The sequence below is a fragment of the Pseudomonas sp. SWRI18 genome, assembly GCF_014268345.1.
GTDB classification, from domain to species: Bacteria; Pseudomonadota; Gammaproteobacteria; order Pseudomonadales; family Pseudomonadaceae; genus Aquipseudomonas; species Aquipseudomonas cedrina.
In genome coordinates, this window is sequence record NZ_JACCQQ010000012.1 from 1 (window position 1) to 54,834 (window position 54,834).

At 59.1% G+C, this 54,834-nt stretch carries 55 protein-coding genes and 3 pseudogenes (1 of these 58 only partly in view); 32 read left to right on the plus strand and 26 right to left on the minus strand.

Annotated features, from left to right (window positions below; all coding sequences use genetic code 11):
• Positions 1–205 precede the first annotated feature (205 nt).
• Positions 206–1,117 (plus strand): SDR family oxidoreductase, encoded by a 912-nt coding sequence (locus H0Z09_RS14720; RefSeq protein WP_186691215.1) that lies wholly within the window; start codon positions 206–208, stop codon positions 1,115–1,117.
• 128 nt (positions 1,118–1,245) lie between these two features.
• On the opposite strand, the gene H0Z09_RS14725 is transcribed toward H0Z09_RS14720, so the two are convergent.
• Positions 1,246–1,521, minus strand: coding sequence for a hypothetical protein (locus H0Z09_RS14725; protein WP_186691216.1), 276 nt, complete (start codon positions 1,519–1,521; stop codon positions 1,246–1,248).
• A gap of 79 nt (positions 1,522–1,600) precedes the next feature.
• Here H0Z09_RS14725 and H0Z09_RS14730 point away from each other — a divergent pair, with 79 nt between their 5' ends.
• From H0Z09_RS14730 to H0Z09_RS14740, 3 genes are all read left to right on the plus strand, one after another.
• Positions 1,601–3,391: a DUF1302 domain-containing protein gene (locus tag H0Z09_RS14730; protein WP_186691217.1), complete on the plus strand. Its 1,791-nt coding sequence runs from the start codon at positions 1,601–1,603 to the stop codon at positions 3,389–3,391.
• Between the two features lie 26 nt (positions 3,392–3,417).
• Positions 3,418–4,776: a DUF1329 domain-containing protein gene (locus tag H0Z09_RS14735; protein WP_186691218.1), complete on the plus strand. Its 1,359-nt coding sequence runs from the start codon at positions 3,418–3,420 to the stop codon at positions 4,774–4,776.
• A gap of 328 nt (positions 4,777–5,104) precedes the next feature.
• Positions 5,105–7,606 carry a LuxR C-terminal-related transcriptional regulator gene (locus H0Z09_RS14740; protein WP_186691219.1) on the plus strand — a complete coding sequence of 834 codons (2,502 nt, stop codon included), beginning with the start codon at positions 5,105–5,107 and terminating at the stop codon, positions 7,604–7,606.
• Here H0Z09_RS14740 and H0Z09_RS14745 read toward each other — a convergent pair.
• Positions 7,603–8,478 (minus strand): AraC family transcriptional regulator, encoded by an 876-nt coding sequence (locus tag H0Z09_RS14745; protein WP_186691220.1) that lies wholly within the window; start codon positions 8,476–8,478, stop codon positions 7,603–7,605. The genes H0Z09_RS14740 and H0Z09_RS14745 overlap by 4 nt on opposite strands.
• A gap of 138 nt (positions 8,479–8,616) precedes the next feature.
• Between H0Z09_RS14745 and H0Z09_RS14750 the strand changes: the two genes are divergently transcribed.
• The gene (locus H0Z09_RS14750) at positions 8,617–9,519 is read left to right on the plus strand and encodes a DMT family transporter (RefSeq protein WP_186691221.1); all 903 of its coding nucleotides are present in this window, start codon (positions 8,617–8,619) and stop codon (positions 9,517–9,519) included.
• Positions 9,520–9,630: 111 nt separating this feature from the next.
• Here the strand turns inward: H0Z09_RS14750 and norR are convergent, their stop codons facing one another.
• Entirely contained in the window at positions 9,631–11,175 is a 1,545-nt protein-coding gene (norR, locus tag H0Z09_RS14755; protein WP_186691222.1) for a nitric oxide reductase transcriptional regulator NorR, read from the minus strand.
• 147 nt (positions 11,176–11,322) lie between these two features.
• Here norR and hmpA point away from each other — a divergent pair, with 147 nt between their 5' ends.
• Entirely contained in the window at positions 11,323–12,504 is a 1,182-nt protein-coding gene (gene hmpA / locus H0Z09_RS14760; RefSeq protein ID WP_186691223.1) for an NO-inducible flavohemoprotein, read from the plus strand.
• A 223-nt stretch (positions 12,505–12,727) separates the two neighbouring features.
• The gene (locus tag H0Z09_RS14765; protein WP_186691224.1) at positions 12,728–13,234 is read left to right on the plus strand and encodes a disulfide bond formation protein B; all 507 of its coding nucleotides are present in this window, start codon (positions 12,728–12,730) and stop codon (positions 13,232–13,234) included.
• A 475-nt stretch (positions 13,235–13,709) separates the two neighbouring features.
• On the opposite strand, the pseudogene H0Z09_RS27550 reads toward H0Z09_RS14765, so the two are convergent.
• Positions 13,710–14,001, minus strand: a pseudogene (locus tag H0Z09_RS27550) (hypothetical protein).
• Between the two features lie 27 nt (positions 14,002–14,028).
• Here H0Z09_RS27550 and cyoA point away from each other — a divergent pair.
• The 8 genes from cyoA (at position 14,029) to H0Z09_RS14805 (ending at position 20,844) form a co-directional block, all read left to right on the plus strand.
• Positions 14,029–14,970: a ubiquinol oxidase subunit II gene (gene cyoA, locus H0Z09_RS14770; RefSeq protein WP_057724001.1), complete on the plus strand. Its 942-nt coding sequence runs from the start codon at positions 14,029–14,031 to the stop codon at positions 14,968–14,970.
• A 3-nt stretch (positions 14,971–14,973) separates the two neighbouring features.
• Positions 14,974–16,992 (plus strand): cytochrome o ubiquinol oxidase subunit I, encoded by a 2,019-nt coding sequence (cyoB, locus tag H0Z09_RS14775; protein ID WP_076949923.1) that lies wholly within the window; start codon positions 14,974–14,976, stop codon positions 16,990–16,992.
• A gap of 3 nt (positions 16,993–16,995) precedes the next feature.
• Positions 16,996–17,622, plus strand: a complete 627-nt coding sequence (locus H0Z09_RS14780; protein ID WP_024077337.1) for a cytochrome o ubiquinol oxidase subunit III — start codon at positions 16,996–16,998, stop codon at positions 17,620–17,622.
• The gene (cyoD, locus tag H0Z09_RS14785) at positions 17,622–17,957 is read left to right on the plus strand and encodes a cytochrome o ubiquinol oxidase subunit IV (protein WP_003194051.1); all 336 of its coding nucleotides are present in this window, start codon (positions 17,622–17,624) and stop codon (positions 17,955–17,957) included. The genes H0Z09_RS14780 and cyoD overlap by 1 nt, the downstream gene beginning before the upstream one ends.
• Positions 17,958–17,968: 11 nt before the next feature.
• On the plus strand, positions 17,969–18,856 hold the full coding sequence (gene cyoE, locus H0Z09_RS14790; protein WP_076949921.1) for a heme o synthase: 888 nt from the start codon (positions 17,969–17,971) through the stop codon (positions 18,854–18,856).
• Between the two features lie 148 nt (positions 18,857–19,004).
• A complete protein-coding gene (locus H0Z09_RS14795; RefSeq protein ID WP_186691225.1) occupies positions 19,005–20,096 on the plus strand; it encodes a pyridoxal phosphate-dependent aminotransferase in 1,092 nt (363 codons plus the stop codon).
• A 92-nt stretch (positions 20,097–20,188) separates the two neighbouring features.
• Entirely contained in the window at positions 20,189–20,533 is a 345-nt protein-coding gene (locus tag H0Z09_RS14800) for a toxin (protein ID WP_186691226.1), read from the plus strand.
• Complete coding sequence (locus H0Z09_RS14805; protein WP_186691227.1) at positions 20,530–20,844, plus strand: helix-turn-helix domain-containing protein; 315 nt, start codon at positions 20,530–20,532, stop codon at positions 20,842–20,844. The genes H0Z09_RS14800 and H0Z09_RS14805 overlap by 4 nt, the downstream gene beginning before the upstream one ends.
• A 59-nt stretch (positions 20,845–20,903) precedes the next feature.
• Here H0Z09_RS14805 and H0Z09_RS14810 read toward each other — a convergent pair whose 3' ends face one another.
• Positions 20,904–21,611 carry a hypothetical protein gene (locus H0Z09_RS14810; RefSeq protein ID WP_186691228.1) on the minus strand — a complete coding sequence of 236 codons (708 nt, stop codon included), beginning with the start codon at positions 21,609–21,611 and terminating at the stop codon, positions 20,904–20,906.
• Between the two features lie 265 nt (positions 21,612–21,876).
• A complete protein-coding gene (locus H0Z09_RS14815) occupies positions 21,877–23,127 on the minus strand; it encodes an aspartate aminotransferase family protein (protein ID WP_186691229.1) in 1,251 nt (416 codons plus the stop codon).
• A gap of 222 nt (positions 23,128–23,349) precedes the next feature.
• Between H0Z09_RS14815 and H0Z09_RS14820 the strand changes: the two genes are divergently transcribed.
• A complete protein-coding gene (locus H0Z09_RS14820) occupies positions 23,350–24,378 on the plus strand; it encodes an amino acid ABC transporter substrate-binding protein (RefSeq protein ID WP_186691230.1) in 1,029 nt (342 codons plus the stop codon).
• Between the two features lie 12 nt (positions 24,379–24,390).
• Here the strand turns inward: H0Z09_RS14820 and H0Z09_RS14825 are convergent, their stop codons facing one another.
• From H0Z09_RS14825 to H0Z09_RS14845, 5 genes are all read right to left on the minus strand, one after another.
• On the minus strand, positions 24,391–25,404 hold the full coding sequence (locus tag H0Z09_RS14825; protein ID WP_186691231.1) for a diguanylate cyclase: 1,014 nt from the start codon (positions 25,402–25,404) through the stop codon (positions 24,391–24,393).
• Between the two features lie 180 nt (positions 25,405–25,584).
• Positions 25,585–25,893 carry an XRE family transcriptional regulator gene (locus tag H0Z09_RS14830; RefSeq protein ID WP_186691232.1) on the minus strand — a complete coding sequence of 103 codons (309 nt, stop codon included), beginning with the start codon at positions 25,891–25,893 and terminating at the stop codon, positions 25,585–25,587.
• 10 nt (positions 25,894–25,903) lie between these two features.
• Positions 25,904–26,245 carry a type II toxin-antitoxin system RelE/ParE family toxin gene (locus H0Z09_RS14835; RefSeq protein ID WP_186691233.1) on the minus strand — a complete coding sequence of 114 codons (342 nt, stop codon included), beginning with the start codon at positions 26,243–26,245 and terminating at the stop codon, positions 25,904–25,906.
• A 193-nt stretch (positions 26,246–26,438) separates the two neighbouring features.
• On the minus strand, positions 26,439–28,328 hold the full coding sequence (locus H0Z09_RS14840; RefSeq protein WP_186691234.1) for an alkaline phosphatase D family protein: 1,890 nt from the start codon (positions 28,326–28,328) through the stop codon (positions 26,439–26,441).
• Between the two features lie 440 nt (positions 28,329–28,768).
• On the minus strand, positions 28,769–29,557 hold the full coding sequence (locus H0Z09_RS14845) for a VacJ family lipoprotein (protein ID WP_186691235.1): 789 nt from the start codon (positions 29,555–29,557) through the stop codon (positions 28,769–28,771).
• Between the two features lie 164 nt (positions 29,558–29,721).
• Here H0Z09_RS14845 and H0Z09_RS14850 point away from each other — a divergent pair, with 164 nt between their 5' ends.
• Together H0Z09_RS14850 and H0Z09_RS14855 are read left to right on the plus strand one after the other, a co-directional pair.
• Positions 29,722–30,432: a response regulator gene (locus tag H0Z09_RS14850; protein WP_186691236.1), complete on the plus strand. Its 711-nt coding sequence runs from the start codon at positions 29,722–29,724 to the stop codon at positions 30,430–30,432.
• Positions 30,429–31,748, plus strand: coding sequence for an ATP-binding protein (locus tag H0Z09_RS14855; protein ID WP_186691237.1), 1,320 nt, complete (start codon positions 30,429–30,431; stop codon positions 31,746–31,748). Before H0Z09_RS14850 ends, H0Z09_RS14855 begins: the two co-directional genes overlap by 4 nt.
• 18 nt (positions 31,749–31,766) lie before the next feature.
• Here the strand turns inward: H0Z09_RS14855 and H0Z09_RS14860 are convergent, their stop codons facing one another.
• From H0Z09_RS14860 to H0Z09_RS14870, 3 genes are all read right to left on the minus strand, one after another.
• Entirely contained in the window at positions 31,767–34,010 is a 2,244-nt protein-coding gene (locus tag H0Z09_RS14860) for an ATP-binding protein (protein ID WP_186691238.1), read from the minus strand.
• Complete coding sequence (locus tag H0Z09_RS14865; protein WP_186691239.1) at positions 34,007–34,621, minus strand: biliverdin-producing heme oxygenase; 615 nt, start codon at positions 34,619–34,621, stop codon at positions 34,007–34,009. The genes H0Z09_RS14860 and H0Z09_RS14865 overlap by 4 nt, the downstream gene beginning before the upstream one ends.
• 186 nt (positions 34,622–34,807) lie before the next feature.
• Complete coding sequence (locus H0Z09_RS14870) at positions 34,808–35,188, minus strand: response regulator (protein ID WP_186691240.1); 381 nt, start codon at positions 35,186–35,188, stop codon at positions 34,808–34,810.
• A gap of 235 nt (positions 35,189–35,423) precedes the next feature.
• Here H0Z09_RS14870 and H0Z09_RS14875 point away from each other — a divergent pair, with 235 nt between their 5' ends.
• A complete protein-coding gene (locus H0Z09_RS14875) occupies positions 35,424–35,798 on the plus strand; it encodes a cytochrome c family protein (RefSeq protein ID WP_186691241.1) in 375 nt (124 codons plus the stop codon).
• 56 nt (positions 35,799–35,854) lie between these two features.
• Positions 35,855–36,418, plus strand: a complete 564-nt coding sequence (locus tag H0Z09_RS14880; protein WP_186691242.1) for a hypothetical protein — start codon at positions 35,855–35,857, stop codon at positions 36,416–36,418.
• 66 nt (positions 36,419–36,484) lie between these two features.
• Here H0Z09_RS14880 and H0Z09_RS14885 read toward each other — a convergent pair whose 3' ends face one another.
• The 3 genes from H0Z09_RS14885 to H0Z09_RS14895 form a co-directional block, all read right to left on the minus strand.
• Positions 36,485–36,772, minus strand: coding sequence for a colicin E3-like toxin immunity protein (locus H0Z09_RS14885; RefSeq protein ID WP_186691243.1), 288 nt, complete (start codon positions 36,770–36,772; stop codon positions 36,485–36,487).
• 104 nt (positions 36,773–36,876) lie between these two features.
• Entirely contained in the window at positions 36,877–37,134 is a 258-nt protein-coding gene (locus H0Z09_RS14890) for a colicin E3-like toxin immunity protein (protein ID WP_186691244.1), read from the minus strand.
• A gap of 7 nt (positions 37,135–37,141) precedes the next feature.
• Positions 37,142–38,296, minus strand: a complete 1,155-nt coding sequence (locus H0Z09_RS14895) for an S-type pyocin domain-containing protein (protein ID WP_186691245.1) — start codon at positions 38,294–38,296, stop codon at positions 37,142–37,144.
• A gap of 530 nt (positions 38,297–38,826) precedes the next feature.
• Between H0Z09_RS14895 and H0Z09_RS14900 the strand changes: the two genes are divergently transcribed.
• On the plus strand, positions 38,827–39,135 hold the full coding sequence (locus tag H0Z09_RS14900; protein ID WP_186691246.1) for a DUF3077 domain-containing protein: 309 nt from the start codon (positions 38,827–38,829) through the stop codon (positions 39,133–39,135).
• A gap of 135 nt (positions 39,136–39,270) precedes the next feature.
• On the opposite strand, the gene H0Z09_RS14905 is transcribed toward H0Z09_RS14900, so the two are convergent.
• The gene (locus tag H0Z09_RS14905; RefSeq protein ID WP_076949901.1) at positions 39,271–39,642 is read right to left on the minus strand and encodes a PH domain-containing protein; all 372 of its coding nucleotides are present in this window, start codon (positions 39,640–39,642) and stop codon (positions 39,271–39,273) included.
• A 157-nt stretch (positions 39,643–39,799) separates the two neighbouring features.
• Between H0Z09_RS14905 and H0Z09_RS14910 the strand changes: the two genes are divergently transcribed.
• Entirely contained in the window at positions 39,800–40,435 is a 636-nt protein-coding gene (locus H0Z09_RS14910; protein WP_186691247.1) for a LysE family translocator, read from the plus strand.
• A 7-nt stretch (positions 40,436–40,442) separates the two neighbouring features.
• Here the strand turns inward: H0Z09_RS14910 and H0Z09_RS14915 are convergent, their stop codons facing one another.
• Positions 40,443–40,772 carry a hypothetical protein gene (locus H0Z09_RS14915; RefSeq protein ID WP_076949899.1) on the minus strand — a complete coding sequence of 110 codons (330 nt, stop codon included), beginning with the start codon at positions 40,770–40,772 and terminating at the stop codon, positions 40,443–40,445.
• Between the two features lie 217 nt (positions 40,773–40,989).
• Between H0Z09_RS14915 and H0Z09_RS14920 the strand changes: the two genes are divergently transcribed.
• From H0Z09_RS14920 to H0Z09_RS14940, 5 genes and pseudogenes are all read left to right on the plus strand, one after another.
• A complete protein-coding gene (locus H0Z09_RS14920; protein ID WP_186691248.1) occupies positions 40,990–41,886 on the plus strand; it encodes a hypothetical protein in 897 nt (298 codons plus the stop codon).
• Between the two features lie 31 nt (positions 41,887–41,917).
• Entirely contained in the window at positions 41,918–42,202 is a 285-nt protein-coding gene (locus tag H0Z09_RS14925) for a hypothetical protein (protein ID WP_186691249.1), read from the plus strand.
• A gap of 85 nt (positions 42,203–42,287) precedes the next feature.
• Positions 42,288–42,479, plus strand: a pseudogene (locus H0Z09_RS14930) (SDR family oxidoreductase); the annotation flags it as partial.
• Positions 42,480–42,528: 49 nt separating this feature from the next.
• A complete protein-coding gene (locus H0Z09_RS14935; protein ID WP_186691250.1) occupies positions 42,529–42,981 on the plus strand; it encodes a hypothetical protein in 453 nt (150 codons plus the stop codon).
• A 129-nt stretch (positions 42,982–43,110) separates the two neighbouring features.
• Positions 43,111–44,325 (plus strand): aldose 1-epimerase family protein, encoded by a 1,215-nt coding sequence (locus H0Z09_RS14940; RefSeq protein ID WP_186691251.1) that lies wholly within the window; start codon positions 43,111–43,113, stop codon positions 44,323–44,325.
• Between the two features lie 9 nt (positions 44,326–44,334).
• Here the strand turns inward: H0Z09_RS14940 and H0Z09_RS27555 are convergent.
• Positions 44,335–44,454, minus strand: a pseudogene (locus H0Z09_RS27555) (hypothetical protein); the annotation flags it as partial.
• A gap of 176 nt (positions 44,455–44,630) precedes the next feature.
• Positions 44,631–44,804, minus strand: coding sequence for a hypothetical protein (locus tag H0Z09_RS14945; RefSeq protein WP_186691252.1), 174 nt, complete (start codon positions 44,802–44,804; stop codon positions 44,631–44,633).
• Between the two features lie 146 nt (positions 44,805–44,950).
• On the opposite strand from H0Z09_RS14945, the gene H0Z09_RS14950 reads away from it, so the two are divergent.
• The gene (locus H0Z09_RS14950) at positions 44,951–45,322 is read left to right on the plus strand and encodes a hypothetical protein (protein WP_238340250.1); all 372 of its coding nucleotides are present in this window, start codon (positions 44,951–44,953) and stop codon (positions 45,320–45,322) included.
• A gap of 153 nt (positions 45,323–45,475) precedes the next feature.
• Here H0Z09_RS14950 and H0Z09_RS14955 read toward each other — a convergent pair whose 3' ends face one another.
• Positions 45,476–45,844: a cupin domain-containing protein gene (locus tag H0Z09_RS14955; RefSeq protein ID WP_186691253.1), complete on the minus strand. Its 369-nt coding sequence runs from the start codon at positions 45,842–45,844 to the stop codon at positions 45,476–45,478.
• A gap of 220 nt (positions 45,845–46,064) precedes the next feature.
• On the opposite strand from H0Z09_RS14955, the gene H0Z09_RS14960 reads away from it, so the two are divergent.
• Positions 46,065–46,730: a hypothetical protein gene (locus H0Z09_RS14960; protein ID WP_186691254.1), complete on the plus strand. Its 666-nt coding sequence runs from the start codon at positions 46,065–46,067 to the stop codon at positions 46,728–46,730.
• Between the two features lie 14 nt (positions 46,731–46,744).
• Positions 46,745–47,431 carry a tetratricopeptide repeat protein gene (locus H0Z09_RS14965; RefSeq protein WP_186691255.1) on the plus strand — a complete coding sequence of 229 codons (687 nt, stop codon included), beginning with the start codon at positions 46,745–46,747 and terminating at the stop codon, positions 47,429–47,431.
• A gap of 70 nt (positions 47,432–47,501) precedes the next feature.
• Here the strand turns inward: H0Z09_RS14965 and H0Z09_RS14970 are convergent, their stop codons facing one another.
• Both H0Z09_RS14970 and H0Z09_RS14975 read right to left on the minus strand, forming a co-directional pair.
• On the minus strand, positions 47,502–47,834 hold the full coding sequence (locus tag H0Z09_RS14970) for a hypothetical protein (RefSeq protein WP_186691256.1): 333 nt from the start codon (positions 47,832–47,834) through the stop codon (positions 47,502–47,504).
• Positions 47,835–47,904: 70 nt separating this feature from the next.
• Positions 47,905–48,921, minus strand: coding sequence for a LysR substrate-binding domain-containing protein (locus tag H0Z09_RS14975; RefSeq protein ID WP_189672172.1), 1,017 nt, complete (start codon positions 48,919–48,921; stop codon positions 47,905–47,907).
• 102 nt (positions 48,922–49,023) lie between these two features.
• Here H0Z09_RS14975 and H0Z09_RS14980 point away from each other — a divergent pair, with 102 nt between their 5' ends.
• A complete protein-coding gene (locus H0Z09_RS14980) occupies positions 49,024–49,950 on the plus strand; it encodes a DMT family transporter (protein ID WP_189672181.1) in 927 nt (308 codons plus the stop codon).
• Entirely contained in the window at positions 49,947–50,750 is an 804-nt protein-coding gene (locus H0Z09_RS14985; protein WP_186691258.1) for an NAD(P)H-dependent oxidoreductase, read from the plus strand. Before H0Z09_RS14980 ends, H0Z09_RS14985 begins: the two co-directional genes overlap by 4 nt.
• 100 nt (positions 50,751–50,850) lie before the next feature.
• Here the strand turns inward: H0Z09_RS14985 and H0Z09_RS14990 are convergent, their stop codons facing one another.
• Positions 50,851–53,208, minus strand: a complete 2,358-nt coding sequence (locus tag H0Z09_RS14990; protein WP_186691259.1) for an FdhF/YdeP family oxidoreductase — start codon at positions 53,206–53,208, stop codon at positions 50,851–50,853.
• 455 nt (positions 53,209–53,663) lie between these two features.
• On the minus strand, positions 53,664–54,834 hold the 3' portion of the coding sequence (gene phnA / locus H0Z09_RS14995) for a phosphonoacetate hydrolase (protein ID WP_186691260.1). It continues 80 nt past the right edge of the window; the window shows 1,171 of its 1,251 coding nt (coding positions 81–1,251); the start codon falls outside the window, past its right edge; it ends in the stop codon at positions 53,664–53,666.

Here is a 54,834-nt window from a genome sequence, read left to right on the forward strand (position 1 = left end):
GTCGGCAGCTGTATCAACTGACAGACCGCATTCGCGAGCAAGCCCGCTCCCACAAAAACGTGTTCTACCGCTAGATCGTCGCCGGGCCATCGACAATCATCCCCCCTCCTTATCGCCCACCATTCAGCCTCAGCCGTTTCTATTGTGACCCGCGCCCCGGTGCCTGACACTCGACCCATTCCCATTGTCGCCATTGGAGTTCGGTATGAGTGAGTCAGTGCAGTTCCAGGATAAGGTCGTGATCGTCACCGGGGCCGGCGGCGGATTGGGCCGGGCCCATGCGCTGCTGTTCGCCAGGCACGGCGCCAAGGTACTGGTGAACGATCTGGGCGGCTCCACGCAGGGCGAAGGCGCCAGTGCCTCGGCCGCCGACCGGGTCGTGGCCGAAATTCGTGAAGCCGGCGGCATTGCCGAGGCCAACCATGACTCTGTCACCGACGGTGACAAGATCGTGCAGAACGCCCTCGACGCTTTCGGCCGTATCGATGTAGTGGTCAATAACGCCGGAATCCTGCGCGACAAGACCTTCCACAAAATGGACGACAGCGATTGGGACCTGGTTTACCGGGTGCATGTCGAAGGCGCCTACAAAGTCACCCGCGCCGCCTGGCCCCACCTGCGTGAGCAAGGCTACGGCCGGGTGATCTTTACCGCGTCCACCTCGGGCATCTACGGCAATTTCGGCCAGTCCAACTACGGCATGGCCAAGCTCGGCCTGTATGGGCTGACGCGCACCCTGGCGTTGGAAGGGCGCAAGAACAACATCCTGGTCAACGCGATTGCCCCTACCGGCGCGACGCGCATGACCGAAGGCCTGATCCCGCCGCAAGTGTTCGAGCGCCTCAAGCCGGAACTGGTCAGCCCGTTGGTGGTGTACCTGGGCAGCGAGGCGTGCCAGGAAACCTCAGGCCTGTTTGAAGTCGGCGGCGGCTGGATCGGCAAGACCCGCTGGGAGCGCAGCCTCGGCGTCGGCTTCGACCCGCAGGCCGGGTTCACTCCCGAGGATGTGGCGGCGCACTGGGAGCAGATCTGCGATTTCGAAGGGGCCGCCCATCCCAAGGACAACATCGAGGCCTTGAAGGAGATGATGGCCAATTTGCAGAAATACAGCCTGTGATCATTGCTTGAAAAAGCTTGAATCCTACGGGGCGCTGATGGCGCCCTGTTTTATTTTTGGCATAAAAAAGGCCGCTGCATAAGCAGCGGCCGAAGTAAGACGTTGGATCAAGGAGCGACAAATCAACGTCAGTGAACACCGGTAACGAATTGAAAAAAATCATCAATCCATTCAAGTCTGGCTTTTCTTCCAGCGGTGGAAGTGGGCCGTTGGCCCTGAAAGCCCACTAAGCATAGTGGCTTGTTACAAGATAAGTAATGCCGGTTCATGACAAGGACTGTTACGCAAACCGCAACAGTGACAGCGCGCGCCATCCATTCTCCTGATAACCCGTAATCCACGCGGCGCATGCCCGCGCCCAGACCCAGGCCAGAGCGCCCGGTAATCCTTTCGAGCGACAACACGAATCCCTCCTTGGTGCGCTTATCGCTCCTGCCGGGCGGCAGTAGGGTGAGGCCTTCTGTCACTCACCGGGGAAGACGCATGACAAAAACAACAATGCGCGCCATCTTCAAGCCACAGGCGCTGGCCGCTGCGGTTGCATTGGGTTGCTGTGCCCAGGCACAGGCTGTTTCATTCAACATTGGCGAGATCGAAGGGCAATTCGACTCCTCGCTGTCGGTAGGCTCGAGCTGGGGCATGCGCGATGCCGACAAAAAACTGGTGGGTACCGTCAATGGCGGTACCGGCCAAGCGTCCACCGGTGATGACGGGCGCTTGAATTTCAAGAAGGGCGAGACCTTCTCCAAGATCTTCAAGGGCCTGCACGACCTTGAACTGAAATACGGCGACACCGGCGTGTTTGTGCGCGGCAAGTACTGGTACGACTTCGAGCTCAAGGATGAAGTCCGCGAGTTCAAGCCAATCAGCGACCACAACCGCAAGGAAGGCGCCAAATCCAGCGGAGCGCAGATCCTCGACGCCTTCGTCTATCACAACTACTCGCTGGGCGACCTGCCGGGCACCGTGCGTGCGGGCAAGCAGGTGGTGAGCTGGGGCGAAAGTACCTTCATCGGCAACTCCATCAACAGCATCAACCCCGTCGACGTCTCGGCGTTTCGCCGCCCGGGTGCCGAAATCAAGGAAGGCCTGATCCCGGTGAACATGCTGTTCGCCTCCCAAGGCCTGACCAACCAACTGACCGTCGAAGGGTTCTACCAGTTGGAGTGGGACCAGACGGTGCTGGATAACTGCGGCACTTACTTTGGCGGCGATGTGGCAGCGGATGGCTGCACCAATAACTACACCGTCGGGAACCCGGCGATCAGGCCATTGCAACCTGTGGCGGCGGCGTTCGGCCAAGGATTTGGCGCGACCAGTGAAGGCGTGATTGTACGTCGCGCCGGCGACCGTGATGCCCGCGATTCAGGCCAGTTCGGCACCGCCTTGCGCTGGCTGGGGGATGACACCGAGTACGGCCTGTACTTCATGAACTACCACAGCCGTACACCCATCGTGGGCACCATCACCAACACGACCAGCCTGGCTACACTCGGCGCGATCTCCGGCACCGCCAACGCCATCGCGCCAGGCTCCGGTGCCGGCCTGGTCCAGAGCCTGATGCTTGGGCGTGGCCAGTACTACCTCGACTATCCGGAAGACATCCGCCTGTTCGGCGCCAGTTTCTCCACAACCTTGCCCACCGGCACGGCGTGGAGCGGGGAAATCAGCTATCGGCCCAATGCTCCGGTGCAACTCAATTCCACCGACCTGACCCTGGCCCTGATCAATCCCGTAGCCGGCCAGTTGGCCTCACCCATCCGCAGCAACTTCGGTTCCGACAATAAGGGCTACCGCCGCAAGGAAATCACCCAGATCCAAAGCAGCATGACCCAGTTCTTCGACCAGGTCCTGGGCGCCGAGCGCCTGACCCTGGTGGGCGAAGCGGCGATCGTGCACGTCGGCGGCCTGGAGGATAAATCCAAGCTGCGCTACGGCCGCGACTCGGTGTACGGCGCCTATGGTTTCCAGGGCGACACCGACGGTTTCGTGACGTCCACCTCCTGGGGCTACCGTGCGCGGGCGATCCTGGACTACAACAACGTGATCGCCGGAATCAACCTCAAGCCCAACCTGTCCTGGTCCCACGACGTCGCCGGCTACGGCCCCAACGGCCTGTTCAACAAAGGCGCCAAGGCCATCAGCGCAGGTGTCGACGCGGACTACCGCAACACCTACACCGCCAGCCTCAGCTACACCGACTTTTTCGGCGGTGACTACAACACCCTGACCGACCGTGACTTCCTCGCCCTCAGCTTTGGCGTGAACTTCTGATCTGGCTTAAAGAAGGACAAGACTCTATGCGTAAGATATTTGCGGTAATGGCCCTCAGCCTGTTGGCAGCCAACGTAATGGCTGCAGTGTCGCCGGACGAGGCGGCCAAGCTGGGCACCACCTTGACCCCGGTGGGCGCCGAAAAAGCCGGCAACGCCGATGGCTCGATCCCGGCCTGGAACGGCGGCATCCCGAAAAATGCCGGCGCGGTGGACAGCAAAGGCTTCCTCGCCGACCCGTTCGCCAGTGAAAAACCGCTGTTCGTGATCACCGCGGCCACGGTCGACAAGTACAAGGACAAACTCTCCGACGGCCAGGTCGCGATGTTCAAGCGCTACCCCGAGACCTACAAGATCCCGGTCTACCCGACCCACCGCACGGTCAACCTGCCGCCCGACATCTATGAGTCGATCAAGCGCAGCGCGCTGAACGTCAAGGCGATCAACGACGGCAACGGCCTGGAAAACTTCACCGGCAACCGCTACTACGCTTTCCCGATTCCGAAGAATGGCGTGGAGGTGCTGTGGAACCACATCACCCGCTACCACGGTGGCAACCTGCGCCGCATCATCACCCAGGCCACCCCGCAGACCAACGGCAGCTACACGCCGATCCGTTTCGAGGAAGAAGTGGCGGTGCCGCAACTGATCCCCGACATGGACCCGGCCAAGGGCGCCAATGTGCTGACCTTCTTCAAGCAGTCCGTGACCGCGCCGGCGCGCCTGGCGGGTAACGTGCTGCTGGTGCATGAAACCCTCGACCAGGTGAAGGAGCCGCGCCTGGCGTGGATCTACAATGCCGGCCAGCGTCGTGTACGTCGTGCACCGCAAGTGGCCTATGACGGGCCGGGCACCGCGTCCGATGGTCTGCGCACTTCCGACAACTTCGACATGTTCTCCGGCGCCCCGGACCGCTACGACTGGAAGCTGGTGGGCAAGAAGGAGATGTACATCCCCTACAACAGCTACAAGCTCGACCAGCCGACGCTCAAGTACGACGACATCATCAAGGCCGGCCACATCAACCAGGACCTGACCCGCTATGAGCTGCACCGCGTGTGGGAAGTGGTGGGCACGGTCAAGCCGAGCGAGCGGCACATCTACGCCAAGCGCCACATGTACATCGACGAAGACAGCTGGCAGGTGGCACTGGTGGATCACTACGATGGCCGTGGCCAATTGTGGCGGGTTGCCGAAGGCCATGCGCAGTTCTACTACAACCACCAGACCCCGGCCTACACCGTGGAAACCCTGTACGACATCATCGCCGGGCGCTACCTCGCGTTGGGCATGAAGAACGAAGAGAAGAGCAGCTTTGTGTTCGGCTTCGATGCCAGGGCGGCGGACTACACCCCGGCGGCACTGAGGGCTGAAGGCGTGCGTTGATATACGCTCCAACTGTGTGGCGTGCCTGGGTAGCCACAGGTATCTACACATCTTTGTAGTGAGCGGGCTTGTCCCGCGCTGGGCTGCGAAGCGGCCCCAAACCAGGCCGCCGGGTTCCAGCTCAAGCTCGGCGATGCCTTTATTGGGGCGGCTTCGCCACCCGGCGCGGGACAAGCCCGCTCACTACAACATCGCAGGCAAGCCAGCTCCCACAGTGGGTTTTGTGCATGTCTTTCAATCATTGTGCTGAATCTTTCTTCAACAAACGCCAACCACAGGACTAGGGTAGCGGTCAGGTTGCATAACAATAAGAACGCAGGATGCAGCAATGACCGCCATGACACGCTGCCTGGACCGTCCTGGATTCATGCCTCGGCTGTCCGCCCACCATCTGCTGCGCCCGCGCTTGGCCGAGCCGTTGCTGGCGGCGCCGGTGCGGGTCAAGTTGCTGTGCGCACCTGGCGGCAGCGGCAAGAGTGCGTTGCTGGCCGAGTGCGCATTGCAGGCGCCGGCGGGCTGCCAAGTCTTCTGGCTGCCGCTCAATGGCGTGGCCCTCGGCCCAAGCGACTTTTGCCGGCGCCTGGCGCAGAACCTCGGTCTGCCGTTCACCGATGAAGCGACGCTGCTGCTGGACCTGGCTCGCTGGCAGGCCCCGGCATGGTTGTTCATCGATGACTTCTGCCGTTTACCCACCCCCGAAACCGATGCATTGCTCGATCGTTTGCTGACCGCCGGCAGTCCGGCCTTGACCTGGTGGCTCGGCGCGCGGCGCCGGCCCCTGTGCAATTGGCCACGGTTGCTGCTCGACGACGAACTGCTGGAGTGTGGCGCCGACCTGGCGTTCAACCCTGCCGAGATCCAGCAACTGCTCATTCATTCCCCGGGACAATCCGTCGACAGCGTCATGCAGTTCAGTGCCGGCTGGTGCGCCGGTGCGCGTATCGCCTTGCTGGGGGAGGGTCACCCGCAAAAGACCTTGCTCGATTATTTGCAACACGAGCTGTTCAACATCTTGGCGCCCGAACTGGCCGAAGCCTGGCGCGTGCTGGCGCATCTGCCGCGTTTCAATCCGGGGTTATGCGAGCACCTGTTCGGCGCCGGCGACGGTGGCCAATACCTGCGCGAGCTACAGGCCCTCGGCGCGTTTATCCAGTCTTGGGAAGACACCGACTGGCTGCAGGTTTTCCCTCCGCTTGCGCAGTTGATGCGCGATGAACCCTGGCCGGCCAAGCGCTCCTGGCACCGGCGCGCGTGCCAATGGTTCACCGCCGAACAGGACTGGCAGGCGGCGTTTGAACAGGCGCTGCTGGCCGAAGAATACGAAGTGGCGGTCAGCCTGTTGCAGCACTTCAGTTTCGAAGACCTGTTCCGCCAGCAGAACGCCGTACTGCTGCTGCGCCTGCATGAAGAGCACGGCGATGAATTGATGCTCGGTTCGGCGCAACTGGTGGGGCTGGTGACGGCGGCGCTGCTGTTTGCCGGGCGTTTCGAGCAGGCCGCGCAGTGTATCGATCAGCTTGCGCGGTTCGCGCCGCAACCGACGGCGGCGCAACAACGGCACTTGCTCGCGCGGTGGCAGGCGCAGTGGGGTTGGCTGCTGCATCTGGACGGCGATGCCGAGCGTTCGCGCGAACATTTCATCGAAGCGCTGCAAGCTTTGCCCGACAGCGCCTGGACGTCGCGGTTGATGTGCTTGTCGGGGCTCACCCAACAAGCCTTGCTGCGCGGTGAACTGGACGTGGCCCAGACCCTCAACCGCGAGGCGTTATGCCTGGCCCGCGCCCACGGCTCGTTGCTGCTCGAAGCCTTGCTGGAGCTGGATCACGCGCAATTGCTGGAACAGCGCGGTGCCCCCTATCGCGCCCAGAGCCTGCTGGAAAACGTGCAGGCGATGTTGCTCAAACAGCAACTCACGGCCGGGCCATTGGTGGGCCGTATCGCGCTGCGGAGCGGGCATCTGGCGTTGCGCCAAGGGCACGACAACCTTGCCGCCGAGTGCTTCGAGGCCGGCTTGAAGATCTGCCTGCACAGCCAGGACAAGCGTGTGCTCTACGGGTTTCTCGGCCTGGCCCTGTTGGCCGCCAACCGTGGCGACTATGCCCAGGCGTTTGTGCAACTGCGCGAGGCCGAACGGCTGATGCAGCAACGCCAGGTGCCCGACACGGTATACCGCGCGGTGCTGCTGCTGGTCAGCGGGCACTTCTGGTTGCAGCAGGGCCGCGCCGAATTGACCGCGCAAGCGATGCGCCGCGTGCTTCGCCATTTTCGCGGGCCCCAGGCCAAGCAAGCGCCGCCGGCCACCCTGGAACTGATCCCGCGTCTGGAGTACCTGCTGGTGCTGGCAGAGGTGAAATTGGGCTGTGCCGATCAGCCGCTGGCGCGGCTCAACGCCCTGCTGCAAACCACGCGTCAACGCGGCATGCTCTGCCTGGAAACCGAACTGCACCTGGTGCTGGGCGAAGTCGCCTGGCACGTCGGCGACCCTGTCCTGGCGCGCCGCTCGCTGCAAACCGGGCTGGAGCTTGCGGCGCGTTGCCAGGTGCAGCAGGCGATCCGCGAACTGCGGCTGCGTTCACCGGCGCTGTTGAGCGAGCTGGGCATGGAACCGGCGGTGTCGACTTCGGGCGCACTGGACAATCCCCTCAGCCAGCGCGAGTTGGAAGTGCTGCAGTTAATCGCTCTCGGCAACTCCAACCTGGAAATTGCCGATCGCCTGTTCATCTCTTTGCACACCGTCAAGACTCATGCGCGGCGCATCCACAGCAAGTTAGGGGTGGAGCGGCGTACGCAAGCGGTGGCCAAGGCGAAAACCCTTGGGTTGATGACCTAGGCGCAGAACGCCTGACGGTACTCGCCGGGCGTGGCGCCCATGGCCTGGCGAAAGCGGTGGGTGAAGTGGCTGGCGCTGGAAAACCCGCACATCAAGGCAATCTCCCCCAAGGCCAGCGTGCCAGCGCGTAGCAGGGCCTGCGCACGGGCCAGCCGTCGCGCCAGCAGGTATTGATGGGGCGGCAGGCCGAAGCTCTGGCGGAACATCCGCGCGAAATGGTATTCCGACAACGCACACAGTCCGGCCAGTTGGCCCAGGCTGATCGGTTCCTCCAGATGCTGCTCGACATACTCCACCAACAATCGCCGTTGATGCGCCGCCAACCCACCTTTGAGGCGCAGCCCGTCGCGGGCACCCACCTGACTGAGCAGTGTGTGGCTGAGCAGTTCATGGGCCAGGCTGCTGGTCAGCAAGCGCTCGGCGGGTTCGTGCCAGTTCAGCGCGATCAATTGATGAAAGCGCCGCGCCTGGCCGGCGTCTTCCAGAAAGGTGCTCTCGCGCAGTTGCAGCGTGCGCGGTTCGCGGTCCAGCAAGGTGACGCAGCCCAGGGCAAACTGCTGCGGGCTGAAATACACGTGGGCCAGGCGGATCTCGCCGTTGATCACCCAGGCCGACTGGTGCTCGGCGGGCAGGATGCACAGTTTGTCGGGCCCGCCCTTGGTGCCCGGCCGGTCGCGCCGAAAGGTGCCGGTGCCGCCGCCGATGTAGCAGGACAAGGTGTGATGGCTGGGTGCCTGGTAATCCTGTGCGTCGTGGTGGTTGTTCCACAAAGCCGCGGATACGCCGTCACCGAGCTCGGCGCAGGCTTCCAGGCGTGCGTTGGGCGAGCGGTTAAGCGCTTGGAAAACGTGCAGTGATTGCAGATCAGGCATGGTTCGTACTCTCCGACGTTTTGCATCCTACTCTCCGCCGCTGAGGCTGTGATCCCGTCGCCCGACAAAAGCGCAAGAATGTGCAAGAGCGCAACACGGCTCAGGCGCGACACTGTGGCTCAATCGATGGAGCCCGCTATGAACCTTTCCCTGTATTTACTCACCGTGCTGATCTGGGGCACCACCTGGATCGCCCTTAAATGGCAACTGGGCGTGGTGGCGATTCCTGTGTCGATCGTGTATCGCTTCGGCCTGGCGGCGCTGGTGCTGTTTGTGCTGTTGCTGCTCAGCCGCAAGTTGCAGGTGATGAACCGACGTGGGCACCTGATCTGTGTGGCCCAGGGGCTGTGCCTGTTTTGCGTGAACTTCATGTGCTTTCTCACGGCCAGCCAGTGGATCCCCAGCGGTCTGGTGGCGGTGGTGTTTTCCACCGCCACGCTGTGGAACGCACTGAACGCCCGCGTGTTCTTCGGCCAGCGCGTGGCGCGCAATGTGTTGATGGGCGGCGGGCTCGGCTTGATGGGCTTGGGCTTACTGTTCTGGCCGGAACTGGCGGGGCACACCGCTAGCCCGCAGACCTTGCTGGGCCTGGGCTTGGCCTTGTTGGGTACGATGTGTTTCTCGGCGGGCAATATGCTGTCGAGCTTGCAGCAAAAGGCGGGGCTCAGGCCTCTGACCACCAATGCGTGGGGTATGGCCTATGGCGCCTTGATGCTGGCAACCTACTGCGCGGTGCGTGGGATCCCGTTCGAGATGGACTGGAGCGCGCGGTATGTCGGCGCGCTGGGGTACCTGGTGATCCCGGGCTCGGTGATCGGGTTTACGGCTTACCTGACGCTGGTAGGGCGGATGGGGCCGGAGCGGGCGGCGTATTGCACGGTGCTGTTTCCGGTGGTGGCGTTGAATGTGTCGGCGTTTGTCGAGGGCTATGAGTGGACGGCGCCGGCGTTGATGGGGTTGGTGTTGGTGATGGTGGGGAATGTGTTGGTGTTTCGAAAGCCCAAGGTTGTGAACTCGGTCTTTAAGGCGAAGACGGTCTAGTGTGGGAGCGGGCTTGCTCGCGAAAGCGGTGTATCAGCTGATATCTACAATGACTGACACACCGCCTTCGCGAGCAAGCCCGCTCCCACATTTGGATTGTGGTGAGTTTGCTTATTTCATTCCAAGGCGCTTGGCCATGCGGCCCAGGTTGGCGCGGTCCAGGCCCAGCTCGCGGGCGGCGCTGGCCCAGTTGTGCTGGTGGCGTTCCAGGCAGGCGTTGATCACGTGGCGTTGATAGTGCTCGGTGGCCTGGCGCAGGTCGCCGCTGACAATCGGCACAACCTCAGTCTGCTCTTCGACCAACGGCGCGCTGACGTCGGGCAGGTCCAGGTCCTGGGCGCTCAAGCTGAGAATCTTCGGGCGTTCGCGACAGTTGCCCAGGGCTTTCAATGCGCTGCGTCCGATCAAGTGTTCCAACTCGCGAACATTGCCTGGCCAGTTATACGCCAGCAGCGCCGCCTGGGCATCGCTGGTCAGGCGCAGGCTGCCCAGGCCCATGCGCGAGCGGTTCTGTTCAAGGAAGAAACCGGCCAGCAGCAACACATCGCGTCCGCGTTCGCGCAGCGCCGGGACTTGCAGCGGGTACACGCTGAGGCGGTGGTAGAAGTCGGCGCGGTAGCGACCCTGGCGGACCTCGCCGGCCAGGTCGCGGTTGGTGGCGGCGATCAGGCGCACGTCCACCTGGTGCTCCTTGTCTGACCCCAGGCGCTGCAACTGGCCGCTTTGCAGCACCCGCAGCAGCTTGGCTTGTACCGTCAGCGACAGCTCGCCGACTTCATCCAGGAATAACGTGCCGCCATTGGCCAGTTCGAACTTGCCGCGGCGCTCGTTCAATGCGCCGGTGAAGGCGCCGCGCACATGGCCGAACAGCTCGCTTTCCACCAGGGTTTCCGGCAGGGCGGCGCAGTTGAGGCTGATCAGTGGTTTGTCCGCGCGGGTGGAGGCGGCGTGAATGGCCTGGGCCACCAGTTCCTTGCCCACCCCGGTTTCGCCAGTGATCAGTACGGTCAGGTCGCTGCCGCCCACCAGCTTGATTTCCTCGACCAGGCGCTTGTGCGTCTTGCTCTGGCCGATCATTTCCTTGTGCTGCTGGCCGCTGGCCTGGCGGTAGATCTCGGCGCGCTGGTGCTCGTCTTCGGCGCGCAACGCCAGGCGCTCGATGCGTTCGGCGACGTTGACGGTGGCAGCGGCGAGGCTGGCGAAGGCTTGCAGGGCGTCCAGCTCTACGCGTTCGAAGCGCTCGGTGTCGAGCGCGTCCAGGGTCAGCAGGCCCCAGGGCTGGTCGTCGACGAACAGCGGGCAACCCATGCAGTCGTGCACTTGCAGGTGCCCGTGCAGCCCCTCGACCAGGCCGTCATAGGGGTCTGGCAACTCGCTGTCACTGTCAAAACGCGTGGGGCCGGGGCTGCTAAGCAGCACGGCAAAACGCGGGTGCTCGCTGACCCTGAAGCGTCGACCGAGGGTGTCGGCACTCAAGCCATCCACGGCCAGTGGCACCAGCCATTCGCCGTCCAGCCGCAACAGCGCGGCGGCGTCGCAAGGGAGCAGGGCGCGCATGGCTTGCAGCAGGCGGCGGTAACGCTCGCCTTCGGGCAGTTCGCGGGACAGGTCGGCGACCAATGGCAGCAGGGTGGTGAGCAGCGGTTGCGCAGTCATAATGACTCCTCGTAGTCCTTATGACTATAAGATGTAGGAAGTCATACTGACTACTTATAATTTAACTCATTGAAATTTAAGGATTTATAAGTTGGCACGAATACTGACTACACCAGGGTAATCCGTGAAGAAGCCCAGGAGCCTCCCATGCTAAGTGCCCAAGACCGTGCCATCGTCAAATCCACCGTGCCCCTGCTGGAAAGTGGCGGTGAAGCGCTGATCACCCATTTCTACCGCATGATGCTGTCCGAATACCCCGAGGTTCGCCCGCTGTTTAACCAGGCCCACCAGGCCAGCGGCGATCAGCCGCGTGCCTTGGCCAACGGCGTGTTGATGTACGCGCGGCATATCGACCAGTTGGACCAACTGGGCGACCTGGTGGCCAAGATCATCAACAAGCATGTGGCCCTGCAGATCCTGCCGGAGCATTACCCGATCGTCGGGGCCTGCCTGCTGCGCGCTATTTCCGAAGTGCTGGGCAGCGAGATCGCGACCCCCGAGGTGATGACGGCCTGGGGCAATGCCTATGGGCAACTGGCGGACATCCTGATCGGCGCCGAAGCCGCTATCTATGAAGAGAAAGCCCAGGCCCTGGGCGGCTGGCGCGGTGCGCGGGCGTTCACCATGGTCAAACGTGTGGAGGAGAGCGCCGAGATTACCTCGTTCTATTTTGCGCCGGCCGACAGCGGGGCGATCCTTGCCGCAGCGCCAGGCCAATACATCGGCATGAAGCTGGTGCTCGACGGCGAAGAAGTGCGCCGCAACTATTCGCTGTCGGCATTGAGCGATGCGGGCCAGTACCGCATCAGCGTCAAGCGCGAGGCCGGCGGGCGGGTCTCCAACTACCTGCATGATCAGCTGCAGGTCGGTGCCACCATTGACCTGTTCCCGCCGTCGGGCGAGTTCACCCTGGCGCCCGGCGAAAAACCGCTGGTGCTGATCAGCGGCGGCGTGGGCATAACGCCCACCTTGCCGATGCTCGAAGCCGCACTCGCCACCCAGCGCCCGGTGCACTTTATCCACTGCGCGCGTAACGGCGCAGTGCATGCGTTCCGCGACTGGGTGGATGCGCTGGCGGCCCAGCATCCGCAGCTCAAGCGCTTCTACTGCTATGCCGAAGATGACGGCGTGAGCCCGGCGGCGGATAAAGTCGGCCTGCTGAGCCAGGAACAACTGGCCGCCTGGTTGCCCGAGCAACGCGACATCGATGCTTACTTCCTGGGGCCTAAAGGCTTCATGGCGGCGGTCAAGCGCCACCTCAAGGCGCTGGGCGTGCCGGAGAAACAGAGTCGCTATGAATTCTTCGGCCCGGCTGCTGCCCTGGAATAAAATCTAACGGTTCACACTGTCCAATGTGGGAGCGGGCTTGCTCGCGAATGCGGTTAATCAGTCACTTATAGGCCAACTGACACACCGCCTTCGCGAGCAAGCCCGCTCCCACATTTGGTTCTGCATTCCCCTCGATTAATCCGCTGTTAACCCCCCTCTGTTTAAACCACTCCCTGTGTGTAAACTTGCGGCCATTGGCACAACCAAACAAAGGGAACCGGAGATGAGTGACGAATTGCGATTAGGCAGGGAGCGGCGCTTTCTGGTGTTGCTGGGCATCATCTGCCTGGCGCTGATCGGCGGTGCGCTGTACATGCAGGTGGTGCTGGGCGAGGCGCCGTGCCCGCTGTGCATCCTGCAACGCTACGCCTTGCTGTTGATCGCGGTCTTCGCGTTCATCGGCGCGGGCATGCGTACCAAAGGCGCTCTCACGTTTTTTGAAGGGCTGGTGATACTCAGCGCCCTCGGTGGTGTGGCGGCAGCCGGTCACCATGTGTACACCCAATTTTTCCCGCAGGTCAGCTGCGGCGTCGATGTGCTGCAACCTATCGTCGACGAGTTGCCCCTGGCCAAGGTGTTTCCCCTGGGCTTCCAGGTCGATGGCTTCTGCAGCACCCCCTACCCACCCGTGCTGGGCCTGTCACTGGCACAGTGGGCGCTCGTGGCGTTCGTACTGACCGTGATCCTGGTGCCCCTGGGCATCTATCGAAATCGCCAGCGCAACACCTGACGCTGATTCGCGCAAACGCCCCGGTCTTTCTTGAAGGAAGGCCGGGGCGTTTTTGCTTGCAGGAATTTGTGAACAGAACGTGACGCCGGGCAATTTCGGGTGCGCGCAGTGTGCGACATGTTGTCACACGGAAGCTGGCGCAGGCCATTTCCGAGCGCCCGGCCAAGCCTTTGGATTTGCATAAAACGGCCTGGGTGTGCTGTCAGTTTATAGTCCTTTCGATCTCGCCAATCTCGCGCCGCATCAGGGAATTCGTGATGTCCGAATGCCTTGATTTATGGGGACTTGCATCGGTTTGGCAGGCCCTTACGCAGGGTAAGGGGTGCGGCGTCTTGCCCTATAACACGGCAATTTTTGTGGTTTTTGTTGAGAATCGAACGCGATAAGATCGCGAACCTTTGCAATATTGGTGAAGGATTATTGCTGTAATCGATAAAAATTATTTCTTTATCAGACATGGTTTATACATCGCCAGCTAACTACAATCGCCCGCACTGAATGTCCGGTGCCGTTCAATCTTTGAGCACTGGAGCGGTCGAGGGGCAGATGGATGGCTCTGTGCGACCCCAAGGTTCCGGCAGCCTTCCAACTATCCGCACCAAATGGAATTGGTCTGTAACAAGGCCTTTAACCACGAAATCGAATAAGAACTCACCGCAGGTCCGTGAAACGTTCCTTTATGACGTGATGGGCAGGCTCTTATTCAATCGAAGAGAAATGCCAACCCTTGGCAGGGTGAAGTGTTGGCGATCAAAACCCAACTGCATTGCGCAAGCTGCTTTAGAGGTCGTGAGATGAGTAAAAACAGGTACCCCCGATTACTAGGCTTTTTGCCGCTGCTTGGCATGATGTTAATGCTGGGAGGCTGCAAGTGGACCTTGCTCGACCCAAAAGGACAGGTCGGTCTGGATGAACGAAACCTGATCATCACCGCCACCCTGCTGATGCTGCTGGTCGTGGTGCCTGTGATCATCATGACGTTCGCCTTCGCCTGGAAATACCGCGCGTCGAACACCAGCGCCACCTACGCGCCGAAGTGGTCGCACTCCACCAAGATCGAAATCGCGGTGTGGCTGGTCCCGATCCTCATCATCATTGCCCTGGGTTATGTGACCTACAAGTCCACCCACGCACTGGACCCGTACCGTCCGCTGGAATCCGACGTCAAGCCGATCAACATCGAAGTGGTCGCGCTGGACTGGAAGTGGCTGTTCATCTACCCGGACCTGGGTATCGCCACTGTGAACCAGATCCGGTTCCCGGAGCACACCCCGCTGAACTTCAAGATCACCTCCGACGCTGTGATGAACTCGTTCTTCATCCCGGCCCTGGGCGGTCAGATCTACGCGATGGCAGGCATGCAGACCAAGCTGCACCTGATCGCCAACCAGAAAGCTGAAATGGAAGGCATCTCCGCCAACTACAGCGGCGCTGGCTTCACCGGCATGAAATTCAAAGCGATCTCGACGAGCCAGGAAGACTTCAACGCCTGGGTAGCCGAAGTCAAGGCCGCACCTAAACAGCTTGATCAAGCTGAATACGACGCCCTGACCAAACCAAGCCAGAACAACCCAGTCGCCCTGTACTCCGCGTTTGAGCCGAACCTGTTTCAGAAAATCGTCGACAAGTACGAAGGCATGAAACCAGGCAAGCCGGTCAAGCACGAGAAGAAAGAAGTGGCCGCGGTTGAAGGTTCTGACACGGGCGCGCATTCAACTGCTGGGGCAGAGGAGTAAACGATGTTTGGTAAATTAAGTTGGGATGCGGTCCCGTTCCACGAGCCGATTGTGATGATTACCATCGCCATGATCGCGCTGGGTGGTCTGGCACTGTTTGCGGGTATCACCTACTTCAAGAAGTGGACCTACCTGTGGACCGAGTGGCTGACTTCGGTCGACCACAAGAAAATCGGCGTGATGTACATCATCGTTGCCATGGTCATGCTGCTGCGTGGTTTTGCCGACGCCATCATGATGCGTACCCAGTTGGCCATGGCCACCGAGGGCTCGCCTGGCTACCTGCCACCTGAACACTATGACCAGATCTTCACCGCCCACGGTGTGATCATGATCATTTTCATGGCGATGCCTTTCTTTACCGGCCTGATGAACCTTGCGGTGCCGTTGCAGATCGGTGCCCGTGACGTTGCCTACCCGTTCCTGAACTCCCTGAGCTTCTGGCTGCTGGTGTCCGGCGTGGTGCTGATCAACGTGTCCCTGGGCGTCGGCGAATTCGCCAAGACCGGTTGGGTTGCGTATCCGCCACTGTCGGGCCTGCAATACAGCCCTGGCGTGGGTGTGGACTACTACATCTGGGCGCTGCAGTTATCAGGACTCGGGACGACGCTGACGGGGGTCAACTTCCTGGCCACCGTGCTGAAAATGCGCGCCCCTGGCATGAAACTGATGGACATGCCGATCTTCACCTGGACCTGCACCTGGGCAAACGTCCTGATCGTGGCTTCGTTCCCGATCCTGGCCGCTACCATGGCGCTGCTGTCGCTTGACCGTTACCTGGATTTCCACATTTTCACCAATGAACTTGGTGGCAATCCAATGATGTACGTGAACCTGTTCTGGGCATGGGGTCACCCTGAGGTGTACATCCTGATCCTGCCAGCGTTCGGTATCTTCTCCGAAGTGATCTCGACCTTTACCGGCAAGCGCCTGTTCGGTCACCACTCGATGGTCTACGCCTCGGGCGCGATCTCCGTACTGGGCTTCATGGTGTGGCTGCACCACTTCTTCACCATGGGTTCGGGGGCCAGCGTCAACGCCTTCTTCGGCCTGGCGACGATGCTGATTTCCATCCCGACGGGGGTGAAGCTGTTCAACTGGCTGTTCACCATCTACCACGGTCGTCTGCGTATGACCAGCCAGGTCCTGTGGACCCTGGGCTTCATGGTGACGTTCGCCATCGGCGGCATGACTGGCGTACTGCTGGCCATCCCGGGTGCTGACTTCGTACTGCACAACAGCCTGTTCGTGATCGCTCACTTCCACAACGTGATCATCGGTGGCGCGGTATTCGGTTACATCGCTGGTTTCAGCTTCTACTTCCCGAAAGCGTTCGGCTTCAAGCTGCACGAAGGTTGGGGCAAGGCTGCCTTCTGGTTCTGGATCTCGGGCTTCTTCGTCGCGTTCATGCCTCTCTATGCACTGGGCTTCATGGGCATGACCCGTCGTCTGAACGCTACCACCAACCCTGAGTGGGTGCCGTACCTGTACGTCGCCATGTTCGGTGCGGTGATGATCGCTGTGGGCATCGCCTGCCAGTTGATCCAGCTGTATGTCAGCGTGCGTGATCGCAAGCAGAACATGTGCGAATCGGGCGATCCATGGAATGGCCACACCCTGGAATGGTCGACCTCCTCGCCACCGCCGTTCTACAACTTCGCCGTGATCCCGACTGCGAACACCATCGATGCGTTCACCGAAGCCAAGGAAGACGGTACTGCGTACCAGCAACCCAAGCACTACGAACCGATCCACATGCCAAGCAACACCGCCACTGGCGTGGTGATGGGTGCGCTGTTGACCGTGTTCGGTTTCGCGATGATCTGGCACATCTGGTGGCTGGCAATCGTTAGCCTGGTGGGCACCATCGGCTACTTCATTGTCCACGCAGCACGTGATGATCAAGGCTACATGGTGCCGGTCGAAACGATCGAGCGCATCGAAGCCGAGCAGCACGCTCGCCTGGTCGCCGAGAAGAAAATCCCGGCCAACCGTGTAGAAACCTCGTTGGAACAGGCTTAAACCATGTCGAACTTAGTGACCAATGCTGGACACGCCCATGTCGATGACCATGGGCACGATGACCATCACCACGACTCGGGGCCAATGACCGTCTTCGGTTTCTGGCTCTACCTGATGACCGACTGCATCCTGTTTGCGTCGATCTTCGCGGTGTACGCGGTACTGGTAAACAACGTAGCGGGTGGCCCGTCGGGCCACGACATCTTCGAACTGCCTTACGTGCTCGGCGAAACCGCCTTGCTGTTGTTCAGTTCGATCACCTACGGCTTCGCCATGTTGGCCTTCTACAAGGGCAACAAGAAAGGCGTACTGAGCTGGTTGGCACTGACCTTCCTGTTCGGCCTGGGCTTCATCGGCATGGAGATCAACGAGTTCCACCTGCTGATCTCCGAGGGCTACGGCCCGCACCGTTCCGGTTTCCTGTCGGCGTTCTTCACGCTGGTCGGCACCCACGGTCTGCACGTATCCGCCGGCCTGCTGTGGATGGCGGTGATGATGTATCAGGTCAATAAGCACGGCCTGACCAACACCAACAAGACCCGCCTGAGCTGCCTGAGCCTGTTCTGGCACTTCCTAGACGTGGTCTGGATCTGCGTATTCACCGTCGTTTACTTGATGGGGACTCTGTAATGGCTAATGCACACTCCCATGACAGCCACGATTCAAGCCACGGCAGCGTAAAGTCTTACGCCATCGGCTTTATCCTGTCGGTCATCCTGACCCTGATCCCGTTCGGCCTGGTGATGTACCCAACCCTGCCGAAGTCGATCACCTTGATGATCGTGTTGGCGTTCGCGGTGATTCAGGTCCTGGTTCACCTGGTGTACTTCCTGCACCTGGATCGTTCCAAAGAGCAGCGCGAGAACGTGATTGCGTTCGTGTTCGCAGGCCTGGTGATCGTTCTGCTGGTTGGTCTGTCGCTGTGGATCATGTTCAGCATCCACACCTACATGATGGCGAAGTGAGGTAAAACCCGATGTCGCTTAAGCACTTTATCCAAATCACCAAACCGGGGATCATTTTCGGTAACGTGCTTTCTGTGGCGGGCGGTTTCTTCCTGGCCTCCAAGGGGCATGTCGATCTGGCCATCTTTCTGGCTGCAATGATCGGCACGTCCCTGGTGGTAGCTTCCGGATGCGTGTTCAACAACTGCATCGACCGTGACATCGACATCAAGATGGAGCGCACCAAGAATCGCGTGCTGGTCCAGGGGCTTATCTCCCTGAAGCTGGCACTGATCTTCGCGACCGTCCTGGGTGTTGCCGGTGTAGTGCTGTTGTACAAGGTGGCCAACCCGCTGGCGGCGCTGTTTGCCGTGATCGGCTTTGTCATCTACGTCGGCCTCTACAGCCTCTACCTCAAGCGCAAGTCGGTGCACGGCACGCTGGTGGGCAGTCTGTCGGGGGCGATGCCGCCGGTGATTGGTTATGTGGCTGTAACCAATAGCTTCGACATGGCCGCGCTGGTGCTGCTGGTGATGTTCAGCCTGTGGCAGATGCCGCATTCCTACGCCATCGCGATTTTCCGCTTCAATGACTACCTGGCTGCGTCGATTCCGGTCCTGCCGGTCAAGCGTGGCATCCAGGTGGCCAAGAAACATATCCTGCTCTACATCCTGGCCTTCCTCGTGGCGACCTTGATGTTGACCTTCAGTGGCTACGCCGGCATGAGTTACCTCGCCGTCGCCGCGGCCATGGGCATGTACTGGTTGTACATGGCCTGGACCGGCTACAAGGCGGTGGATGACACCGTCTGGGCGCGCAAGCTGTTCGTGTTCTCGATCTTCACCATCACCGCGCTCAGCGTGATGATGTCCCTGGATTTCCAAGTGCCGAAAGAGCTGTTGCTGACCTCCGCTCACTGAGTGGTCGTGCAGTGAAAGAGCCCCGCCTTCGAGAGAAGCGCGGGGCTTTTTCTTGGGCGCAGGTTTAAATTCGCAGGCGCTTTTCTCGTCATACCTCCCTGTACGAGCTGTGCGAATCCATTACCTGCCTGCAACAAGGAGTTGTCACATGGTCAGCGTTAGTCGTCGGACCCTTCTCGCCGTGGGCGCTGCCCTGCCATTACTGGGACGCCTGGATTGGGCGGTTGCGGCGCCGCCGCCGGCCAAGTCCGACAAGGTGCGGCTCAACTACAACGAGAGCCCCTACGGCCCCTCCAGCGCTGCACGCGAGGCAATGCAGCAGGGCATCGCCACCTCCGCACGTTATCCTTACGGCCACATGTATGCGTTGGCCGGGTTGTTTGCCCAGCAGCAGGGCATTGCCGAAGAGCAGGTGGCGGTGTTTGCAGGCTCCATGGCCGCCTTGCGCTATGCGGTGCTGGCCTTTACCAGCGAGACCCGCGGCCTGGTGATGGCCACGCCGTCCTACGAAGTGCCGCGCCAGGCGGCACAATCGAACACGGCGCCGGTGAAGGAAGTCAGCCTGAACGCCGACCACGCCCACGACATCCCGACCATGCTCGCCGCCGATCCCCAGGCCGGCATGCTCTACCTGTGCAACCCCAACAACCCCACCGGCACCGTCACGCCCGTCGAAGCTATCCGTCAGGCACTGGCGGACAAACCCAAGGGCAGTGTGTTGGTGGTGGACGAGGCTTATATCGACTTCGCCGACGTGCCCAGCGTTGTCAGTTGGGTCAAGGACCACGACGACCTGCTGGTGCTGCGCACCTTTTCGAAAATCTACGGTATGGCCGGCGCCCGCCTGGGCCTGGCGATCGGCCACCCGGCGCTGCTGGAGCGGCTCGCGGTGTTTGGCGGTGACAACGTACCGGCGGGCGCAAGTCTGCTCGGCGGCCTTGCCAGCCTGGAAGATGTGAAGTTGTTGCCACAGCGCAAGGCGCTCAATAACCAACTGCGCGATGAGACCGTGACGTGGTTGAAAGGTCGTGGTTTTACCTGCACGGCGTCCCAGGCCAATTGCTTCATGATCGACGTGCAACAACCGGCCGAACAGGTGATCGAGAAGCTTGCGGCGCACGGCGTACTGATTGGACGGGTATGGAAAGACTGGCCGCAGTGGGTGCGGGTGACGGTGGGGAGCAAACGGGAGATGGCGCGTTTTCGCGAGGTGTTTGCGGCGCAGCTGACTCACGTGTAGGCCGGATAACGCTTCGCTGTGGCGCTGGCAGTTCGTCAGAAAATCGAATTTGAGTTTGCATAATCATACGCAAGTTGACTATAGTTTAGTTCATGCGCTCTCTGTTCTTCGAAACATCTTCGTTTACTGCAACCGTTGGTGATTATCTGACGGACGATGAGTATCGTGCGCTGCAAAATGAGATGCAGTTGAACCCGTTGGCGGGCGATGTCATGCCCCGTACGGGAGGGTTTCGTAAACTGAGGTGGTCAGACGGGAAGCGTGGTAAAGGCAAGCGTGGTGGTTTACGGGTTATTTACTATTGGCTCACCACGGATGGTCATTTCTGGATGTTCGCAATCTATAACAAGGACGAACTGGAAAATCTGACTGCCGATCAAGAGAAGGCACTTAAAAAGGCCATAGACGCAGAACTGAAAAAACGAGGTACCCCATGAAAAAGCGCGATCTGTTTGCTGAGTTGATGCAGGGCGTTAATGAAATGGCGGCGCATCGGGAAGGCAAAATTACCCTTAGGCAGAGCACCTTGGAGGATAGGCCTGCTCCTGACGTGTCCGCCCAAGAGATTGTGGCATTGCGGGACAAGCTGCATATGTCGCAGTCGGTGTTTGCCAGGAGCATACGCACCAGTCCCAGTACGCTGAAAAATTGGGAGCAGGATAAGTCAAAGCCCAACGCTCAGGCTGCTCTGCTCATTCGTCTGGTCGAGAAGTTTCCAGACATGGTGGATCGATTGTCGACCGTCTGATTGAAAAAAGGCCCCGACTTCGTACGAAGGACGGGGCTTTTTAAAGGGCGCGAATCAGGTCACTGCTGCGCGATGCTATACCCCTCAAACGCCGTCTGCTGTTGCAATGCAGTGATCACGCTCTTGCGGCTCAACGGCTGTTCGGTGCCGGCGTTATCCACAAAGCTTTCAACCTCCAGCTGCGCTTCATCCCCTTCACCCACGAAGCTGAAACCCAGGAACTCGAACGCCTCACGGTCAACGTTCAGCTTCGAGCGCGGCGTGCGCAGCGGCAGGGTGACGCTGATGCCGTCCTTGCTGATCACAAACACTTCGGCTTCTTTCTTGGGCCGTGACGCCTTGCTCTTGCCGGCGCTCGGGTTGCTGATGGCCTGGTGGCTCTGGTTCAGCACTTTCAATGCCAGGCCATAGACCAATTCCTGAAACTGGGGGTCGTCCTTGAAGCTGGACAGGATGCGGCTGATGGAGAACTGGCTGCTGAGGTTTTCCAGGGCGGCGTTGTCGGCTGCCTCGGCGTCTTTGAGTTGCTTGAGCTGGCCCATCAGGTCGTAGGCGGTGTCGTCGTCGAATGCATCGTGGGCCTGGCGGATCGCCACGCGCAGCTCACGGATCTGGTCGCTTTCCTTGGAGGTGTGGAATGCGTCCAGCACCATCTCGCTGATGATCTTGGCGGCAGGCACATGCTGTGAAAGATTGATGGCGTTTTCGTATTCGGCTTTGGCGCGCAAGGCGACTACGGATTCTTCAGGGGTGTAGGAATCGGACATTGAAATTTCACTACTTCAGTAAACGAGGACAAAAAAGCGTCGGGCATTTTCAGGGGGGAGGGGGATCAGGTCAAGGCAGAGTAACTTGTAGTGAGCGGGCTTGCCCCGCGCTGGGTGGCGAAGCCGCCCTAATAAAGACAGCGCCGAGTTCCAGAGAAAACCGGGTCGCTTGGTTTGGGGCGGCTTCGCCACCCAGCGCGGGCGGTGCGACGATTCGACAAGCCCGCTCACTACAGGGAGATTTGTCAGGCGCAGGCATTGGCGACTAGACCAACTGCTTCAGGCACGTTTCAAGAATATCCAGCCCTTCCTCCAATACCGCAGGCTCTGTCGTCAGGGGTGCCAGCAAGCGGACGATGTGCCGAGCCTTGCCGCTGGGCATCAGCAGCAAGCCGGCGTCCCGCGCCAGGCTCAGCAATTGGGCCAGTTGGTTTGGCGCAGGGGTGCCATCGGCGTTGGCCAGCTCGATGCCACGCATGGAGCCGACGCCGGTCAGGCGCCCGAGGTAGGGCGTGAGGCCTTGGGCCCGCCAGGTTTCATAACGGCTGACGATGGCTTCTTCCTGGTGTGAGCCCCAGGCTTTCAGGTGTCCGTCGGTCATTGCATCCAGCGTGGCCAATGCCGCCGCACAGGCGATGGGGTTGCCGGAATAGGTGCCACCCAGGCCGCCCTTGGGCAGGTTGTCCATCAGCGCCTTGCGCCCAACGACTGCGCCCAGCGGCACGCCGCCGGCGATGCTTTTACCCAGCAGGATCAAGTCCGGCTCGATCCCCAGGCGCGAGAAGGCAAAGCGCCGGCCGGTACGGCCGAAGCCCGATTGGATCTCATCGGCAATCAACAGGATATTTTTCTCATCACAAAAGCGCCGCAGGGCTTGGGCGAATTCACGGTCCAATGCCAGGAACCCTGCTTCGCCCTGCACCGGCTCAATGATGAAACAGGCCACATCGTTGACGTCGATTTCCACGCTGAACAGCCGGTCCATGGCTTTCAGCGCCTCGGCGCAGCTCACGTCGTTATCAGCGCTGGGGTAGGGCAGGTGATACACAGGACCGGGTAGTACGCCGACCTTTTGCTTGTAGGGCGCAACCTTGCCGTTGAGGTTGAGGGTGGCCAGGGTGCGCCCATGAAAGGCACCGTCAAACGCAATCACCGCCGTACGACCGGTGGCGCCGCGTACGATTTTCAGCGCATTTTCCGCAGCCTCTGCGCCGCAGTTGGTCAGCATGCCGCTGACTGGGTAGTCCACCGGGACGAACGCGGTCAGACGGTCCATCAGCTCGATGTAGGGCGCATGTGGGGCAGCGTTGAACGCGTAGTGCGTCAGCCGAGTGGCCTGTTCACGAATCGCCTCCACCACGCCGGGGTGGCAATGGCCGAGGTTGAGCACACCGATGCCGCCTACAAAGTCGATATAGCGTTTGCCCGAGGTGTCCCAGACCTCGGCATTTTTACCGTGGCTGAGGCTGATGGGGTGAACGATGGAAATCGACTGGCTGATGGTTTCGCGGCTCATGAATCGGCGACTCGGCAGTGGCGGGCGTGTTTTTATCTAAGCCGGGCGCCCGTCCCTGTCGCAAACGAAATAAAGTCGCCGGGTCATTCCAAATCGGAAGGAGCTCTTGCCTAAAGGTCGTTTGCGGCTGAAATGAAAACCCGTCAATACTGCCCGGCAGCACTCTAAACCGGCGCGGGCTGCGGGGCGCCGAATAACAAGGAACGACAGGGAGAGCCATGCATGAACCTATTCAAAACAACGTTGGCCGCGATTGGCGCAACCGCCGTACTTGGGGTGGCGGGCACCGCTCAGGCGGGTGCGACCTTGGAGGCCATCCAGAAAAAAGGCTTCATCCAATGTGGTGTCAGTGACGGGCTGCCGGGCTTCGGCGTACCGGACAGCAAGGGCAAGATGACCGGTATCGACGTGGACGTGTGCCATGCGGTAGCCGCTGCCGTGTTCGGCGATGCATCGAAAGTGAAGTTCACGCAATTGACGGCCAAGGAACGCTTCACTGCGTTGCAGTCCGGTGAGATCGACCTGATCTCACGTAACACCACCTGGACCAGCTCCCGTGATTCGGGCATGGGCCTGGTGTTCACCGGCGTGACCTACTACGACGGCATCGGCTTTCTGGTGAACAACAAGCTGGGCGTCACCGGCGCCAAGCAATTGGATGGCGCAACGGTGTGCATCCAGGCCGGTACCACCACCGAACTCAACGTGTCCGATTACTTTCGCACCAACGGCATGAAGTACACGCCCATCACGTTCGACACCGCCGATGAAAGCGCCAAGGGCCTGGAAGCCGGGCGATGCGACGTGCTGACCACCGACCAGTCGGGCCTGTACGCCCAGCGCATCAAGATGGCCCACCCGGATGAGTTCGTGGTGTTGCCGGAAGTGATCTCCAAGGAACCCTTGGGGCCGTTGGTGCGCAAGGGGGATGACGAATGGTTCAGCATCGTCAAATGGACCTTGTTTGCCATGCTCAACGCCGAGGAAATGGGCATTACCTCCCAGAATGTCGAAGAGCAGGCCAAGACCACCCGCAATCCTGACGTTGCGCGGTTGCTCGGTGCTGATGGCGAATATGGCAAGGACTTGAAACTGCGCAAGGATTGGGTGGTGCAGATCGTCAAGCAGGTGGGCAACTACGGTGAAGTATTCGAGCGCAATATCGGCCAGGGCAGCGTGCTGAAGATCAAGCGCGGGCTGAATGCGCTCTGGAACAACGGCGGTATCCAGTACGCGCCGCCGGTGCGATAACAGCGCGAGGCGTTATTCCGACACGCCATCCTTCCCCGCCGCCTTGGCGCGATACAACGCCTGATCGGCACGCGCCATCAGGTCGGCGGGGGATTCATCCATTCGGCGTTCAGCCACGCCCAGGCTCACGGTAACCTTGAAACCGCCCGTGTGCGGGCGGTTGCTTAGTGCCTGGCGGATGCTCTGCGCCAGTGCCTTTGCGGCCTTCAAGGAAGTCTTGGGCAGGACCAGCATGAATTCATCGCCACCCCATCTGGCCAAGAGGTCACCCGGGCGAACGCAGCTTTCCAGGCACTCTGCCAACTGAACCAGCGTCTGGTCACCCACTCCATGGCCGTGCTGGTCATTGATCGGCTTGAAGTCATCGACATCTATCGCAATCAGAGCCAGCGGCAGGCGAAAGCGCTGCGCGCGGGCGCTCTCTTCCAGCAGTACTTTTTCCAGGCGGTAGCGGTTGGCAACCAAGGTCAAGGCATCTCGTTCGGCCAGGGAGCGGTTTTCATCAAGCTGCAATTGCAACTGCCGATTGACCCGCGACAGCTCACGTGTGCGTTCGGCTACCAGGGCCTCGAGGGATTGGTTGCGTCGCTCCAACTGCTCGAGGGAGCATTTTCTGCTATGAATATCGCGGTGGGCGCCCACCATGCGTGCCACCGAGCCGTCAGCATTGCGCGCAATCACGTAGCCCCGGTCTTCGATCCATAGGTAGCTGCCATCCTTTTTGCGGCAGCGGTACTCGACCTGGTAATAGGGGGCGCGACGGTGGATGTAGTCGTCGAACCGCTTCATCACCTGGGGATAATCCTCCGGATGGATCACGCTCTCCCAAGTGAATACGCTGTTTTCCAGCGTATGGCGGTGATAGCCCAGCATTTCGTACCAGCCGGGGTTACGGTAGACGAACCCGGTATTGGCGTTCCAATCCCAGATCCCGTCACTGACCAGTTCGAGGACGGTGTGCAGCATGTCTGCGTTGAAGTGAGAGAAATCCTGCTTCAGCGGATTTGTGTCGGAGGTATCGTCCATCTGCGCATTCCTTGCGTGGGCAGGCACTCAAGGCCTGCCCCTGTTGTCGCCGATACTCCGTGGCTGGGGCTACTGTACATCGGGACTTGGGCGCTTTGAATAGGGGCAGATGTACGGCTAAAGATTCAGGGCATGTTGCGATTAGCTCTGGTGGCCCGGAACCGTCTGGTATGCAGCACGTCAGGTGACGGGTGGTCTTGCGTCTGGGTAAGGTACAAGCCTGACTTCCACCCGCTGACCCAAGGCTCTTGCCGCACTGGCCAAGGTCGCTAGAGTCATGCCGGCGTCGTTGTGATCGAGCGCCCGGTCTACTGCGGTGCGGCTGGTATGCATGCGCTCAGCCAGCGCTTTTTTACTGATTTTCTGAGCCTTCATCGCTTCTCCCAGTTGCCAGGCGATAACGCGTTTCAACGCGGCTGCAGATACTTCCTCAATGAGCCCTTCGTCGTTCAGAAAGTCGTCAAAATTTGAACCGATATGCTTGTTCACGTGATGTTCCTCATAGCAAGCTTTTGCGACGCCGTGCGGTATCCAACTCTACCAAAGGAGTTTTCTGGCTCTTTTTGATGAAACCATGCAGTAACACCATTTCGCAGTCAGCCAAAGTAAAGATGACCCGTGCAATATTGCTTCCGAGGTCGGTTCTGATTTCCCAGAGCCGGTGCTCAAGCTTTCGAACCAAAGGCATCCCCTGTGGCCATCCGTACTGGACGGATTTAATGTCGATACCTATGAGTTTTCGTTCTTCCCTTGGCAGCTCCATCAGCCATTCACGTACTGGCTCGCTACCAGCCTCGGTTCGATAAAAAGCAACGTTCAACACCAGATGTATGTTGTTCACAGGTGAGTGTACCAAAAAAGGTTCATGTGGCCATCGGCGATTGATAAGACTTATCGCGAAGAGTGGTCAGAGCCTGGCACTTTTTTCGAGGAAACGAGGTATTGAATCTTTTCAGAAAAATTCTTTTAAAAGCAGAAGGTTAAGGGGGATCTGTGGGGTTAGTGTGAACTTGGTTTCAAGCCTGTAAGAAAGATTACTTCGGCGCCACCATCCTCGTCCGCTCCCTCCCATCCGCGTTGTGCTGGTAAATCGCCTCAGGCTGGCCCTGCTCGTTGAAAAACACTTGGCCAATCCCCGCCGAATTCCATAGGCGTTCGCCGGCCTCGGCGTGCTCCGGAATATGCGGCACCACCTGCATGGTGCGCCGGCGGGTGAACCAGTTCAGGGGGGAGCGCGGTGAGTAGAGCCAGCGATTGAGGCGGTCGAACCATTCCAGCAGGCGCGGCGGGAATTGGTTCTTGATGCCGCTGCTGGTGATCTGCCAGATGCGCGGGCCGGCGTTGCGATGGCGGATCAGCACTTCGTAGACGAACGAGTAATGCACATCACCCGAGAGGATCACGTAGTTACCCGGCGTGCGCGAGTGACGGAAGATATTGAGGATCACCTGGGCGGCGCCGCGATGGGCCATCCAGTTTTCTGCATCCACCAGCAATGGATGGCCGCACCAGCTGAAGATTTTCTGCACGGTCTCGATCAGCTTGACGCCAAAGATCGGGGCGGGCGAGACGATAATGGCTGAGGGATGGTCCAGCAGTTCCTGTTGCAGTTCGCTCAAGGCCTCCCAGTCCAGCAGGCCGGACGGTTGCTTGAGGGTGAACTCGCTGCGCCAACGGCGGGTGCGGGTGTCGAGCACCACCAGGGCGGGCGTGGTGGGCAGCACGTAATGCCAACGCTGGAATTTCAGCAGCGCTTCGAGCAGTTCATCCTGCGCGGCGGCGTCCAGGTGGTTGCCTTGGGGCTTGGCAGTGAGCGCCTGGGTTTGGCCGATCAGCTCGCCAAACACATTCGGTTGGTTGCCCCAGCCCTGGCAGAGCAGGTAGGCAAGCAAGGCATTGCCGATGATGCGCTTGGAGAATGGATGGCCGTAGGCAGTCTCTTCCCATTGGGCGCTCAGGTTCCAGTCGTCGGTAATGTCGTGATCGTCAAAGATCATCAGCGTCGACAAGTGAGCGAAGACCCGCGCGACACCGGGCAGGCCGTCGCGGAATCGGTCGATCTGCACCTGTTCGCGTGCGTAGCGTTGCTGTCGTTCTGCGCTCAGTTGCGCAGGCACGGGCGAGATCAGTGTCCAAGGCGTCGGCGACCACACCAGCAGATACATTGCGATGACCTCAGCGAAGGTCACCAGGTGATTATCGGCGGTGCTGCTGGTGAAGATCGGCTTTTTTACCCCACCAAAGAAGCGTTCGCGCAGGGTTTCGTTGCTGTCCAGCGCCGGCAGCAAGTCGGCGCGATGGTAATAGCTGGCGCTGTGGCCGTAGAGGCTGGCGCTGTCATCGACTACGGCACCCTGCAGGTACTCATCGAACAGGCCCAGGCGCGCGATCAACGCGTGTATCGCGCGTAGCATCGGCCCGGCCACGTCGTCGGCGTAGATCTGATCGCCGCTCATCATCAGCAAGGCTGGGCGGTCGGCCGGGGTCCTGGCACCGGCCAGCAGGCGGTCGACACACAGCAAGCCGTCGTCGGCGCTGTGATGGGGTTTGCGGCATGAACCATGCACCAACTGGTGGATACGGCTGTGCAATACGAAACTGGGGTATTGGGTGTTGGTATACAGCAGGTGCGGTGCCCATTCGGCAATGCCGGCGTCGCCAACCAGCAGGTCGTAGCTGATCACCACGTCAAGCGGCAGCGCGTCGTCCAGAGGCACATCGATCAGGTGGATAAACGCCTGGCGACCGACGGGGACAAGCTGGCAGCTGTCCAGGTTGATCTCCAGTGTCTGCGTGGGTAGATGCAACTTCAGCTTCAATTCCAGTGCACGGCTTCCCACCAGCCACAACACCAGGCGCCGAGGTTCGAGACGCCTCAGCAGTGGGCCGGCGAGTACGTCGGGCAGTGTGTCGTTGTGCGGCATGCAGGCAAGGATTCCAGGCTGGATTGAACCGGCAAGATTAACTCAGGGAATGTCATGGTTTTGTTAAGAATGACGGTACGAAGGGCCGTGCACTGCCCGTCGTACGCAGATGGTTAAAGCACGTTGCCTCGACCCAGACTGTCCATCCCACCTCGGTTTGTGCGTCGATCGTTATTCCCCGTGCGTCCAGAGTCAGCGACGTTCACTTGTGTTTCGTCAATGCTGCGCTTCCTGCGCTGGGGCTCCGCAGCATCCTGCTGCAGGGGTTGGTAATGAAAGCTGCCCAGTGAGTGGTTGATAGCGCTAAGCATGAATATTTCCTTCTATAAGTAGAGGATCACTTCACCTTCAGGAGCGAAGTGAACCCAAACTTATAGGCTCCGAAGCCTGTCGGCGATAAACGTCATGCTGCAAGATATGACTCCCATTGTGAGCGCGTTTTAAAAATCATCCGAGGCTTTGTTCGCACAACCCTCGAGTGCCGCGGATGTCGCGCCTTCCTGGCCTTCACGCACAAAAGCAGCCCGGTTTTGCGCCACCACGTTACGCAATGCGCTGTAGTAATCCGGCAGTTTTTGCAGGCTGTCGGTAAGCGGCAACAGTGACGCCCGTGTATCCACCGTACCGCCGACCAGGCTGATGGTGCCCAGGGTCTGCACCGTATCGCTGTTCCCCAGTGGCGACACCAGGAAGCTCAAGACCTTGCCCGCCGCATCCCGGCTGTTGCTGGTGCCCAGCAAGGGCAATTCGACAATGGGGCCGTTGCCCATGCCCCACACACCGAATGTCTGGCCGAAGTCGGCGGTGTGACGTGGGATGCCCAGGCGGTCCGACACATCGAACAGCCCGACCACGCCCACGGTCGTGTTCACGGCGAAGCGCCCCAGAGTATTGACCGAACGCCGCGGGTTGCCTTGCAGCAGGTCGTTGATAAACACCTTCGGCTCACTGAAGTTGCTCGCGAAGTTATGCACACCCTGCTGGAAAAAATCCGGCAGGTAGCGGTAACCACGCGCTACAGGCGCCAGGGCGTAATCGTCCACCGCACGGTTGAACGCAAACACCCCGCGGTTGACCGGTTCGGCCGGGTCATACACCGGGTGGTCCACCTGCGCGCAGCGGGTGGTGGGGGTTACCGGGGCCGGGCTGGCGCAGCCGGTCAGGTAAGACATCGTCAGTAACAGCACGGCCTGGCGGGCCAGATGCCGGGGGGAGGTCAATGAGTGCATGGGCGCAGTCTCCGCAAAAAGGAGGCCGATGCTGGCATGGGCGCCTTGCGCAAAGATGTCCGGTTTATTGCGCTGTTGACGCTTTATTGCACGGTTGAAATATATGACGGGCCGCGTCGAATAGTTTTAGATGGCGCCTTGTCCCAGCCCAGTGAAGCCTGCCGGTGAGCCACCTGTTAATCGTCGACGATGACCTTGAAGTCCTCGCCCTGCTGAAGAAATTTTTCCTGCAACACGGCTATTCGGTGCAGACCGTCGCCAGTGGCGCCGAGCTGTGGTCGGCCATGGAGCACCGGCCCGCCGACTTGATCATCCTCGACCTGATGCTTCCCGGCGACAACGGCCTGCTGCTGTGCCAGCGCTTGCGCCAGCAATACGCCACGCCGGTGATCATGCTCACTGCCATGGGCGAACTCAGCGACCGTGTGGTCGGCCTGGAAATGGGCGCCGATGATTACCTGAGCAAACCCTTCGACGCCCGCGAACTGCTCGCCAGGGTGCGTGCGGTATTGCGCCGGGCGGGTGAGAACCGTCCGCCGATGGGCGAGGCCGCGCGCCCGCTGATCCGCTTTGCCGGCTGGCAACTGGACCTCACCCGCCGCGAGTTGCGCTCGCCCGACCAGGTGATGATCCCGCTGTCATCCGGCGAGTTCGACCTGCTGCTGGTGTTCGTCGAGCATCCCCAACGCGTGCTCACCCGCGAACAGTTGCTGAACCTGGCGCGCGGCCATAGCCATGATGCCTTCGACCGCAGCATCGACGTGCAAGTGAGCCGCCTGCGCCGCAAGCTGGAATTCGATACCAAGCGCCCGGCGATGATCCGCACCGTGCGCAACGGCGGCTACCAGTTCACCGCCAGCGTGACACGCTCATGAGCAGGCGGCCACACGACACGGTGGCGCGCTGGATCGCGCTCACCGTGCTGGTCGCGATGATCACCGCGCTGGCGTTCAACGCCTTGTTCGTGCAATTGGCCGGGGTATGGGCCAGGCCGCCGTTGTCTGAAACCGGCCTGCTGGAAAAAGTCGCTATGGTGGTGCGTGTGGTCGAGGCGTCCGAACCGTCACAACGACCGCATCTTGTCCAAGTGATGGGGGACAGGTCTTTCAGCGTGACCTGGGCAGCGCAGCGAACGGCGTTTGATCTGCCGGTGCTCACCGACCCGGACTTCAACACGGGTGAAAAGGTGTTCAAGCACCTGCTTGAAGGCCCGATGCGCCCCATGGAAGTCTATGGGCCAGCCGACTGGCCCGACGGCAACGGCCAGTACGTGCTGTTGATGCAACTGGCCGATCGCTCCTGGCTGATGTTCAGCACCGGCGCTCGCAGCTGGGGAATGGACGATGGACCGCGCAGCCTGATCGTGGTGCTGCTGGTGCTGATCTCCACGGCACTGGTTACCCTGGTAGCGACCCGTCGCCTGGCCCACCCGCTGCAACACTTTGCCCAAGGTGCGCGGCGCTTTGGCAGCGACTTTCGCGCGCCACCCATCGAGCCGGTGGGGCCTCACGAAATCCGCCAGGCCATTCTTGCGTTCAACAGCATGCAGGCGCAGTTGCGGCACTTCATTCAGGATCGCACCCAAATGCTCGCCGCTATCTCCCACGACTTGCGCGCGCCGCTGACCCGCCTGCGCCTGCGCGGCGAATTCATCGAAGACACCGACCAGCAGCAGCGACTGTTTCGCGACGTTGATGAAATGCAGGCCATGATCAACACCGCCCTGGAGTTTTTCCGCGACGACGCGCGCCTGGAACAGGCTACCCAACTGGACCTGGCGGAATTGCTGCAAACCCTGATCGACGATTATCGCGACCAGGCCATCGATCTCACCTTCAACGGCCCGCCCCGCCTGGTGTACTTCGGCCGGCCCCTGGGCCTCAAGCGGGTGATGACCAACCTGATGGACAATGCCATCCACTACGGCACGGCACCGCAGATCGAGTTGCAGCACAAGCAGGGTGAGGTGGTGATCAGGGTGCTGGATCGTGGCCCGGGCATATCGAAGGAGCACCTTGAGGACGTGTTCCTGCCGTTCTATCGCCTGGAGGGCTCACGCAACAAAAGCACCGGCGGCGTCGGGCTTGGGCTCTCCACCGCACGAGCGATTGTGCTGGAACATGGCGGCACCCTGACCCTGGCCGAGCGCCAGGGCGGCGGGTTGGAAGCGGTGGTGATATTGCCGGTATAAGTTTTACCGGCAACCGCATCAGGTATGCGAGTCTTCAACCACCCTGGGCACAGTAAACCGGAACTCACTGCCCCGGCCCACCTCACTCTCGGCAACGATCTTGCCGCCATGGGCGTGAATGATGCCTTGGGTGATGTACAGCCCCAGGCCGTTACCGGTGGGGTTGTTTTCGGTCTGGGTCCAGTAACGATCAAACACATGAGGCAGTTGTTCCGGCGCAATGCCTTCGCCGGTATCACGCACCGAGAACACGATTTCCTCGCCATTGTTCATGGCGCTGATGCCGATATTGCCCTGGCGCGGGGTGAACTTGATGGCATTGCCGATCAGGTTCGACAGCACCTGGAACAGGCGCTCCGGGTCGGCGTTGATCTGCAGGCCCGGCTCGGCGTTGAACGACAGGTCAATGCCTTTCTCCGACGCCAGCGGTGCGAGCAAGGAGTAGGCCTCTTCGAACATCTGGCTGACATCCAGCGCCACCGGCTTGACCACATACCGCCCGGCATCGATTTTCGACGTGTCGAGCAGGTCTTCCAGCAGCACATTCATGCGCCCGGCCGCCTGCTGCATGGTGTCGATGGCTGAGGAAATCCGCCGTGACGTATGCGGGCCATCGGAGCTGAAGGCCTTTTGCAGCATGCCGCAGAGCATCGAGATCACGGTCATCGGGTTGCGCAGGTCATGGGACACCACCGCCACCAGCTCTTCACGGGCGCGCACGGCTTGTTGTTCGCGCAGCACCTGGCGGGCCAGGTCGTTTTCCAGGGCCGAGCGGCGCAAGTCGTTGGCGGCGAACAGGTCGCCGTGGCTCCACTTGGTGGAGATGCCGGCCATTTCGACCTTCCAGATTTCAAACGAGGTGCGTGGGCGAAGGCGCAGACCGGCGTCGGAGTTTTCCAGATCCAGCGGCTTTTTCGGATCGCCGCTCCACTGGGTGTTCTCCTTCACTTCCGGGCGGAACCACAGCACGCCGTTGTCCACCGGTTTAGGCAGACTCATGGCCAGCACGCCGCTGGCCACCTGCTGGAACGCGGCGGCCGGCGGGTACACCGACACCAGGTTATGGCTGGAAAACACCGGCTCGGCGCTCTGCTGCAGCCACTTGTGCAGCGAGCGAATTTGCGCCGGCTCCGGGCAGTTGCCGTAACGGTGCAATTGTTTGTCTTCGATGATCGCCACGCCGCCGGACAGGGTCAGGTCCATCAGCCATTGCGGTTGTTGAGCCAGGCCGTCGAACACGCCGACTTCAGACGCCTTCATGGCTTGACCCAACCGCGCTAGGGCGTCGAGTTTTTCATCACGCTGGCGGCTGAGATCCAGCGCTTCCATGGCGCTGATCTGCAACGACAACACCTGGCCAATAGTCTGGCAGGCGATACGCAGGTCATTGGGCACCAGCAGAGGTTCGCGGTTGCCGCAGCTGATAAGGCCCCAGAGCTTGTCGCCGCTCATCAGCGAGATGCTCATGGACGACAGCACGCCCATGTTCTGCATGTACTGGCAGTGAATCGGCGACACACTGCGCAGGGTGGCGAAGCTCAGGTCCAGCGGCTGGCCGGTGTCGGGGCGCAACGTGGGCAACAGCGGTACCGGTTCGTAGGCCGCGTTCGGAATAATGCGCAGCCAGTTGGAGCGATACAGCTCGCGAGCCTGCTCCGGGATGTCGGATGCGGGGAAGAACAGGCCGTTGAAAAGCTCCATGGACGGCGCCGACGCTTCGGCGATTACCTGGCCATGACCTTCGTCTTCGAAACGGTAGATCAGCACGCGGTCGTAGCCGGTCATGGCCTGGATTTCATTCACGCTGATTTCGTACAGCGCCTGCAGGGTTTTCGCCGCCTGCAAACGTTGCAGCATCTTGCCCAGGTTACTGGTGCGACCGTTCACCGCGCGCGGGCGGAAATCCTGGAGCCGCGGCTCGAATTCCAGCACCAGCACATTCTGGTGGCGGTGCAGCAAGCCTTCGAAGTCCGCGCCGTTCAGGGTGATGTGCAACGGTGGCATGTCGAAGAAAGTATTGGTTTGGGCCATGACTCTGACGGCCTGGGCGTGTTCGGCGCCGATCAAGCTGTGCAGCGGCTGGCCCAGCAACGCTTCGGGCGCATGGCCGAACAAGGTGCCGACGTTGGCGCTGACCTGGATGATCTCCAGGCCGGGCTCCGACAGGGTCAGCAGCGCACCGTGGGGCTGGATCGCCCCGGGAAAGCGGATGGGCTCGTTGGCACAGTTGGCAAGCAGCTCTTCAAAATCTTCGGGTTTCATAGCAGTACCTCCTGGCTGTCGAGCCATTGCTCAAAGCAGCTGAATGTCGAGCGGGCGGCGTCCACGGCGTGTTGTTTTGCCGGCGCGCCCAGCGCCTGGTCGCCCAGGTAATCAAGAAAATCCTTCCAGCGCCGCCCGGTCTCTACCCCGTAGATATTGAGAAATGCACCGCCGTTGTCGGCATTCACACCCAGGCGCTGAGCCATTTCCCGGCGAAGCACTTGGCCGCCCAGGGTCGCGCCCTCAAGTACATACAGGGCACCGAGGCAGGCGGCGGGCGTATCGAACGTAGGGAGTTGCGTGCAATGGGGCAGGGTGTCGATGGCGTGATCATCCAGGCCCAGGGCGTAGAGGTCAGTCAGCAGCGTCGGTGTTTTCACGCGCATTGCTGTATCGAACCCTTCGGGAATCAAGGCGCTGTCATACAGTGCCGCTTCCATGGGCTGATAAAAACCGTAGTACGCCTGGAGCAAGCGCCGATACCACTGCGCATCAAGGCGCTCGGAGAAGAACGGCAGGCGCTTTTCCAGTGCTGTATGCAGCAAGGCCGTGCCTGTGCGCAGCGCTTCCAGCAGGGAGGGCGCATCGACGTCATGGGCCTGAGAATGCATTCAGTGAGCTCGAACTGTGGGCCTCTCGGCCATGAATGACGCGCGAATTGGGCGACGATTCTACAGTCGGTGACTAAACGCGAAAAGCGAAAAGGCTGACTGGCGGATCAGAAATGTCGCTCCTTGCGTCACCAGTGGACCCACGGACGTAGGGGGAAGTTCGCTTGAAGCGATATCGCAACGCCATCAATGCATGGCCAAACCCTGCTGGTTCAGCGCCGTCTGCACACAGTCAATCAGGTGCTGGGTACTCCACGGCTTGGGCAGGAACCGTACCGAGCCGCCCAACTGCGCCGCCAGGTGGGTGTTGCCGGACGTCAACACCACTTGCACCGTTGGCCAGCGGTGCGCCACGACCTTGCTCAGGTCATAGCCATTGAGCAAACCCGGCATTTGAATATCACTGACAATCAGGTCCACCGGGTCATCGCCCCGTTCCAGGTAGATCATTCCTTCATCTGCTGAAGGAAATGACGTCACCTGCGCGCCGAAATCTTCCAGTACATCGACCATCAACGCCCGAATGATCTCGTCGTCTTCCAATACTAAAATCGATGGCTGAGCCATGATCCTTACTCCACCATCAGGGTTCAGTCAGTTGAGTGGGGCGAGGCGACATAGGTTCGATTGGGATAGCGCTTAAACGATGGGTGGTGCTTCAAGGGGTCTAGGTTGCGTACTTGCCGGCAGGTGCTGCACGATGTCTGCGTTTGCAACTCACGCAAAAAAGGCCCTCGGCAACCGCGGTTGCGCTCCTGACAAACAGGCATAATTGCCCGCAACAGCCGATGTGGAGTCCCCCATGAAGTACGCCTTGTTCAGCCTCGCCCTGATCTTCAATACCCAGGCGGCCTTTGCCGCCGGCGATGCCGAGGCGGGCGCCAAACTCTTCGCCAAGACCTGCGGTGGCTGCCACAGTGTCGGCGAAGACGCACGTGGAGGGTTCGGGCCGCAGCTCAACGGCATCATCGGCCGCCCGGCCGGGACTACCTCGGATTACCAGTATTCCGACGCGATGAAAAACTCCGGTGTGGTCTGGACCCGCGACAAACTGGCCGCCTATATTGAAGCGCCGAAGAAAGTGGTGAGCGGCACGCGGATGATTTTCTGGGGCATCAGTGATCAGGAGAAAATTGAAAACATATTGGCGTACCTTGAAACGTTTCAGCCAAAATAACCCTGTTTAATCGCAAGTCAGGTCATCAGCCCCTCACACCGATAAGGACATTCCCTGTGAAGCGAATCGCGCTGCTATCCCTCATCACCCTGGCGCTGTGCGCGTGTCAATCCAACCAACGTGACTCATCGCCCAGCCTGTTCAAGGACGGCATACAGTTGCGTCAGAAAACCGTGGCCGTGGATGCCGAACATACCAAAGTCATCATGAAGGCCTACGGCGGCACCAACCCCGTCGAATTCGCCATCCTGCGCCAGGGCGACCCCGACCAGCGCATGGAAACCCTCGGCACCGTGGTGGACACCGGTGAAGGCCGCATTTTCAACTGGATCGCCAAGCTGAACCAGACAGTTGCCAGCGCGACCTTGAAGCGTTTTCCGCAGTTGGAGATCCAGGCGGATCCGGGCAAGAAACTCACTGTATCCGGCTCGGCGGGCAGTATTGGCAATGGCGCTTACTACCGGTGCGGGCCGTTGGTGAGTAGCTTCAGCCCGCAGAAGGCGAAGGTGTATCTGGTGGAGTTTCAGTTCAAAGGCACTAATTCGGCGTGTGCGCAGCAGGTGTTTGATATTACGGATCCGGCGAATCGGGTGTTGGTTGAAGGAGAGAAGGAGGGGTGAGCGCAGTTGATTGAACGGTGGGTGTTGCCCACCGTTCGCACGGTAAAGCCTGTGAGTACAATTGCATCAGATCCCCGTCTTAGGTTGCTTTGAAGGAGGTGGCCACGCGCCTTGGTGACAGAAGGAAATCTGGTAGTCGAGGTGTGCGGGTTCAATCATGTGTTGGAAATACGGCTGAATAATCGTTGTCCAGTCAGGCAACATGTCGAATACATCGGCATATATCGCGGTTTCCCCGCCTAAACCCAACGCTTCAAAAACACTGTATGGGTCCTCGATATCCGCTGAATACTCATCTGCCTTCAAGTCATTGCTTTGTTTCTCGTACCACCGCAATCTGATTTTCATCACCATTTGTCGCGTTCCTTTTTATCTGTAAATTGGGCGTTTTGGATCAGCCGGTCCTCGACGTTCGGCGGTACAGGGAAAAATGCGCCCATGGATTCTCTTAGCTTGTATTACTTGCGTGCCTCCTCGTAATCAAACGCGATGAAGTAGTCGCTTTCTGAAAGAGCGATCTCATGAGAGAAGTACATCTGTACCTGCGATAGCCACTCTCGCCGCAGTTCAAACATGCCATTATTGACGTCTTCGTCTACCGACAATCCGAGCTCAGAAATTACGGAGTAATCGTCTCCTAAGTCCGCTGAATCCTCCGCTCCGCTTAGCCACTCTGTGGTTCTGTCGAACCATTCCAATCTCACTTTAAGTCCCATGTAGTCCTCACAGATACTTTTTGATGTTTCGTTTCTTTTTCGCCCCTTTTAGCTGCTCGCCGGTTAGATGGTTGAACGCGCCTATATGGCTTCCATCACTTGCTAGATAAATTTCCAGCTCGCCGTGTTGGGAGTCCCATTCATAGATCCTTCGACCCTTGTCATCAATCCAGCGCTCTCTCAGGCCTGCACTTCCCTGTTTGGGAGTCATGGGTTTTGCTTTTTTCAGATTTTCAAAGCCGGTAATTTGTTCAGTATTCGGAGCCTTGTGGTACTTGTGATCCCCCGCCTTAACACTCACAACCAGATACAACGGCCGAACCCCCGACTCCACCGGGAACACCAGAATAAAATCCCGATACTCCGGCGGATAAACCGGGTTCACCAGAATCTGCGCGGCTTTCTCCGTCGGCGGGTAAATCCAGATGACCGGCGCTTGCGGTGCTGCCTCCAATGCCGGAATACCCAGCGTGTCGTCCGGATCAACCGCAGGCGTCCAGATCAGCTCGACACCCTCGCCCAAATCCGCGACAAACTGATCGTCGCGGGCTTGGAACTGCACCACATCGATCATCTGCCAGCTCGGATGATCGCCGGTGTAAAACCCATACCCCTTGAGCGTACCGTCCTCGCGTTGCTCGATATGTAAACGCATCTGTGACCGCGCCCGCGCCATCGAGCGTAGCTGCTCCTCGCTGTAGAGCGCGCTGTCACCCAACTCAGACGGCCAGGCCAGCGCCACCAAACCGGTCAACAGGCCACCGGCGACAGACCCGACGGCAGCCGCCGCCGACTCCCACATCGCCGAACGCAACGCCAACTGCCCCAAGCCAGCGGGCAATGCGTTGCCGCCGATCTTGCGCAGCGCCACCGCGCCCTTACCGTCCACCTCGCGCCCACCCAACAGGCTGAAATGGGCGTACTCCTTGACCAGCTCCAGCGGGACATAACCGGTGGGGTCTGCATAGCGGGTGAAGCCGTCCGGCAGTTGGCAGGGCTTGATGAACACGCAGCCGTGAGGTTTGGCTGGCGTGGGGGCTGGGGCAGGGGAGGGCTCGAATAAATCAATCGCCGGCGAATAGGGCACGCGCGATGGTTGCGGCGTCAGGATTCGTTGCCTGCGTTGTTCTTCTTCGGTAAGGGGGTAAAAGCGTTCTGACATGACCGGCTCACTTCCTTGTGCGAGGAAGTGAGCCTACGGGGGGCGATCAGGGGGCTGGAATTGGCATTGTTCGACCGTGAGTGTGGGAAAAGTAAACAGGATCTCAGTAGTTGGGATTGGGGTATGACGAATGAGGTGTTCGCCTTTCACTGCAGCGGAAATCTGTACATACAAAAGCTCCCTTTCATGACCGAATCTTTGGGATTACGTTGTGGCCGTCGTCACTTCACGACGACCGGGCCTGGAAACCCGTGGGTATAGGCGCACAGGCGCCACCATTTATCACGACTGCTGGCGCCTTTTTGTGCCAGCATATGCGTGCTATGGCGGCTGTGCGTGGGAGACTCTTGAGTCTGCCGGGTTTGCCTATTACCCCCGGTTTCCAGCCTGCGCGCAGCTGCCACCATTCGCCTGGAAACGAATGAGGCAGCTCTCTTTGAAAAAATGGGAGCTATACCAATGAGCGTTTCTGAAAGGTCGTACCCTCGCAACACCGCAACCCACACTCCGGCTCAAGTCGGAGGTGCCCTATGATCAACCCACCCCTCAACAAAACCCTCGGTGTCATCACCTTTTCCACCTGCGGCAAACAGCCCAACCTCCACCGTCTATTTCGCGTCAATTCCGGCGTGCCCTTTCGCGATGCCCTGCATCACGCCTCCGAGTTGCTGCATTGTTCCAAACTGCTGGCGTTGGATGCAGCCATGGACACGGGCGCGGATCGGTTTGCCTGGGCGGCGCATTATCTGGGGGAAATGGCGAAGGCGGTGGTGGATGATTTGGCGAATGGAATGTTGCCCAACGGGCTGGCTGAAGAGGGTGAGGCGGCTGGTGTGTAGGCGGGTGGTTTGAGGGTGTGGCGGCTGGCGTCTTCGCAGGCAAGCCAGCTCCCACATTTTGATCGAGGTACATCCGTTCAAATCGTGTGGGCAGTAAAAAGACCTCGGGACGCTGAGGTCTTTTTTATCCGCTGATCAAGTGAGCAGGTGCTTTGAAATCAACCGTGAAATCTCGACAATCGAAGTCTTCCCGGTAAATTCAAACTTCACCTTCCCCAACGACGAAAAGTAAATCTCCAACTCCGAATCCAGATCAAACGTCCCCGACGTTTCCACCGAATACGCCACAATGTTCTTGTACGGCAGCGACGTGAAGTCCTTCTTGCTGCCGGTAATCCCCTGCACGTTCACCGCGATGATGCGCTTGGTGGTGAACACCACGCCATCGCGCATGGCCTTGTACGCGTCGACCACTTCCTCGTCATCCAGCAGTAATGACGCCACGCGTTCGGCGTACTCGTTGTTTTGTTTGAGTTTGAAGAAACCCTTGTTGTTGAAGTCGATCATGTGCCTGCCCTTGGGTGAGTGGTGCGGTCGGTGTATGACGTTTTGATCACGGATCTGTATCTGACGCGCACATTTTGAACGCCCTACCATGGCTTCCTACTCTACAACGTTGACCAGATGTTTCGCGTCGACAGAACAACCCTCACGGAGCCCGACCATGCCTGACCTCTCCAGCTGGCTTGCCTATGCGCTGATATCCCTCGGCATGGTGCTGACGCCCGGCCCGAACATGATTTACCTCATTTCGCGGTCGATCTGCCAGGGGCGCACCGCCGGGTTTATCTCCCTGGGCGGCGTGGCGTTGGGCTTTCTGGTTTACATGCTGTGCGCGGCCTTGGGGATTACCGCGTTGGTGATGGCGGTGCCCTTCGCCTATGACGCGCTGCGGTTTGGCGGGGCGCTGTACCTGGCCTATCTGGCCTGGCAGGTGGTCAGGCCGGGCGGCCGTTCGCCGTTCCAGGTGCAGCGTCTGCCCCAGGACAGCCCGCGCAAACTGTTCACCATGGGCCTGGTGACCAACCTGCTGAACCCCAAGGTAGCGGTGATGTATTTGTCGTTGCTGCCCCAGTTCATCGACCCGAACGGCCAGGGCAGTGTGCTGATGCAATCCCTGGTGCTGGGCTTTACGCAGATATTCATCAGCGTCAGCGTCAATGCGGTGATCGCCACTCTGGCGGGGTCCATCGCCGTGTTTTTCGTCACCCGGCCGGGGTGGCAGGTGGTGCAGCGCTGGCTGATGGGCTCGGTGCTGATGGGGCTGGCGGCGCGGATGGCGGTGGAAGGGCGGCGGTAACCGTGGGTTACAGGATGGCTTTCAGGTAATCCTTGAGTGCGTCGAGCGGGGCATTGAGGGCTTCCAGTGTCGGCGCCTGGCGCACGTGCAGCGCGAGCCGTTGCAGCTCGCGCCCCATCACGGTCGTTGCGCCGCCCAGTGATTCGAGTGCCAGCGTCAGGCACTCATCGAGCTTCAACCGGATCCCCGCCAAATCCCCCTGCCGCACCAACAACCCAAACACCTCGCGGTCATACGCTTGCATCACCAGATCATCCCGCAAAACCGGGCTGCCGCCGTCCGTCTCGTGCGCCAATTTCAGTGCAAAGAGCGTAACCGCTTCCAGCGTCAATTCCATGCTTTTGATTCCTGGGGCTTTTGGGGGAGGGCGATGATCACCGTTCTACATCTGAAAAAAAAGACCCCAATGTTGTGAACTGTTTGGCTTTCGCATTCTAAAGTCGCTCGCACAAGGAACGATATTAATTAGCCATGTTCGAACTCGCCGTGCCAGCGCTCCCAGCCACCAGAAGGATAGGGTGCGAGGCCTAACCCACTACAAGGACGCAGCTCTCATGCAACCATCTCCCACCCAAGCGCCATCCGCCGCCGGCGAACTGATCGCCAGTTTTCGCCACGGCAAGGGTTTCCTGATCTTCAGTTTGATATTTGGCGTTGCGCTGCTGGGGCTCGCGGTGTTTGTGCTGTATCTGGAAACTGTGATACCCGCGACCAATAATGGCCCCATTGTCGTCCAGCTATCCCGTGGCACCGCGTTCACTTTCAGCAGCCCACAGACGCTGACCTACTCTATCAGCGCCTTGCTCACCGTTCTCGCGTTGGGCGTGTTTGCGGGCTATGCCTGGCACAAAAAACTCCGCGCGCCGCGTTACAACGTGTATGAGCACGGCATCGAACGCTTCATCAACGACCAGCGCGACTACACCGCCTTTGCCGATATCGACGACCTGTACCTGTTCGGCTCTGGGCAAACCGTGATGACCGGCATGATCACCAACCTGGCCTATCGTCGTAACGCGTCGGAGCCGTTTCACCGAGTGATTGAAACCCTCAAGGGCTTTTACGAATTCCAGCAGTTGGTGCGCGAGCTGCATGTACGCGCGCGCATGCCGGCGGTGATCGCGACGCTGGAAACGGGTGGGGCGGTGACGTTCAATTGCATCAGCTCGGGGCAGGTCTGGGGCAAGCGCATGAGCGGCAATTTTCTGAAGATCACCACCTCGCCGATTGTAGTCAGCCGTACGTTCCTGGAATACCAGGGCCGCACCGTGCCGATGGCTTCGTTGCGCACCGTCGACCTCAATGCCTGGACCGAAAAAGTGGTGATCAAGGACGAGAGCGGCAAGGCTGTGTTGTCGACCATCGCCACCGGCATCCTGAGTCACGACCTGTTCCTCAACACCCTTGATGCCGTATTTGCGGCCGAAGAACAAACCCGCGAGCTGGCGTGAGCCGGCAGTTGTTAAGAATGAGGACTGAACGATGATCTATCGCGGTGCAGGCTGGCTCACCTTGTTTACACCCGTGGCGATAGTGCTGCTGTTGATGTGGCTGTGGCCGGATCCGAGCGTCAAGCCCGGCAATACCTCGCTCATGCAAGTATTGATGGGGTTCGGTATGGGGTCGGCGATCAACGTTGTGCTGGGCTTTGTGTTGAATCGAAAGGTTCACGCCGACGGTGTGCGCCATCACTTCTTTTTCATGCCCATGCAATGGCCGGCGCTGGCGATCACGCTGGTGTGCGCGCTGATTGCCCTGTTGACATAAGCTTACCGACCGCTAGGCATGGGCGGTCGGGTTTCGACTTGTTTGAGGCTTATGTATTGGATTGTTAGACATCAAGGAGCTACACATGGGGTTTCTCACAGGCAAGCGCGTTCTGATCGTGGGCGTGGCCAGTAAACTATCAATAGCCTCGGGTATTGCGTCGGCTATGCGTCGTGAGGGCGCCGAGCTGGCCTTTACCTACTAGAACGAAAAACTCAGAAGTCGAGTGGAAGAGTTCGCCGCCGAATGGGGTTCAAACCCTGAGCTTTGCTTCCCCCAGCGATGCTGCGACAGAAACGTCGCCCAATCAATATCCAGGAGCAATTATGAAACTTATCACGACATACACAATTTTGTTATTTGCATTAGCAGGATGCGCTACAACGGGGAGCCAATCGCCACAGCAAGCCGCACAATCTGCGGCAATTTTATTTGAACAACAAAAATTCAATTTAGTTTGGGTTCCCGCAGCGAATAACGGCATTTCTGGAGCTATGGCATCCGCTCTTATCGGAAGTGCAGGTTTAGACTCTCCAATTGTTTCAAGCATCCATCAAATAATCGCCCCTGCAGGCAAAGCTGATGTTCGTGTCGCCATCTCAGGAACAGATAGTTCTTTTGCAGCCAACTCAGCTATTGCAGCTTTAAGTAACACGTCAAGCATGCTTCCTAAGTTGCAACTTGCATTTATCGGCTCGAAATCAGACGCCGCGGCAGTTCGCTCGGCAGTTGAAGCTAAAGGCGGTAAATTCTTACATTCCACACCAAATGGCTCCTAACTAGCGATTTAGCCGGTCTGCAGAAGGCAGAAATCGGGTATCAGCGTAATTGCCGTGTGGATTTTTTAGCTTGCTGAAACGTTTCATCACGTTTATAAAAATGGCACAACTCCAAGATAGGCTGCCGCCATGACCCCGCTCAAACTCTTTGTTGCCCTCAGTGCACTGTCCGCTGCCTCCCACGCCATGGCCTGGGATTACGTTCTGCTCGACACTGACAAAGCCGCCCAGAGCTGGCAGGTCACCAGTGCGCAACTCGGAATAAAAACCGCCAAACCCTTCAGCGTTACCTTGCGCACCTTGCACGGCGGTCGGCAGGAGGGCGTCAGCATCGTCGACATTGATAACGGCACGATGAAGCTCTCGATAGTGCCGACTCGCGGAATGAACGTCTTGCAGGCCTCGGTTGGCAATGTGCGCATGGGCTGGGATTCGCCGGTCAAGGAAGTGGTCAATCCATCTTTCATCGAACTCAATGGCCGCGGTGGCCTGGGCTGGTTGGAAGGTTTCAATGAGCTGGTCACCCGCTGCGGATACGAATGGGTCGGCCACCCCGGCGTCGACAACGGCGAACTGCTGACCCTGCACGGTCGGGCCGCCAACATTCCTGCGAACAAAGTCACGCTGCATATCGATGAAAAACCACCGTACGCCATCACCCTGCGCGGCGAGCTGAAAGAGCAGGCGTTCAAGAAGGTCGACTTCTCGGTCGCGACCGAACTGGTCACCGAACCCGGCAGCGTCGTGTTCGCCCTCAACGACACCCTGACCAACAACGGCGACTATCCGAAGGAATACCAGGCGCTGTACCACAGCAACTTCAGCACCCCGTTCCTGGAGCAGGGCGCTCGTTTCGCCGCGCCAGTGAAACAGGTGTCGCCGTTCAACGACAAAGCCAAGGACGATCTGCCCGACTGGCAAACCTACCGCGCACCGACCAAGGACTACGACGAAACGGTATACAACGTGGTGCCGTATGCCGATGCCAATGGCGATACGTTGACCGTGTTGCATGACAAGGCCGGCAGCCTGGGCGTTTCGGTCGGCTTCAATACCCAGACACTGCCCGTGTTTTCCCTGTGGAAAAATACCGATACCCAAGGTCAGGGGTATGTCACGGGGCTGGAGCCGGGGACAAGTTTTTCCTACAACCGCCGTTATCAGCGGCCACTGAATCTGGTGCCGACAATTGGGCCCAAGGAACACAAGCAGTTCCGCATCAGCTATAGCTTGTTGGCGGATAAGGCGGCGGTGGATAAAGCCTTGAAGCAGGTGAGCGAGATTCAGGATGGGCGGGAGACTGAGGTGCGGCAGACGCCGTTGGTTGATCTTACCAAGGGGTGACACGGGCTGGAGCAGTGTCGGCCAATATTGCAGCCCCTCGGCCATGTTTTCGCGTCTGATCCCGTCGGCTTGTTCAAGTTCCGCCAGCGAGCGCGCGACCTTGAGCAGTTGATGGGTTGTTCGCAACGATTCGGTCACTGTCCGCAGTTGGACGATTTCTGGCTGTCGCGAAAGGTTCCAATCGATCCTACGCGGTCGTTCAACCTCAAGTTGCTAGCATCTGCACAGCAAACTCCCGAAGTTAACGACTACGCACCTGAGCCCATCTTCCTTCAGCACCACCATTGCCCTTCAAGTGAGTTTTCCTAGGGTCCCTTACCGCAGCCGATGGCTATCACCTTCGCTATCTCCTCGATACCGCCCAGGCGCATGGGAAGCATGCGCAGCGAAGCAACCACGAGCTGTTCTACCATCAAAATGTCACCCTCAGTAACATTGCCGAAGGTCGTCATGCAGGCCACATCGAGGCCGCCGTGCATGGTTTCTTTCGAAGGCCTTTCTCGCAGGGCATTGACTCACTTGAACAAGGTACCTATTGCGTTGATCACCTCCGTAGCCTCGTTCATGTTGTTTGTCAGCTATTGATGAGGTATTACAGCGGCGATTATTTGAAAGGAGGCAAACGATGCGTTGTTTAATCGGCTTTATGGTCTTGTTGTCATCGGCGACCGTCTTCGGAACAGAAGCGCAGTCGAAGCAGTGGGAAAAGATGGATCGCTGCTCGAATGCCGCCTTTATCGCCGTCTCTGTCATTGAGGAAAGTGCTGACACCTTCAAGCAGGAGCTCGCGCTGCATGGCGCCATTGGCGGGCTCAAGAACAACACAAAACTGGGGGAGGCGACGCCGAGTGAAAACGAAGTCAGGGGCGCCCACAGAATGGCGCTTCGGGTATCTGCCGGGATGCCACGGCCCTTCGCGAAGCGTGATCATGATTGGCTGATCGCCCAGGCCGCAACGTCGTGCACGTTGTGGGTGCCTGACGCCAATCCTGAGTGAGGGCATCAGGTGAAAGCGACAGATTTCTGGGCGCCAGGCAAAGCTTGGTCACTTGGAACTGAAGGCGCGAGACCCACAGCCGATCGTGACCGGATGGGAGGGTTTCATTGCGGGGGCACCGATGATGATCATGCCCCGGGCCAAATACAGTCTTCAGATCCACTGATCATTCAAGGCGGTTCGGTCCCCACCTTCATGACCGGTGTTCAAGACGCCCCGTGGCTCGATCATCATCAGCTTGGCTTCGCCTTCGGCGGCCGTGCGGTGTTCAACGCCACGAGGGACCACGTAGAGTTCGCCTGGCGCCACGTAGACCGGGCCGTCGGGAAGGTCGATACGTAGCGTGCCTTCCAGTACCAGGAATGCCTCGTCGGTTTCGGGGTGGGAGTGCCATATGAATTCGCCTTCGATGCGTACCACTTTGAATTGGTAGTCGTTCATTTCGGCGACCACGCGTGGGCTCCATTGCTTGTCGATGAGGGAGGCTTTTTGGCTGAGGTTTATGGGGGAACGCTGGACCATGACGGATGCTCGGGAGTGGGAGAGTGGTCAGGTTAGTGGCGCACGGGGTGGGAGGGCTTGTACGATCTTGCAGGGCGGCGATGTACGATTTCGCCGTCCCATTTTTTATGCCAGCGTTCAGCCAAAAAGAGCAGCAGGCCATCTCCCGCAGGCCGGTTTTTGATAAAGTTCGCTACCCATGGGCCGACGGCCTTAGTTCCTATCTCACGGATGATTTGACATGTTCCGCTTCGTTTTTTCCGGCATTGCTTTGCTCGCCGCTGCCTGCAGTGCCCAGGCTCAGACCGGCGCCACCCCCGAACAACTGCTGACCGAATTCTCTCGTTGCGACGCGCGTTTTTTCGAGAGCCTGCGCGACGCCCGTCTGCCGGCAGATACCATGCGCCTGAGTCAGTACGGCTCGGTCAAGGCACCCACCATCCTGAACCCGCTGCAGGAAGGTGGCACTTACCAACATTTCGAAACGCCCCTGGTCGTCAACGGCGTGCGGATGGTCGGCTATTACAACCAGGCCCAAACCATGAAGGGCTTGGGCAATTTTCTGTTCTGGGGTTTTGTAGTCGACGGTTCGCCGCAAGAGGTCGCCGCCAAACTCAAGCCGCTGATCGTCGACAATGCACGCTTTGTCAGCCAGGGCAAAGCCATCACCCGCGCCGAAATTCGCCGCGTCGGTGACCCGATCGGTCAGTGGCGCACCGAAGGCCTGACCGGCCCCGGCGTTGCCACGCCGTTTGGCTTCGTCGACCGCGTGTTGATGGTCGACACGGGCGACGCGACACCGCCACTGGCCGGACACACCACGGTGTTCTGCTCGCTGCAAGGCACCGTGACCACGCCGCTCCTGCAGGTCTATCGCCCTGACCTCAACGCTCGCCTGTTCGATTGACAAGGAAGTTTTCCATGAATGCTCGCTGGCCCGCTCTGATTACAGGCTTCTTCATCCTCACCGGCTGTGCCGGGATGCAAAACCCGCAAAGAGCCAACCTTGCCCACTGCTCGAATCAGTTCAAGGCGTCCAAAGCCGAAAACTATCCTCTGGTGCTGCAGGAAGGTGATTTATGCCTGCAGAAAAATACCTTGCCCGCCTCGCTGCAAAGCGCGGTTTACGCGGTTCAGGCCGACGCCCACAGCAACCTCAAACACTTTCCCGAAGCCGTGGCCGCCAAGGAAAAATCCATGCAGTTGGCGGTCAAGCCTGATCCGCGTGACAACCTGGATTTGAGCGCCATGTATCGCGACGTTGGCAACCCGAAAAAAGCCCTCGAACTTGTGCAATACAACCTGGACAACAATTTGGGAGAAACCGGAAAGGGAGCCGGCTTCCACATGCCGACCTACTACCACCTGGGCCTCGCGCTGACAGACCTGGGTCAGTACCGAGAAGCCGCTGAAGCCTTCAGCACGGGCCTTCAGCGCCAACCGGACTATGCGTGGGCCTTTTATGCGCGCGGGATTGCGTATGACCATTTGGGAGACAGGGACTACGCCAAGGCGGATTTCGTGAAGTTCTCGCAGATCGTGGATAAAAAATACGTAGTGCAGGAGAACAAGGCCAAGCTCGCTGAATATGGGATTTCAATGCCGTAATAAGGTGTTGGCATAACGAAAAGGGGATGGATTTATTTTTCCAAGAAATAAATCCGTCCCCTTTGTTGCTTTATGGCCTGTAAGCCTGCCGCAATTTACCCGCGAGCCAAGAGAGCGTCATCGCAGGAATTGAGAGAACCGCCGCATACAGGATACCGACACCCAGCAACGGCGAAGCCCCCGAAATAACCAGTACCACTGGGATCTGAGCAAGCATCACGACGGCGCCTGCGGACCACTGGGCGCTTTTTAGCACTGCTCCAAGAATCACTGACAGAACAAGCGCGGCGGGATAGATGAGGGCCCAATAACTAGCCAGGTCCCAAGGCTCTTCAGCTCCCGTGACTGCTGAAACAACAGTCCAAAAAATTAGGGAAACAACGCAGATAGCTGTGAATGCCATGATGTTCCTATTTCACTTCGTCGAAAGTCCATTGGACGTAATCGAAAACCGGGATGGATCTATTTTTCTTTTAACGCGAAAAGGGGACGGAATTAATTTTCGTGAGCTTCAAATTATTATTTTTTTTTTGAATTCGCTGCGCTACGTCGCAAAGCCATCGGCGCAACAGCTGTGCTGCCTCACCCAGCACCACATCTTTGGCCTGAACCAAATAATAGCCCTTGCCAGTCTTCAGTACAGCGTCAAAGACAGGTACGAGAAGGCCTCTTTCTACATCTTCCTCAACCAGCCAAGGGCTGGTGAGCACTAAACCCTGATCGCGGCGCGCCGCGTCGATTGCCAGCTCAGACTGATCGAACTTGAGGCTGCTGGAGAAGCTATCGGGGGACATACCGACCGATGATAGCCATTGAGACCAGTGAGCATGAGACGTCGTATAGATCAAGGTTGCTCCCGGCAAACAATCAAGGCTATGCAACTGGAGCCGTTCGCGGTAAGCCGGGCTGGAATAGACCCTGACCTCGTCTGGCAAGAGCAGTTCTGCGTTCACGTCACTGCTATATCCATCGAAATGCCGCACCGCCAGGTCGCAGGTAGCGTCATGGAAATCCACGTTATCGGTGGATGCGCTCAAGTGCAGTTGCACCTCTGGATGCCGCTCCATGAACAATGGCATCCGCTTTGCGAACCAGGAGTTCGCGAACGCCGGCGGCAAGCTTAGCCGTACCTGCCTGTCTCTAAGAACCCGCACGGCCAGGTTGGCTGTCTCCAGCTGGCGAAGCGCCGGCTTGACCTGCTCCCAGTAGCTCAGCGCCTGCGCCGTGGGTTGCAGCCTGCGCACATTGCGTATGAACAGTGGCGTTCCCAGCCAACCTTCCAGCTTGCGAATCTGTTGCCCTACCGCTCCCGGCGTCACGAACAACTGGCTTGCAGCAAGGCTGACGCTGCCGGTGCGCATGACCGCGTCAAAGCATGCGATGGCCCTGAGGGGCGTATCTGCTCTCATGGCGTAGTTTTTCTCTTCTATAGATCGAAAACATATGATTTGTAGCGGCTTGCGTACTTTCCCACAATCGAATTTCGCCATCGGCTGTTGGGCCAGCCGAGTGAGAAATAAATTGTTGTCCAGATCAATGATAAAAGGTGCCGATAAGTGAGGAAGTCAGTCGACGGGGCTGCCACGGCGGTAATGGTGCTGCTGTGTCTCATCTGGGGCGCCCAGCAGGTGGCAATCAAGGCGGTTGCCGGTGACATAGCACCGCTCATGCAGGTCGCCGTTCGCTCCGGAGTCGCTGCAGCCTTGGTCTGGCTGATCGGAAAATCGATCATGCGGGAAGTGTGGTTACCCGGCGTCTGGTGCCGCTCCGGATTGGTCGTGGCCGTACTGTTCGCGAGTGAATTTCTGTTCATCGCGCAAGGGTTACGCTGGACAAGTGCTTCGCATATGGCGGTTTTCCTTTATACGGCGCCCTTATTTGCCGCCATTGGTCTGCACCTGCGCTTGCCGGAGGAACGGCTTAGCGCGATTCAGTGGTTGGGTATGTCGCTGGCGTTCGCAGGCATTGCCATCACCTTCCTCATGCCACGCGATGGAACAGCCATTCAAACCTCCAACACAAACAGCCTGCTGGGTGACCTGCTGGGCTTGTGCGCGGGCGCTGCCTGGGGATTTACGACGGTAGCGGTGCGTACGAGTCGCCTAAGTGAAGCACCCGCAACCCAGACCCTGTTTTACCAACTGGCAGGGGCCTTTCTCCTTCTGCTGCCTTTGAGCCTGCTAGCGGGCCAAAGCGCAATGAGTTTTTCAACCGGTGCAATGGCCAGCCTGGTTTTCCAAACATTGATCGTGTCAGTGGCAAGCTACTTGATCTGGTTCTGGATGCTTCGTCGCTACCTCGCGGCTCGCCTGGGAGTGCTGGCCTTCATGAGTCCGCTGTTTGGCGTATTGATGGGTTACCTGTGGCTCAAAGAGCAGACGAGCATCGGGTTTCTGCTGGGCGCAAGCCTGACTATTGTCGGCCTGCTCGTGGTGAGTCTCAGCAAAGCGGTCGGACAGAATCGGGGCGATAGACGTTATCCAATACCGAAAAACCGCAAAGAGAGGATGCAGTTATGAAGACGTTAATCGTATTGGCGCACCCGGAACCACGCTCTTTCAACGGTGCCCTAAAGGACGTAGCTGTTGAAACGCTGCGCGAACTCGGCCACCAGGTTCAGGTGAGCGATCTCTACGCGATGAATTGGAAGGCTGAGCTGGGCGCTGGTGACTTCCCCGATAATCGTGCCGATCCTGACTATCTTGATCTTCCCCGCGAGCAAGAACATGCGTTTGCAAACAACGCTCACACCGACGACGTCAAAGTCGAGCAATCGAAAGTCATGTGGGCTGACCTGGTGATTTTTCAGTTTCCTGTGTGGTGGTTTTCGATGCCGGCCATTCTGAAAGGCTGGGTAGACCGGGTGTTAAGTCGCGGGTTCGCGTACTCATCGGGGCACAAGTATGGATCAGGCCTACTCAAGGGCAAGAGGGCCATGCTTTGCCTGACCACGGGCACCGCGAGCAGCCTTTATACACCTGCTGGCATTGATGGCGACTTGCATCACATACTCTGGCCTATCCATAACGGCATTTTGGCTTATACCGGTTTCACCGTTCTTCCGCCGTTTGCTGCATGGATGCCGGCACAGCTCAGCGATGACGAACGTCAGCAATATCTGAATTCATATGCTGACTACCTGCGAAGCTTGGAAGCGGTGCAGCCGCTGTTTTTTCATCCACATGAAGACTATGACGACAACCAGCAGCTGAAACCTGGGATTGAAGCCCGCTCGGGTGTGCAATGGAATCCACGTGCAGGACAAAGTTTCGAACAGGCTGCATCCCGTTTCTCAGGGCAGCCTAAGTCTAAAATCTAGCTCTCATGCTGGCCGGCACCGGAAAAACATCCGATGCGATAGCTGAGGGTTTGTGATCGTTCCCACGCGTGGGAACGATCACAACGCTGTACCACGAGCCCTAACTGGCCGCCGCAATCAACCCGCGTCGTTGCAAAGCCACTTGCGTCTCCTCTGGATTCATCCGCACCAGGTTCACCGGGATGGATTTCGCCGCCGGTGTGTTACTGCGGCTATCCCGATTCGCCAGTGGCAGCAGGCCGTTGGTCTCCGGGTAGTACGCGGCGCAACAGCCTTGCGGTACGTCGAAGGGGATGACTTTGAAGCCGGGCGCACGACGCGGAGTCGTCATATCAAGGGCGGTCTGGAACTCGACATAATCCCCGGCCTTGAGCCCCAGGCGCTCGATGTCCTGCGGGTTGAGCATCACCACCATGCGGTCGCCATAGATACCCCGGTAACGGTCATCGTTGGAATACACCGTGGTGTTGAATTGGTCATGGCTGCGGATCGTCATCAACTGCAGATGCTCCGCGCCCGGTGGCGTGTCGTCCTCGTCAAAAACCCCTGCAGGAAACAGGAAGTTGGCCTTGCCTGACGCGGTGTTCCACTTGCGCTCGCTGGCACCGTTGGGCAGGCGGAAACCGCCGGGCTCCTTGATGCGCTGATTGAAGTCATAAAACTGCTCGGGCAGCACGGCTTCGATCTTGTCGCGAATGCGCGCGTAATCGCTCACGTAGCTGTCCCAATCCACGTTGGGGTTGGGCGCAAGCGTCGCCTTGGCCATACCGGCGATGATCGCCACTTCGGAGATCAGGTGTTTCGACGCAGGCTCCAGCATGCCGGTGGAGCCGTGCACCATCGACATCGAGTCTTCGACCGTCACGGTTTGCGCCACACCGTTCTGCATGTCCAGCTCCGAGCGGGCGATGCACGGCAGCAGAAACGCTTTCTGGCCGTGGACCGTTGCACTGCGATTGAGTTTGGTATTGACCAGCACGGTCATTTTCAAGCGTTTGACGGTCGGGCAGACCACGTCGATATCCGGGATGGCCCGGAAGAAATTGCCGCCCATGGAAATAAACGCTTCGACCTCACCGCGCAGCAGCGCTTCGCAGGCTTCGGCCACATCATGCCCACCTTTGCGGGACGCCTCGAAACCGAACACCTTGCTCATACTGGCCAGGAACGGCTCGCCGGCTTTTTCGTAGATGCCCATGGTGCGGTCGCCCTGCACATTGGAGTGGCCGCGAATGGGGCAAGCACCCGCGCCCAGCTTGCCGATGTTGCCGCGTAACAACAGCAGATTAATGATCTGCTGCATCGCATCGCCACCGCGCTTGTGTTGAGTGATGCCCATGCCCCAGCAACAGATCACCCGCTCCGAACGCATGTACACCGCCGCCACATCCTCCAGCGCCTGGCGCGTCAGGCCCGAATGACGCTCGATGATTGCCCACGGCAGCTGTCGGCAATAATCAGCAAACCGCTCAAGGCCATGGGTGTGCTCGTCGATGAAGGCGACATCCAGCACACGGGGCAGCCCTTCACGCTGAGCCGCATCGTCCGCTTCAATCACCGCTTTGCAGATGCCCTGCACGGCAATCATGTCGCCGCCGATTCGGACCTGATGGTACTGGGAACTGATCTTGACCCCGCTGCGACTGAGCATATCGCGAGGATCCTGGGGTGATGCAAACCGCACCAGCGCCTTTTCGCGCAACGGGTTGAACGAGATGATGCTCGCGCCACGGCGCGCGGCGGCATGCAGCTCCGACATCATGCGCGGGCTGTTGGTCCCGGGGTTCTGACCGAAGATAAAAATGGCGTCAGCGTTCTCGAAGTCCTCCAGCGTCGTAGTGCCTTTGCCCACGCCGATCGATTCGGGCAGCGCCACACTGGTAGTCTCGTGGCACATGTTCGAACAGTCAGGAAAGTTAGCCATGCCATACAGGCGGCCAAACAACTGATACAAAAACGCCGCCTCGTTCGAGGTACGCCCCGAGGTGTACAACTCCAGCTTCCACGGGTCGCTCAGCTGGCGCAGCTCTTGCCCGATCTCGGCGAACACCTCGTCCCAACTAACGGGCAGGTATTTGTCGCTGCCAGCGTCATAGCGCATCGGCTCGGTGATGCGGCCCTGATCTTCCAGGTCGTGATCGGTCCAGGTGGCCAGCTCACTGACCGTATGCTGAGCGAAGAACTCGGGCGTGACGCGTTTTGTGGTCGACTCCCACGCCAGTGCCTTGGCACCGTTTTCACAGTATTCAAAGGTGTGCGGCTTTTTTGGGTCTGGCCAGGCACAGCTGGGGCAGTCGAAGCCGTCCGGCTTGTTCATGGACAGCAGGGTACGGTTTCCCTTGAGCAGGACGTGCTGGTGGAGCAGGTGTTTGTTGACGGCGTTTAGGGCAGGCCAGCCGCCGGCGGCGGAGCCGTCGGACTGGGAGCCTTGGAGCTGGGGGTTATTGGGTTCGGACATTGCGGGGGTTCTCCCTGTTGGAGGCCGTGGAGGCTTGGTGCGTATGGTTGTGATGCATACGGGTGGGGAGAATTCGGCTTGATCGACGAGCGTTGCTGACCAAGTGGAAGGGTGGGAGGTTCAGTTATGGGGCGAGCTGTTCAGACGAAACTCAACTCGACTTGAAACATTTCCCAGAAATAATCCGTCTCCTTTTTTCCTGTGAGCGTTGCAGTTACGCGACCCAATATCTCGTTATAAACCAATTGGTTATCGCATGGATCGCAGCGCGGGACGCCGAAATGGGAGAAAACTGCGCAGCTATAAAGCTGCTTCCCTTAGTCAAGGGCGGCTTTCGGCCAATAGCGGACTCTCAGCCACAGCAAAAAGCGGACGTTCACATACCGCTTGGGAGTTTTAAAGCGGGAAGAAGGTGTGTCATCAAGCTAATTGACACACCGGTCAATCCGCAGTGACTACTGCGTGCCATTAATAGCAAAGTCGAAAATTTGGTAGCTCTTGATTTCGCTGCAAGCGACTTGCTGGCGGTATTCTGCATTCAATGGTCGGTTAAGAATGAATGGAACCCGCGTTTCTGAGACGCCGCCATGGGTTCGTAGGCGGTTGCCTTTCAAGCCCTCCAGGTCATGCAGCTTGGCAGAGCTGCCGATGCAGACATCTTTTCTCGACACCACGACCACATCCGCCTCGCGATCTTCCGGCAGCTCGAACAGTCGGCATGCGGTTTTCTTATCCAGGGAAAGATCAACCCCGTCGATAGCCGCTACTCGGTCAATGACCGCTTGAACGCTGACATTGCCTCGTGTCCAGACCCGCACAAACCCGCCCAATGCACCGTGGTGGGCAACAAATGCATCGGTGATGGGACAGATCACTGTGGTTTCGCCTTCTCCAAATTCTGCATCGAGAATATCTTGTAGCCAGATTACATTCGGTTCATCGTCTTCGTTGCTTTTGTCACTCATGCCGTGGTCGGCAATCAGTCCCAACACAATGTCTTCGTTGACCAGCCGGCCGAAGGCATCGTCCAATCCTTGATAGAACTGCCGAGCCTGGTCCTGATCAGGTGCCCACTTATGTTGAACGAAGTCGGTCAGTGAGAGATACATCAGGTTCGGGCGGCGATCCTTAAGCAGCTTGATCCCCGCTTCCAATACGAATAGCGAAAGCTCCATTGAGTACATGTCAGGCTTGGGCATGCCGACATACTCCAATACGTTTTCAATGCCGTTTTCCGCCAGCGTACAACGGTCGGCGAATTCCGATGAGAAAGACACATGACCCTGGCTGACATCCAGGCCTTTGCCCAGTTGGCGGCGCAGTTTGTCTTTGGCAGTAATGGTCACCACCTTGGCACCTGAGTCGGCAAATCCGGCCAGAATTGTTTCGCCGCGCAGCAGTTCAGGGCCCGTCATTACGACCGGTTGCCAGGTGTGGGTATCCAGGTAGTAATTGCCGGATATGCCGTGTTTGGCCACAGGCGTGCCGGTAATGATCGACATGTTGTTTGGGCAGGTGAACGAAGGCATCGAACCCATGGCTACCGTGGAGTAACCCTCTTCAACAAACCGCTGGATATTGGGTACCGTCCCCTCTGCCAGAAACTGCTGAAGATACTCCGGGTCT

What these genes read in the sequence shown, in the direction of transcription:
- cyoE (WP_076949921.1), top strand. Translation starts at nt 17,969, where the DNA reads ATGTCGCTTAAGCACTTTATCCAAATCACCAAACCGGGGATCATTTTC.
- H0Z09_RS14740 (WP_186691219.1), top strand. Translation starts at nt 5,105, where the DNA reads ATGACCGCCATGACACGCTGCCTGGACCGTCCTGGATTCATGCCTCGG.
- H0Z09_RS14985 (WP_186691258.1), top strand. Translation starts at nt 49,947, where the DNA reads ATGAAGACGTTAATCGTATTGGCGCACCCGGAACCACGCTCTTTCAAC.
- H0Z09_RS14900 (WP_186691246.1), top strand. Translation starts at nt 38,827, where the DNA reads ATGATCAACCCACCCCTCAACAAAACCCTCGGTGTCATCACCTTTTCC.
- H0Z09_RS14935 (WP_186691250.1), top strand. Translation starts at nt 42,529, where the DNA reads ATGAAACTTATCACGACATACACAATTTTGTTATTTGCATTAGCAGGA.
- H0Z09_RS14780 (WP_024077337.1), top strand. Translation starts at nt 16,996, where the DNA reads ATGTCGAACTTAGTGACCAATGCTGGACACGCCCATGTCGATGACCAT.
- H0Z09_RS14975 (WP_189672172.1), bottom strand. Translation starts at nt 48,921, where the DNA reads ATGGCGAAATTCGATTGTGGGAAAGTACGCAAGCCGCTACAAATCATA.
- H0Z09_RS14820 (WP_186691230.1), top strand. Translation starts at nt 23,350, where the DNA reads ATGAACCTATTCAAAACAACGTTGGCCGCGATTGGCGCAACCGCCGTA.
- norR (WP_186691222.1), bottom strand. Translation starts at nt 11,175, where the DNA reads ATGACTGCGCAACCGCTGCTCACCACCCTGCTGCCATTGGTCGCCGAC.
- H0Z09_RS14970 (WP_186691256.1), bottom strand. Translation starts at nt 47,834, where the DNA reads ATGGCATTCACAGCTATCTGCGTTGTTTCCCTAATTTTTTGGACTGTT.
- H0Z09_RS14875 (WP_186691241.1), top strand. Translation starts at nt 35,424, where the DNA reads ATGAAGTACGCCTTGTTCAGCCTCGCCCTGATCTTCAATACCCAGGCG.
- H0Z09_RS14815 (WP_186691229.1), bottom strand. Translation starts at nt 23,127, where the DNA reads ATGAGCCGCGAAACCATCAGCCAGTCGATTTCCATCGTTCACCCCATC.
- H0Z09_RS14730 (WP_186691217.1), top strand. Translation starts at nt 1,601, where the DNA reads ATGACAAAAACAACAATGCGCGCCATCTTCAAGCCACAGGCGCTGGCC.
- H0Z09_RS14865 (WP_186691239.1), bottom strand. Translation starts at nt 34,621, where the DNA reads ATGCATTCTCAGGCCCATGACGTCGATGCGCCCTCCCTGCTGGAAGCG.
- H0Z09_RS14965 (WP_186691255.1), top strand. Translation starts at nt 46,745, where the DNA reads ATGAATGCTCGCTGGCCCGCTCTGATTACAGGCTTCTTCATCCTCACC.
- H0Z09_RS14945 (WP_186691252.1), bottom strand. Translation starts at nt 44,804, where the DNA reads ATGCACGGCGGCCTCGATGTGGCCTGCATGACGACCTTCGGCAATGTT.
- H0Z09_RS14910 (WP_186691247.1), top strand. Translation starts at nt 39,800, where the DNA reads ATGCCTGACCTCTCCAGCTGGCTTGCCTATGCGCTGATATCCCTCGGC.
- H0Z09_RS14925 (WP_186691249.1), top strand. Translation starts at nt 41,918, where the DNA reads ATGATCTATCGCGGTGCAGGCTGGCTCACCTTGTTTACACCCGTGGCG.
- H0Z09_RS14905 (WP_076949901.1), bottom strand. Translation starts at nt 39,642, where the DNA reads ATGATCGACTTCAACAACAAGGGTTTCTTCAAACTCAAACAAAACAAC.
- H0Z09_RS14960 (WP_186691254.1), top strand. Translation starts at nt 46,065, where the DNA reads ATGTTCCGCTTCGTTTTTTCCGGCATTGCTTTGCTCGCCGCTGCCTGC.
- H0Z09_RS14895 (WP_186691245.1), bottom strand. Translation starts at nt 38,296, where the DNA reads ATGTCAGAACGCTTTTACCCCCTTACCGAAGAAGAACAACGCAGGCAA.
- H0Z09_RS14765 (WP_186691224.1), top strand. Translation starts at nt 12,728, where the DNA reads ATGAGTGACGAATTGCGATTAGGCAGGGAGCGGCGCTTTCTGGTGTTG.
- H0Z09_RS14800 (WP_186691226.1), top strand. Translation starts at nt 20,189, where the DNA reads ATGCGCTCTCTGTTCTTCGAAACATCTTCGTTTACTGCAACCGTTGGT.
- H0Z09_RS14980 (WP_189672181.1), top strand. Translation starts at nt 49,024, where the DNA reads ATGGTGCTGCTGTGTCTCATCTGGGGCGCCCAGCAGGTGGCAATCAAG.
- H0Z09_RS14920 (WP_186691248.1), top strand. Translation starts at nt 40,990, where the DNA reads ATGCAACCATCTCCCACCCAAGCGCCATCCGCCGCCGGCGAACTGATC.
- hmpA (WP_186691223.1), top strand. Translation starts at nt 11,323, where the DNA reads ATGCTAAGTGCCCAAGACCGTGCCATCGTCAAATCCACCGTGCCCCTG.
- H0Z09_RS14870 (WP_186691240.1), bottom strand. Translation starts at nt 35,188, where the DNA reads ATGGCTCAGCCATCGATTTTAGTATTGGAAGACGACGAGATCATTCGG.
- H0Z09_RS14825 (WP_186691231.1), bottom strand. Translation starts at nt 25,404, where the DNA reads ATGGACGATACCTCCGACACAAATCCGCTGAAGCAGGATTTCTCTCAC.
- H0Z09_RS14735 (WP_186691218.1), top strand. Translation starts at nt 3,418, where the DNA reads ATGCGTAAGATATTTGCGGTAATGGCCCTCAGCCTGTTGGCAGCCAAC.
- H0Z09_RS14885 (WP_186691243.1), bottom strand. Translation starts at nt 36,772, where the DNA reads ATGGTGATGAAAATCAGATTGCGGTGGTACGAGAAACAAAGCAATGAC.
- cyoB (WP_076949923.1), top strand. Translation starts at nt 14,974, where the DNA reads ATGTTTGGTAAATTAAGTTGGGATGCGGTCCCGTTCCACGAGCCGATT.
- H0Z09_RS14840 (WP_186691234.1), bottom strand. Translation starts at nt 28,328, where the DNA reads ATGCCGCACAACGACACACTGCCCGACGTACTCGCCGGCCCACTGCTG.
- H0Z09_RS14990 (WP_186691259.1), bottom strand. Translation starts at nt 53,208, where the DNA reads ATGTCCGAACCCAATAACCCCCAGCTCCAAGGCTCCCAGTCCGACGGC.
- H0Z09_RS14810 (WP_186691228.1), bottom strand. Translation starts at nt 21,611, where the DNA reads ATGTCCGATTCCTACACCCCTGAAGAATCCGTAGTCGCCTTGCGCGCC.
- H0Z09_RS14855 (WP_186691237.1), top strand. Translation starts at nt 30,429, where the DNA reads ATGAGCAGGCGGCCACACGACACGGTGGCGCGCTGGATCGCGCTCACC.
- H0Z09_RS14940 (WP_186691251.1), top strand. Translation starts at nt 43,111, where the DNA reads ATGACCCCGCTCAAACTCTTTGTTGCCCTCAGTGCACTGTCCGCTGCC.
- H0Z09_RS14955 (WP_186691253.1), bottom strand. Translation starts at nt 45,844, where the DNA reads ATGGTCCAGCGTTCCCCCATAAACCTCAGCCAAAAAGCCTCCCTCATC.
- H0Z09_RS14720 (WP_186691215.1), top strand. Translation starts at nt 206, where the DNA reads ATGAGTGAGTCAGTGCAGTTCCAGGATAAGGTCGTGATCGTCACCGGG.
- H0Z09_RS14890 (WP_186691244.1), bottom strand. Translation starts at nt 37,134, where the DNA reads ATGGGACTTAAAGTGAGATTGGAATGGTTCGACAGAACCACAGAGTGG.
- H0Z09_RS14860 (WP_186691238.1), bottom strand. Translation starts at nt 34,010, where the DNA reads ATGAAACCCGAAGATTTTGAAGAGCTGCTTGCCAACTGTGCCAACGAG.
- H0Z09_RS14845 (WP_186691235.1), bottom strand. Translation starts at nt 29,557, where the DNA reads ATGCACTCATTGACCTCCCCCCGGCATCTGGCCCGCCAGGCCGTGCTG.
- H0Z09_RS14915 (WP_076949899.1), bottom strand. Translation starts at nt 40,772, where the DNA reads ATGGAATTGACGCTGGAAGCGGTTACGCTCTTTGCACTGAAATTGGCG.
- H0Z09_RS14750 (WP_186691221.1), top strand. Translation starts at nt 8,617, where the DNA reads ATGAACCTTTCCCTGTATTTACTCACCGTGCTGATCTGGGGCACCACC.
- H0Z09_RS14950 (WP_238340250.1), top strand. Translation starts at nt 44,951, where the DNA reads ATGCGTTGTTTAATCGGCTTTATGGTCTTGTTGTCATCGGCGACCGTC.
- H0Z09_RS14745 (WP_186691220.1), bottom strand. Translation starts at nt 8,478, where the DNA reads ATGCCTGATCTGCAATCACTGCACGTTTTCCAAGCGCTTAACCGCTCG.
- H0Z09_RS14805 (WP_186691227.1), top strand. Translation starts at nt 20,530, where the DNA reads ATGAAAAAGCGCGATCTGTTTGCTGAGTTGATGCAGGGCGTTAATGAA.
- cyoA (WP_057724001.1), top strand. Translation starts at nt 14,029, where the DNA reads ATGAGTAAAAACAGGTACCCCCGATTACTAGGCTTTTTGCCGCTGCTT.
- cyoD (WP_003194051.1), top strand. Translation starts at nt 17,622, where the DNA reads ATGGCTAATGCACACTCCCATGACAGCCACGATTCAAGCCACGGCAGC.
- H0Z09_RS14795 (WP_186691225.1), top strand. Translation starts at nt 19,005, where the DNA reads ATGGTCAGCGTTAGTCGTCGGACCCTTCTCGCCGTGGGCGCTGCCCTG.